We start from the raw sequence: 57,671 nt of genomic DNA, 5'->3' as shown, positions 1-57,671 counted from the left end.
CCGATTCTGATCGTGTTCATGATCCTGATCGGGCTGGCCGCACGCAAGCAAATGGAGGCGCAATGGGAGTCCTACCGCTCGCTGTCGAATCATTTTGTCGATTCGCTGCGCGGTCTTGAGACGCTCAAATTTCTCGGGCAAAGCCGTGCTCATGGCTCCATGATTGCCCGTGTTAGCGAGAAGTACCGATCTGCTACGATGCGCACGCTGCGGGTTGCGTTTCTATCGTCCTTCGCACTGGATTTCTTCACCATGCTCTCGGTCGCATCCGTTGCGGTCAATCTCGGTCTTCGCCTTGTCAATGGCGAGATTATGCTGTTCCCAGCACTGACCGTGCTCATTCTGGCACCGGAATATTTCCTCCCTGTGCGGATGGTCGGCGCGGATTATCATGCGACTCTGAACGGCAAGGAAGCCGGAGAAGCGATTCAAGCTATCATTGATGAGCCTGTGGCTGCTGAGGTGCATTCGCCTGTGACAGCGGCGGGAAGGGAAGATCCGCTAGCAGCGAAGACGGAGGCGGACGGATTGACCGGGACGGACGATCCGACAACGGGGAGGGCGAACGAGCCGATCGGGGCAGGCGCTCCGACGACGGTGAAGGCGAACGAGCCGATCAGGACGGACGCCACGACGACGATGAAGGCGAACAATCCGATCAGGACGGACGATCCGTCAGCGGCGATAGCTCCGTTTTCGCCAACTGCGCTTCATCAGGCCGGAGAGCTGCAATTGACGCTGTCTTCCGTAAGCGTACAACATGATCCCGAAGGCCCCCTCTCTTTGGAGGGCGTCTCGCTGCACATACAGGGTCCTGCGGCAATCGGCATCATCGGAGCGAGCGGGGCGGGCAAATCGACCTTGATCGATGTGCTGGGCGGTTTTCAAGCCGCATCGGCGGGGACCATTAGCTGGAACGGCAAGCCCGTCTCGCTTGCCCATGACAGCTGGCGGCGCAGCATCACATATATTCCGCAGCAGCCGTATCTGTTCAGCCGCTCGCTTGCGGACAATATCCGCTTCTATACGCCAGAAGCATCGTCCCAAGCTGTACGGGAAGCTGCCGCTGCTGCCGGGTTGTCCGAGCTGGCGGACGAGTTGCCTCATGGCTTCGATGAAATGATCGGCGGGGGCGGGCGTCCGCTCAGTGGCGGACAAGCGCAGCGTGTGGCGTTGGCTCGTGCTTTTCTGGGTGAGCGCCCCGTTATTATGCTGGATGAGCCAACCGCGCATTTGGACATTGAGACGGAATATGAGCTGAAGGAGCAGATGCTACCGTTATTTCAAGGCAAGCTTGTATTCCTCGCCACGCATCGGCTGCATTGGATGCCGGATATGGACCATATTATCGTGCTGCAGCATGGCAAGGTTGCCGAGACAGGAACACATGAACAGCTGCTGGAACGACAAGGCGTCTACTATGACATGATCACAGCAGCGCAACAGGAGGGATGGCATTGAAACGGGAAGCTTGGCTGCGTCCATATATTACGGGCAACTACTGGCGTTTTGCCATCATCATTGGTTTGGGCGCAATCACCCTGCTGTCCGCTGGCGCGCTCATGTTCACATCAGGGGCTCTGATCTCCAAATCCGCGCTCCGTCCCGAAAATATTCTAATGGTCTACGTCCCCATCGTCGGTGTACGGACATTCGGAATAACAAGAGCTGTCTTTCACTATGTTGAACGTTTGACAGGGCATAACGTCATCCTGCGGATACTATCCGCAATGCGTGTTCGACTGTATCGAATACTTGAGCCGCAGGCGCTGTTTCTATCCTCCCGCTTCCGCACAGGAGATATTCTCGGCATCCTTGCCGATGATGTGGAGCAGCTGCAAAATGTCTATTTGCGCACGATCTTCCCGGCTGCTGCGGCGTTGGTTATCTATGCAGGACTGATCATCACACTGGGTGCATTTGATTGGACCTTTGCCCTTCTTGCCGCTTTATATATGGGGCTGCTTCTCGTCGTGCTTCCCGGCATTTCCCTGCTGCTCACCCATCGCAAGCATAGAGAGGTTAAGCAGGAGCGCAATCGCCTGTACCAAAAGCTGACCGATGCCGTCCTTGGCATGGCGGACTGGTCGCTAAGCGGGCGACACGCCGAATTCGTTGCAAGCTACGAAGCGGACGAGGCCGCTGTGGGCCGCAAGGATGCCGCGCTGCGAAGCTGGGCCAGATGGCGCGCACTGATCGGTCAGGCTATCGTCGGACTTGCTGTCGTATCGACAATTTACTGGACAGGCGGCCAGTATGAGCAGCAGTTGCTGTCCGCGCCGATGATCGCCGCTTTTGTGCTGGCTGTGTTCCCGATCATGGATGTGTTCCTGCCCGTATCCGAAGCGATAGAGCGCATCCCGCAGTATCGCAGCTCTTACGAACGGCTGCATGAAATGGCTGCAAAGGATGAGGGGAATGGGCATAATCACCCTATGATGATGCATGAAAGCTCAGTTGCTGCGCTTAGCCATGAAATGAAAGAAGCTGAGCAGAACGCCCCGATAGTGTTCAACACGGTAAGCCACCGCTATATCGATAATGACGGGCAATGGACTGTAAGGGAACTTACGCTGGATATCCCTCAAGGACATCGGCTAGCTGTCATCGGACGCAGCGGCGCCGGCAAATCGACCCTTCTCAAGCTTCTGCAAGGAGCATTGTCGCCTATTGAAGGAACAGTGACGATCGATGGCGTAAGTGCGGCTGCTTTTGGCGAGGGGATTCCGCGCATTGTGTCTGTATTGAATCAAAGCCCTCATCTGTTTGATACATCGATCGCCCACAATATTCGGCTCGGCAGACGGGATGCGACCGACGAGGAAATTCGAAGGGTCGCCAAGGCGGTCAAGCTCGACGAGATGATAGAATCGCTGCCGCTTGGTTATGACACACCGATGCATGAAGCGGGTCGCCGATTCTCTGGCGGGGAGCGTCAGCGTGTGGCGCTGGCCCGGATTTTACTGCAGGATACGCCCGTAGTTGTCCTCGATGAGCCGACGGTGGGACTTGACCCTGTTACGGAGCGCGAGCTGCTCTCGACTATTTTCCAAGCAATAGAGGGCAAGACACTGATCTGGGTCACCCATCATCTCATAGGTGCAGAGTATATGGATGAGATTGTGTTCATGGATAAGGGGAGGATCACAATGCAAGGCAGCCACGCGGAGCTGATCGCGCATCATCCGCATTACCAACGGCTGTATCGGCTTGATCGTCCAGCAGTTGGAATCCGCGAAAAAACCGCAGCAGCCTTGTAGGAACAAGGGCTGCTACGGTTTTTTTATAGCATATATTTCATTAACTCTTCATCATTATACCCTCAGTCGTTTCTTCACCACGCCTTATGCTTGGCGATCATTCGGGAGGTGGCAATGGACCGTTGGTATTTGTGCAAGGATTTCTTCGTCTTTCTACAGGCGCATGATTTTGATTGGGTGACCAAGGCAAAACGAAACACATCCCTGTACCGCAAGGTCACAGAGGCTGGTCGCCGGGAACGCTATGTTCCCGTATCGCCACGGCAGCTGATTCGTGAAGCGTACAAGCGTCTTGCGGCTGGTAGCGATCTCTCTGCGATTGCGATGGAAGGCATCTATATGAAGCTTCCTTATGAAACGCATGGCCGCAAAGGACAGTTCGTCACCAAACAACGTCTTGTACCGATCGCAGTCGTTGCCGCCATGCGATTGCGTGAAGATACGAACGCAGCAACGGAAGGTGCTGGAGATGAGGACGCAGCGACCTACAAAGGGGCTTACTTGATCTTGAGCAACCGTCATGATGCACCGCTCGAAGCGCTTACCGTTTACGGGAAACGTTGGCGGATTGAGGTTTTCTTTCGGACAGCCAAACAAGAACTTGGTTTTGAACAGTGTCATTCAACCTCCGAAGCTCACCAGCTTGCCCATTTGGAGATGGTCTTCGCGGCCGAAACACTACTCGCCTATGCGTTATGGCAGGTAAACAAAGAAAAAACGAGTGATGAAAGCTGCACCCACGGCGAAATGGTTAGCGGCCTCTTCCATACTCGTTGTCAGGTTCGTAGCAGAAACCACAAGGGTTCTGAACGAATCTACATTGATTTTGACACAGAAGCGCTTCGCTTTTCAAGTCTTATTTCAGCCTACTGGCCAAGGAATCTCGGAATGACCTGGTGGCCGGTTTATTCAAGCATAGATTCTCATCATTACCGATTAATCTCATGAACTGCATAAGTCATGAATCAAATAAACGTTTAGAATAATATATATTAAATTGATAAAATTCCCTCATAAAGGTTGTATTTTCATAATTAATAGTTTATCCTAAAAAAGGAATTAGAAAATTTTAGGAGGATGAGAAGTGTGAAAAAAGTTCTGACTGCAATTGTTAGTTTTGTATTGGTCTTTTCTTTTAGCGTAAGTGTCGCTGCCGCCGCCCCCAATGTTACGACAAGTTTTTCCAAGACAATGAAAAACAACGCGGTTCTAATGGCTTATTATGCATACTGGGATCAGGAGCAGGAAACATACCCCATTGGAACTGGCTTGGAATTTGCAAGTCGTGTGAAATCAAATGGGGTTTGGGATTACAAACAATCCTTTGGCACAACTACATCGTATGTATACAATGGATGGAACACTACTGGTGAAAATCTTGGGAATATGCATTATGGCTACGTAGGAAGAGCATGCGGCTTTGGAAGAACGATGCTTGAATTTATAGCAGGTGCTGTGCAGATCTATTCTGGTACAGCACATGTAGGATGGTATACAACATATTTCGACGATCCCAACGATCAGGCTTGGATTGGAACCGGGATGAACCTATGGGACTGGAACATGCTACCTGCTACAAGTAGCCTTGCAAGAACTAAAATAACAAAAGATGACCCAATGTTCAACATCCTTTCTAAACAAGAAAAAATAGAAATTGAAAGAAAAGCGAAAGCAAATTCAGCTAAGATTCGGGCGAAACAAAAAATATAATTAAGTGAGGCACAAAAAGAGTTGTTTCGAAGCAACTCTTTTTGTGCTTCTTGAGAACTACTCGTGACATCCTCCCCTCATTCAAACAGTTTCCCCATAAATACGATAAAGGAAAGAACAACTGTGAGCAAAAGACCAATTACTACGGTTGTAACACTTCTAAGCGTTGTCTTCCAATCAGATACTCCTACGAAACCAAAAGCCCCAAAAATAAATGAACATGCTGATAGGGCCAGAAGTATATCATACGGATTCACCCCAAGTAATCTTTTCATAAGCGTAAAGAACGAAGTGATACTTAATAGAAAGAACAAACCACTACAGACTAAGACATATACAAATGACCATAAATTAATTCTTCTCTTCAATTTTACACCCCCACCCGTCCGGCATTATTTAAAATCTTAATTTTGTATAGCTAGCCTCTTAGATCCTCTGCAACCTTTTTTTTCTTCCTGAACTTCTCTTGGGAAAGCTCGCCTACCTCTGCCTATGTTTTGGTTCCGACCGGTGGTTTGTTCAATCCTATTGATGACGGAGTAACAGGAATTGATTTCGGTTGTAATTGCAACTACTTCCTCAATCCACTCAACCGTTCTGAAAAGGGGTAGATTTTATCAAGCGGATCTCCTATCTCATCAAAAAATATCGGCACACGCGTCTTTGTCATACCTATTCGATCATTTATCTTCCGAATCAGCCTTCCGCCCTCACGACACTCTCTTCGATCACTTTCCGCTCCCCATCCTTATAAATCCCGAGTCGCCAGAACGCTGCTCCCCTCAGGTCATAGCGTTTGGCGAGGCCAAGCTTGACCGTTACTGTGTCCTCATTCTCGCTATCCAAGGAAATGCCGAGCATTAGCTTGTCCTTCGGAACATCCAGCTTCAGCATCATACGGATCGCCTCGTCCACCTTAGCGATCGGCTCTGGGCCATCCTTCGTATAATCATAGGCCATCAGAATTAGATGGTCGGCTATACGGGCAAGCGATGTATAATCGTAGCCCTTGTAGGAACCATTAGGAGGATGGACAGCAAGCGACAGCTTGACGCCATCCGGCAGCTGCTTATCCAGCAATGCTACATATTCGTTCAGCAGCTTGCGCGGTGTCTCCGGCGCGTCCTTCCAGCCTAGTCCTTCATAATCAAGGACAACGCCTTGAAAGCCTTTGTCCTTCACGGTATTCACGATTGATGTTATCGAATGATCGCGAAGAGCGGTATCGCTGAGCATCTTGGTCAGCTCTCTTTTACCGTCAACAGAATAAACCATTAAGTAAGGGGATACACGATCCGCAGCTGCTTCTTGAATAATAACCTCCGGCGTAATATCTCCGGCTGCCTGTGGCCAACTGTGCACCTTGCCGCTTGTCGTCCATTTGCCGCTCTCATCAATGTGGCTCCAGCCGAAAGCGATCTCATTAAATGAAGGAATCATGTCATACTGATCAAAAGAAGATATTGCGTAGAAGCCAAGCAGCTCCATCTCTCTCTTGGGCGATTCAATAACAACAGCACGGTTCAAACCGTCCCAGCTTACATTGGCGCCGAACTGTCTGCCGAAGAAAGCAAGCGGAATAAGCACTCTTCCCTGCTGCATAACAGGCGCTCCGCTAAGCAGAGCTTCCTTGCCGTTTACAGTCGCTTTCTTGCTGCCAATCCGCAGGATGACATCTGCCGCACCGCCCCTGCCATCAGAGCCTGCTGCTCTTACAGTCTTACTCTTAGCATCCCATACCACAGTCACGCCAAGCGCTTCAGCAATCCCGCGAAATGGAACCAGCGTAACACCGCCAGCAACTTTAGGTTCACTATCTAATGGCAGGGCGAACCCGTCGAGCTGGATCGTCACCGGCTTCGGTTTAACCGACGCTGCATGCGCGCCGCCTCCTCCAATACTGCCAACCGCGAGCAGTCCCGCCAACAACAACATTGCTGTTCTTCCCCTATATTGTCCCATCATATCTCCTTGTCATTTCATAGTTTCATAGACTGATTCCTATTATAACAATAATATAGGGTCAGATCATAGAAAGGGAGATTCGCGGCAAACAGGCACTTACCTCCCATTTGTTGTCCATAAACAAGTGAGCAGAGAGTTCTCTCGACCGTACACCATGACTTTTTCACCAGTCTTTCCAGGAGCATACTCCCTTACAACTTACATTTATCGACAATTTTTATGCAAAATTATGCTACCTTTCTACTATTTACACATTTAATCAGCGAATGTATATTGAAGGCAGGAAACGATTTGGGATACAAAAGTTTCCTTACTTGCGTTATATCAATACATGAGAGAAAGGAGGAATGATGATTTACTGAACCTATCTTAGATGAGAAAGGATGCTGTCAGTAGCGAATATCTGAATTAGCCGAGCCCTTCCGAGGGACGGCGCAGAAGGACCGGATTCATGAACCGAAGATTTATTGAGTAATCCATGATCTAAAAAAGAGGAGAGGATTATGACATGAATTCAATTAAAAAATTATTGACCAGTTTCGTTATGCTCACATTGATTATGGGAGTAGCTTTTGCGGGGTCCGCATTCGCGGCCGGAGAAGTGAGGCTCATTCAATCTGGACTGTACACTGGCGCATATGGTTACGTCGGATTCAGCGGAGAGGTCGAAGTTCAGAATATCGCCCCTACCAAGACAGTGACCGTCCATTATACAACAAACAACATAAACTGGTATTCAAAAAACGCAACCTATATCGGCCCGACAAACGGCTCTTATGAGAAATGGTTATTCACCGTTGCCACAAGCTCCCTGAACAACACCAACCCCGAACTGCACGGTCTTAGCTTCATTAAGTTTTACATTGAGTATAACGTGGCGGGGTCGACATACTATGACAATAATGGCGGCTCCGATTACTACAATGAGCCGTACAGCTTCGGACCTAGCTCCTACATTCTGAACGCACGGAATGTGCAGAGCAACTTCGGACAGGTGACAAGCGGCACCAACTTCAACGGCAGTGCTATTGTCAAAAATCTGGCTTTTGCCAAGACAGTAAAAATCCTCTATACCACAAACAACTGGACGACGACTCAAACCGGCTATGCCTCCTATGCTGGAGCGGCCAACAATTTCGGTACGGTCGAGTACTGGAACTATTCGTTCACGGTGCCTAGCGGCAGTACAGTCAAGTTCAAGATTGAATACACCGTAGGCGGCAGCACCTATGTGGATGACAACTACGGCGCGACGTATACAGCCTTATAATCGCATCAGCAGGGCTGGCTGACCATTCGCTTAGTTCTGCACGATGCGTCCAAGAAATGAGATTAGTGCGACTACCTATACTTTGAAGCACAATCGGCGGCTGAGCAGGTTATTCCCTGTTCAGCCGCCTTTATTATGCGACACGTCATTTCCCAGGCAATGCCCGCCCTTTTCAGCTGCAAAATTTGTCACGCATTAAGTAACCTCATCAGCTGCATCCTATAGACGGTGGAGGTGATACTAATGGCAGGAAGAAACAGCAAACCTGATAATGACGGCCCAGCGTCCAGCCCAGGCAGGCTTGATCAATTCGGCGACAAGAAGGCAGATTCCCCAACAGGAGTGCCTAAGAAGAACAAAGACGGTTGCTGCTAACCAGTACTTATGCTTTTTGCACATCCAGCAGCCGCTGTAGAATACAGGAATATCTATATCTTGTTTCCCCCTTCTTACAGCAAGGCAAAGTAACGCGTGACACGCTGTAAGAAAGGGGAATTCAAGTCAAGTGTTCATAATCAACGTGTTGTTAAATAAGCCTTTCTCTCTATGAATGCGCTTACGATATCCTGACTCTTGTAATCCAATCAGAAGCAAGCTCTGCTTACTTCTACTTTATATAGAAATAGTAACATTAAAGCTTGACTGTTCAAATTTCAAGAGATACCATGTAGTGGAAAAATATAATAATACATGGGGGCATGAAATGAAAAAAACAGTAAAAAAATCAATACTTATCACCTTAATTTTTTCTTTTTTTCTTCTAATTGATTCTAATCCTACAATGGCTATCTCAGAATCGCCAAAAGTGACTATTAATGAAAGAGTAGTTAATGTAACAGAGGATTGGAAAATACCTGCCAAGGATGCATATAAAGCTGAACATGGCTTTACAGATCCTGCTGGCAAGAAGATTTTTTTCCATTACTATAATAATTCCAGAGAGACGGTATTAGCATGTATCGATATAGCAACGGGCCGACTGCTATGGGAGACGAATTTAGGCTACGATATTGCAAGTAAGGCTGACCATGACCATGTATCGCCTGATGATATGATTTATTATAAAATTCGTAGTGAAGATGGTTCCGGAGTGATGTCTGTTAATTCCTTGACAGGTAAAGTGACCCGTAAAATCATTGTACCTAATTCAAAAAATATAGATACCAGATATTTTCTATTAAGCAACAACCAACTTATCGGGGTCACACTGTCAAAAGGCAAATCAAATATTTATTATTACGATAAAACCGGAAAATTACAGAAGCATAAAGAAATTATTGGAACCGTCAATGATGCCGGACCAGGTTATCTATTAGTGGTTTCTGCTAAAGGGTCCACCGTTACCTTTAAGTATGTGGATGAGAAGTTCAAGTTAATAAGGCAATTCGTCCGTAAGGAATCTTCTTGGGGCGGAGAGATGCTCCCTGATGGTTCTTTTCTGATAAGGACAAGCTTGTTTGATGGAAAAAGATACTTCAAAAGCTATATCTATAATCCCGCAGGCAAACTAATCCTAGAAACTTCGGGGACTATATTTGCGACGGGTCATATATTCGTTAGCAATGGTGATTATTATACTGAAGCGAGGGGAGAGCACTATGCCGGCATTAAAAAAAATAAAAACAACAAGATGGAACAAATTCTTACATACCCATTAATAGAAAATTCGCGGAGTTTCGTTCGTATGATGAAAAACCACAATTACGCAATTGTTACCTATTCATTTCATGAATCCAGGCGGTATAGAATCGCTAGTCTATCAACTGAATCCTGGCTGTTCGATATCGATTTAAAAGGTAACAAATATAGTATTGCGGTAGTATCAGATAATGAGTTTCTCATATTAACAGAGGATGCGATACGGAAATATTCAGTCAATGATGCTCTTCATGGCTTCTCGATAAGAGCCAATCCGGATATGAAGGTTTTCTATAATGGAACTCAACTTATTCTAGGCAGACCGCCAATGAGCATTAACGACGTCATTCTTCTTCCCATGAGGGAAGTTTTTGAAGCGCATGGAGCTCAGGTGCTGTGGGACAGTGAACTGAACACCATTACAGCTACCAAAGATTCGATAACCATTAAGATCACTCTTGGGGAACAAAAGGCTACCGTAAATGAAAAAGAGGTTGATATCAGCATGCCTGCTCAAATGATATCCGGGACAACATACGTACCATTAAGATTTGTATCGGAAATTCTCGGCAGCACAGTCGAATGGAATGGGGCAAATAAGCTGCTTACAATTAATAACGCCAGCGAGTAAATTGCGTTGACTTTATAAAATAACTAAAGGGGCAGCTTGTCCTAAAAGGACAGCCTAGTTTATTCAGAAAGTCTAAGTGCATTTCTCGGTGGGGCGGGGCTGCATCAGCCGTCGCTAGAATTTCGAATATCAAGCGTAGCTTACGGTACTAGCCCTGCTGTAACACGGTATTCCCGCTTTGTCGCGATAGATAGCCGAAGGGAATTCTACGACGCGCTTGTCATCTATAAGAAGGTTTTTCAGCCTTACAGCGCAACTCGCTTTATTTTTCCTTGCTGTAACGCGATTTTTCCACCTTACAGCGATAGTCGAAGCGTTTTTACGACGCTTTGCCATTTGTAAGAAGGTTTTTCAGCCTTACAGCGTGCTTGGCTCCACTTTTCCGAGCTGTAACGCGGAATTCCCGCCTTACAGGGAATGTCTGAATTGACTTTCTCAACAGAATGAAAGGGACAGCTTATTTCAGCTGTCCCTTCTTTATTTTGATCGCATACCTGCTACCGCATCCCGAATAGAGCGATAGAATTCCTGCCAATGCGGCGCGGCATCAGCAGGACCTATCTTGTCATTCGGCAACGATTCTTCCCCATGAGCCAATTCCTCTCTTGACTTCAAAGAGCCTGGCGGACGACCTCGACGAGATTTAACCGAAGCCTTTGACGCTGACTCTAATACTGATGCATCTCCCAGCTCCGGTTCAGGTTTACTATCCGATCCCGCATGAATCGTTCCACGATCCTTCAATTGGCCATCACCTCACTCCCAAGCAGTCTTTAGTCTCATCCTACCCTTTAAGCCGGTGCTTCCGCAGCGAGAACAACTCGCGCAGCTCGTCGGTCGACAGCTCGGTGATCCAGTTCTCCGACTGTCCGACTACCTGATCATTCAGCGTCTGCTTGCGCGTGATCATATCGTCGATTCGCTCTTCCAGCGTGCCCAGTGTCACATATTTGTGCACCTGCACATTTCGCGTCTGGCCGATACGGAACGCGCGGTCGGTCGCCTGATTCTCCACAGCTGGATTCCACCAGCGGTCGAAATGGATGACATGATTGGCCGCTGTCAGATTCAATCCTGTTCCGCCAGCCTTCAACGACAGCACGAATGCGCAGCCCGGCTGCCCCTCATCCTGGAAGGTCTGAATCATCTTATCCCGCGCAGCCTTCGGAACCCCGCCATACAAGTACGGCACAGGCAGCTCAAGCCGTTCTTCGAGCAGCCGCTTGAGCGTCTCCCCCATATCAACATACTGGGTAAAAATCAAACAGCGCTCGCCCTCCGCAGCAATCTCCTCCACCATCTCCAGCACCCGCAGCACTTTGTTGGAGCGCTCAGGATCCCATGCATCCTTGACGCCTTCCTTGAGCAGCAGGTTAGGATGATCACATACCTGCTTCAGTCTCGTCAGCGTAGACAGAATAAGTCCGCGACGCTGCATAGCGCCCAGCGACTCCAGCTTGCCGAGCAGCTCCGAGACGATATTCTCATAGAGCGTCCCCTGCTCGACGGTAAGCGACAGGTATGTACGGGTTTCGTTCTTGTCTGGCAGCGCCAGCTGAATAGCTGGGTCTTTTTTCACCCGCCTAAGCATGAACGGCTTCACCCATCGCTGCAGCTCATTAATAAGCTCTGCGTTCCTCTCCCGCTCAATAGGAGCTACTACCGCTTTGCGGAATTCATTCAGGCTGCCCAAATAACCGGGATTCGTGAAATCATAGATCGACCACAGCTCGGTCAGTCTGTTCTCCATCGGCGTACCGGTCAATGCTACCCGATGATTCGAGGGCAGCTTCCGAATGACACCGGATTGCTTCGTGTAGTAGTTTTTAATATTTTGCGCTTCGTCCAGACAAACAACATCCCACTGAACCTGGCATAACTCCTCTTCATCTATCGGAGTCAGAGCATAAGAAGTAATAACGAGATCCGCCTCCGCTGCCGCTGCCGCGAAGCCCTCGCCCCGATCGCGCTTGGGCCCATAATGAACGAGCACCCGCAGATTCGGCGCGAATCGCTCTAATTCCTTCTCCCAGTTGCCGATGACAGAGGTCGGACAGATCAGCAGCGATGGCCCCTGGCCGTGGCCTTGCTCGATATTATGCTGCAAATAGGCGGTGAATTGAATCGTCTTGCCCAGTCCCATATCATCAGCAAGACAGCCGCCAAGCCCGAATCTCCGCAGAAAAGCAAGCCAGGATACCCCTTGCAGCTGATAAGGCCGCAGCTCGCCCTGGAATGATTCCGGCTTCGCCACAAGCGGGAGATCCGCAGACTCGTTCAGCTTGGCAATCCATGCGGCGAGATGCTCGTTCAGCTCTACCTCGGCCTCAAGCGCCTCCATATCCTCCCGCTCCGTCTCCAGCTCAGAGCCGCCGCGCAGGTGCATCTCAAGGACATCGCGCATTGTGAAATCGCGCTTGCCGCCCTTCTTCAGCCACTTGCGGATGCGATCCACATCATCAGGGTCCAGATGCACCCACTGGCCGCCGACACGCATCAGCCGCCGATTCTCCTCCGCAAGCCGCATAAACTCCGCTTCGGTCATATCTACATTGCCAACTGCCAGCTTCCAATCGAAATCAACGATTTGATTCAAACCGAACATCGGCTGCTCCGACGAGCCTACAGAAGATTTCACCTTTGCCTTCAACCGCATCTTGCGGCTGCGCACCGCTTCCCACCAGCCCGGCAGCAGCACCGAGCAGCCTGATGCAAGCAGGCGCACACTGGCATCCTCAAGAAAAGCCCAAGCCTCGCCATCGCTCAGCTCTGTCTTGATCCCATCTCCCGCCCGCTCGAAATCGAATCCGGCTTCGGATTCGGATTCGGATTCGACCCAATCTGGCAGCGCCGCAAGCCATTTAGCCTCCTCCTTGCTCATCCGCTCCGCAAAGTAAGAACGCCACTCTTCAGGCGCTTCGGCAGGGAGCTGCCAACGAAGCGGCATCGGCTTCCTGGCAGAGGCTGTCACTGATTCGCCAGCAAAAGCTTCTGCATCCCCTGTCTGCATGCCGAAGCTCGCTCCATCCGCATGCCAGTCCCATGCTGCCTCCGCGCTTCGCTCCAGCGTCACCCAGCTGCCGCCCTCGGCACGGTCCTGAATCGCAGGGCGAAGCCTCCAGCCCGCTTCATCATCCGGTTCAAGCAGCTGAAGCGCGGCACGAAAAGGACTATGATCCTTCCTCAGCCCAATGGACACCAGCCAATCCTCTTCATCGGCAGCTTTCATCATCATAGCTCCGATGCCCGCATCCGCTACCGTCTTCGCCCATGAAGCAGCAATCGTGGAGTCGTTCCCGATAAGCTCCTCCACCGCTTGGCTGAGCCAGCGTCTGACTGCCCCTTTATCCCCCTGTGCCTCCAGCCTGGGAGCAAGCTCATCCAGACGGGCAGTAGCATCCGGCTCTGTATCCGGCACGGCAAGCTTCCACGCTCTCGTATCTTCAGACCAGCCGGACCAATCCGGCATGTACCAGCCGTTCAATAATGCTTCTCGGAGCAGCTTGGCTAGCTCCATAAGGGGCAGGGCCCGTTCGCTCCATTCGACCTTAACCAGACGCACCGGCTCTGGAGCGGCCAAATAATCCAGCGCCAACAGCGGAGACATCGGCAGCTCCTTGACCAAGGAGCGCTCCTCTATCCGTTCCTCGATTTCCGCTCCGTACCAGGAGGGCTCATGCCATGCGAACAGCAGATGCCGCACTCTATGCGCCAAGCTCGATGCATTCGGCACTGTAAGCACGATGCCTTCTCCATCCTTCCAATATACGTCCACAACAACCTTTTCTGAACCCGTAAAGCCTCTCATGTAATGATCTTTCCTCTCCAGAGCTCTTCCTGCAGCGCCCGCAATCGATGATGCTTGCGAACGATACCGTCCACAAAACGACTCCACTTATGCAGCTGCTTCTCCGCGCGATACAGCCGTTCCAGCTTCTTCATCTGTTTCACCGCATGCCGATACCCTTGCCGATTGCGCGAACGAATCGCGGTATCGATCGACTGGTGATAGAGCGGTATAAGCGACTGCGGCGCAATCTTGGCCATCTCGCGAACAACGCTAATATCAAGATCCTCAGGCTCAATTCCGAGCAGCAGCTGCAAGTCTGTCCACTTCTCATACTGTTGCCTCTCCACCCAATGGTCAGTCAGTGCTGAATAGGAATTCGGCAGAAAAGCGATCAAATACTGCTGCCACGCCGGATTGTCCGGCTGCCGTTCGTCGGCGGCCCGGCACATCGTCAGAAAAGGTCCAAAAGCTCGGGATTTGCGCTCGACAGCTAATCCGCCGTACAAATAATTCATCCAGCTATTTAGCTTCGTCCAATTGTTCTCCTCCAACCGAAGAAGCGCACAGTCGCATGCCAACAGCACCGTTCGATTGAATACCGTCTCTTCGAGCAGAGCAATGGCTTCAAGATCACGCTGATCTACAAAAGCAAGAAAGGCAATTGCCATCGGGAAGAAGAAGCTCTGACGTCCCGCAGCCCTGGCCTCCTCCAGCTGGGCCGTTAACCAGCGTTCTTCCTCTGCACGCCACTCTGCATCTGCAATCAGGCGCGACCATAAGGCAAAATACATCGCTTCCCATCGATGAAGCTGCACTTCCCTATCCATATCCCGGCCATGAAATAATCGAAGCAGGCTCTCAACGGCTTCGCGCTCCTCAATAGACAGCGCATGGGGATCGAGCCCCTCCGCAAGCTCATAATATTGCGATATCCAAGGCTCTGTCATCCTTGTGTAGGCCATTTCGTAATAATAGCGGCTATAGCTGTCTGTTGCAGAATAAGCCTTCTCCGCCTGCTCAACGACGAATAGAATGGCATGCATCCAATGAATGCGCCGGACGCGCTCATCCCATGCCTTCGACAATGCCTTTAGCGCTGTCAGTACATTTTGCAGCGGATGAAGCGAATGCCGGCATAATCTCCAGGACTCGCCATGCAGCCGCTCCATCTCCTCCAGCCAATCAGCAGCGTGCGTTCGCGACGGCTTCTCCTTGACAACAGTTTCCTTTTTAACAGCTTCGACAAAAACCAGCTCACCGCCATAAATAAGGCGATTGTACACCTCATCAGGACTCTTGCCCGTTTCGTTATAATATGCAAAAAAAACAGCAGCCATGTGCTTGCAATAGCCATGGAATGGACAAGTGCACGTACTGTAGCTGAATTCATCTCCATCCAGCGTAACAGCATACATCGCGCTCCCGCGCACTGTTCCATAAATCGCCGATCCATTCATCACCTGAACCGATAGCACCTTGTCACGACGGTAATAGTCCCAGCCCCGCTCCAGCAGATGCAGCGGTATCCTATCAGCCAGCACACCCTCCATCCTTTGAAGCCGTTCAGCATCCAGCTGAAAAAAATCCATTCCCGTCGCCCCCGTTCTACTCAACATCCCTTTATTATATCAAAATAAAGGACTCCTTGCTGAGACTATTCCGTCTCCAGCAAGAAGCCCTTCCATTTCATTCCGTATCAAAGACCACAGTCCATCCATTAATGAGGAATTCGGATAATGAACGAAATCCAGTCCTCCTCATTCTGCACGATCTTGACCGTTCCTTTATACTGGTCCACAATCGATTTCACAATCGCCAGCCCAAGTCCGTTATGGGCTTCGTTCTTCGTGCTGTAGCCCGGATCGAAAATCCGATGATCGTCCAGCTGCTCACGATTATCACAAATATTATGGACGACAAACTCCAGATAGCCCTCCTGCTGACAGCCCTTTACAGTCACGCAGCGCCGTTCCTCCGCATAGCTCTGCACCTCATCGAACGCATTATCAATTAAATTGCCCAGCATCCGGGTCAAATCGAGCGATTTCACCCCAAGCTCCAGCTTGTTTATATCCGTGAAGTCGGCCTTGAATTGAATTTTCAACGGCTCTGCCTGCGAGATCTTCGAACGAATCAGCGCTGCAATCGCAGGATTGCCAATGTTGATTATATCGTTCATCTGGCGAATCTCGCCAGTCAGCTCCTCCGTGTAGCGCATCAGCTCATCAATCCTGTTCATCTGAGCGAAGGAATGAATCATTTGCACATGGTTCATGAAATCATGCCGCTGCGCCCGAATTGATTGGAACAAACCGTTCACTTCGTCAACGTAAGTTTCCTGCGCCTTTCGAACAAGCTTGTCCTCTGATTTGCGATGCGAGGCGAAGGTTAGATAAAGCACCAGCAGGCTCAATAAAGTTACAATCGCTACAATAATGCCAATATGGACGAGCTGCTTGTCCAGCTTGTCTTGAATAGACTTGTAATCCGCAACAAGCGTCAGAATGTAACGGTCAATCGGATCGCCGTTCTCATCGACCATGCTTGCTACCTTATTATCGATAGAGACAGGGATATAGAGCTTAATGACATGTTTGTCCTTCAGCTCTGTGTCCAGCCAAACATACTCATCCTTTATATGAGCAAGCCGCACATTGTCCTTGTCGCTCTCATGCTTATATTCATTCGAACCGCTGATGATCGGCTCCTGCGTCATATGCTTCAGCACTTCGCCCTTTTCCGTCACAGTCGTTGTCGGTCCCAGCGGGAAGGTGTGCGGATTGATGACGGATATTTCCAGAATGCTGCTGTTCTCATTAAGCGTACGCGATATGAGATGGCTCACTCCCGTTTTCTCATCATATTGCTGCTGCCTGCCATCGTAGCTGATATAAGGATCAATAATATAATCCGTTGTCCCATCGTAATAATAGCCCCACTTATTCACCTTGCTCGTGTCGGAGCTTGAGAATTCGAATGGCCCGCTCCAGAAATGGTCCAGTGTCTGCCCCCAGTCAATCGTAACGCGGCTTTCATCGAACAGCTGTGTAAAAGCGTCATACCAAGGGTCCCATGTCTTGGTCTGCAAGCCGATCTGCCCGGGGTCCGATGATTTGGCGAGAATAATATTATCCGGCGTTCGCTGCAGCAGCGTGATATCGAGCAGATCAAGCTTCTCCCGCAGCTCGGCAAGCTGTCCATTCGTTACCTTGTCCAATTGCGGATTGAGCGCGAATTGCGCAGCAATAGAAGCTGCTCTCAACTCACGTCCGATTTGCTCCTGATACACTTCAGCCCCGCTTCTGGACAGCTCGATTGAAATTTCAATTTGCTTGGCAATCGACTCCAGCTCTTGACGGAGATTGCTCTCCAGTGAGTTTTTCGTTGTAAAATAATAAATAGTGTTATTCACACCAAGTATGACGGTCATTAGAATAACCGCCAGCAGCCAAACTTTCCGACTCATGCGATAAACTCCCTCGGTCGCGAATAGATCCCCATAATAAGCTTCTACGACAGTATGAATGATTTTCACAGTCAGGACAATGATAGAAATGCACAGTTATGGAAGGGATACCACCCTTCATCCTGACATTACCTGTTATGCCCTCGGGAAGGAATGTATCGCTTGATTCAGCTTTATATATGCCTGCCAATCGCCCGGAAGAGAATGGGATGTCGCGGATCATGAGGCAAACCATCCAGTTGTCTGCCGTCCCCTTGCTAAATATCCCAAGATCGCCGTAAACTGAGTATAATGAGATCCACTATGGAGGTCGATGCACAATGCTGGAACATATAGAAGCCCGCCTCCCCGGATGGCTGGAGGCGAGCCGCAAGCGCGCGGCGGAAGGGCAGGTTGCAGCCTACATACCTGAGCTTGCTAAAGCCCCGCAGGATGCGCTCGGCATTACTGTAATCGGGCCTAGCGGAGAAACTGTCTCGGCTGGCGATCCCAATATGCGGTTTACCCTGCAAAGCATATCCAAGGTATTCACGCTGCTGCTTGCATTCATCGACAACGGTGAAGAGGCGGTCTTCTCGAAGGTGGGCATGGAGCCGACCGGCGATGATTTCAATTCAATGCTCAAGCTGGAGCTCGTTGAACCGGGCAAGCCCTTCAACCCGCTTATTAATGCAGGCGCCATTGCTGTCACTTCGCTCATTCATGGAGACACCCCTGCTGAGAAAACTGCGCGTATATTGCAATTTTTCCGCACAGCGGCCGCTGACCCTGCTTTAACTTACAACGAGAACGTCTATCGCTCGGAATCGGCGACAGCTCATCGCAACCGTTCATTAGCCTATTTTCTAAAGGATAATGAGGTGCTTGGGGAGGAGGTCGATGTCGAGGAGGTGCTGGATGTTTACTTCAAGCATTGCTCCGTGGATGTGCATGTAGGCCATCTGGCGCGAATGGCGTTGGTTCTCGCCTTTAATGGAAGGGATCCAGTTACTGGACAAGCGCTCATCCCTCGCCGCTATGTGCAAATTGCCAAATCCTTCATGCTCACCTGCGGCATGTACAATGCCTCTGGCGAATTCGCCATTCGCGCCGGCATTCCCGCCAAAAGCGGCGTATCTGGCGGCATTCTCGCTCTCGTGCCCGGACAATACGGCATCGGCGTCATCGGGCCTGCGCTCGGTCGCAAAGGCAATAGTACAGCCGGCGTTCATCTGCTGGAGACGATGTCCGAAGCGTTTGACTGGAGCATGTTCTAAAGTCGAGTCGGCAGCAGCAACACTGTCTGACCTATTCATACAGCACAAAAGCACAACAGCACAAAAGGCCAACCAGCTATTTCTGCCGGTTGGCCTAATCTAAATCTTACGAAGGCTGTCCCTCCGTTAACCCATATGCATCATCATTTCCGGCTGTTGATCATCCAGACCATCCTTAACACGTTTAGGTCTGTTCAATATGATCGCCAGCAATCCGCCGCCCACAGCTATACCCGTCAGCACCAGGAAAGTATCTCCGAACGATAGCGAGTACAGCTCAAGCTCGGAGGTCGCGGTTGGTCCATAGAGCTTCATCTTGCTGGCCAGAATCGTAGCGAGACCGGCTATGGCGAAGGATGACATGACCTGGCTTGCAGCATTGGTAAGCGATGAGACTCGGCTAACCAAATTTCTCGGCGCTGATTGCATTAGATGCGTATTGAGCGGCATCATCGACAAGCCCATGCCTGCGCCAAGAAGCGATAGCGGGACAATAATCATCCACAAGCCGGATTCCGCATTCACCTGCGACAGAATGAACGAAGCAACCGTTACCAGGCCCATACCGGTAAGAACTAGCGGCCGAGCGCCGATTTTGTCATACAGAATACCCGATATCGGCATGAACAGCCCTGCGGCCAAAGCCTGCGGCAGCATAATCAGCCCCGTGTCGAATGCCGTGTAGCCCTTGGCATCCTGCAGGAACAGCGGCACGAGGAACATCGTACCGAATAACGCTATTTGCGATATCCACTGTACAACGATACCTTTGGAGAAATCCATCGATTTGAACACGCGAAGCTCCAGAAGCGGCTCTTTGCGATTCAACTCTACAACAATGAATAGAATCAGCGCGACAACCCCGACACTGATCGCGATAATCGTCTTGGGTGCCGTCCAGCTTGTTGCACCCTCTGTAACCCCGTAGGACAAAGCTGCGAATGCCAGCGGCGCCAATATAATTCCGAACTTATCCAGTGAGGCGACAGCCTGACGCTTAATAACAGGCAACGTGCGCATCCCAAGCAGAATCCCGACGATACCAATCGGAATGTTGATCAGGAAGATCCATTTCCAGCTTGCATAATCTACAAGCCAGCCTGCTACTACCGGACCAAGCGCAGGAGCGAGCAGAATCGGGATACCCATCATTCCCATGACCGCTCCGACCTTCTCAGGCGGGCTTAAGCGGTATGTAAACGCCATTGCAATCGGCATAACCATACCTCCGCCAAGTCCTTGAAGAATACGGTAAATAACCAATTGCTCCACCGAAGTTGCCAATGCGCAGAGCAGCGAGCCTACCGTGAACAGGAAGACCGATGTAAGGAAAACGCGCTTCGCTCCGAAACGGTCAGACAGCCAGCCCGCAAGCGGGATAACGGCAGCTTGTGCCAGCGCATAGCCTGTAACTGTCCATTGAACAAGCTGATATTCTACGTTGAATTCAGTCATTAAACCGGGAATCGCGACATTGACTGCTGTTCCATCCAGAATGACCATGAAGAGTCCGACAATAATAGCTGCTAGCGGAGCCAAAATTTGACGAATGGAGAACGGCGCACCACTTTCATTAACCGGTGCTTGTTGTGCTGACATTGAATTTCCTCCTACCCATTATGCCTATCAGCTTCCGATATCCTCCGCAAACGAAAACGTTCTGCATGCAGAAGTCCAGCATTGACCTCCCCATTGTTCGAGGGTACAATTAGAGCGCTTGAAGTTAATCGCAGCTTGATGGCCCTTTTTATAAGCGGACAGCTGTCCGCTTAATTGATATTACTCCTGCGGTTCTTAGTTGTCAATTCCTTCAATTTTATTTTTTATATAAAGAGATGAGGTGTCCCGTTGGAGCAACGAAGTGAGCGCAGAGATGCTGCCGAGCACCGTAAGCTTATACTCAGGACCGCTAATCACCTGTTTGTGAAGCATGGCGTAGAGAGCGTCAGCATGCATCAGATCGCCAAGACAGCTGGAATTGGACAAGGCACCCTCTATCGCCGTTATTCCAGCAAGATGGATTTGTGCATGGAGCTGCTGAATGACGAGTTTAAACGGTTTACCGAGGAATTGAACAGCTATTTGGAAGCTGCCGCCACGCTCCCCGTTCAGGAACGACTAACGACGCTGATGAGCAGATGGTTTGATTATGCCGCAGAGAAACTCGAGTGGTTCCATGTTTTCAAATCGACGGCTTCCTGTTCTGCAGACGAGGTTAAATATTACAAGGTTCCACCCTGCCTCTATTTGAAAGAGGTATTGGAGCGACTGCTTCAGGAAGCAGTCGACAGCGGCGAGATTCAGCCTCTGGATGTAGAATTCACCGCCTTCAGCATCATTACCGGTATTAATCCCGAGGCCTTTATTCACCTCGTTCAAGATCGCAATTACTCTATCGACCAGATAAAAACCCATTTTATCAGCCTATATCGGCGGACAATATTTGCGACATAATAAACGCCCTTCAACTTTACCCGGACAAGGCAAAGTTGAAGGGCGTCTCTATTGTTCACTTCACAACGCGCGCAGCTCCCAGCATGCGAAGATTCATTGCATGACGGCTGTAGCCGGACCACAGCGCGTGGTGACAGGCAGCCGCGCATACGGGCTTTGGAGAGCTTGCTTATTGCTGCTGCGACTTGCTCCAATCACTTAGAAACTTCTCGATGCCGATATCTGTCAGCGGATGTCTCCACAGCTGCGGAAGCAGCGAGCCAGGAATTGTCGCAATATGCGCACCAGCAAGCGCAGCCTGCTCGACATGGCCGATATGGCGAATACTCGCTGCAATAATCTCTGTCGCATACCCGTAGTTGTCCAGAATTTGCTTCAGATCCTTGACCAGCCTCATGCCGTCTGCCCCGATATCATCCAGTCGCCCGATGAATGGGCTCATATAAGTCGCTCCAGCCTTGGCGGCCATTAAACCTTGAGCGGCGGAGAAAATGAGCGTCACATTCGTTTTGATGCCCTTCTTGTACAGCTCATTGCAGGCATACAGGCCGTCCTCCGTCATCGGCAGCTTAATAACAACGTTAGGCGCCCATGCCGCCAGCTCGACCGCTTCCTTGAGCATGTCCTCCGCTTTTGTCCCGATAACCTCGGCGCTGACAGGGCCGCTTACGATGCTGCAAATTTCCTGAATGACCTCTTTGAAGTCGCGTCCTTCCTTGGCAATTATCGAAGGATTCGTCGTAATACCGTCTACAAGTCCCAATCGCGCTACCCGTTTGATTTCCTCTATGTTCGCCGTATCCAGAAAAAACTTCATACCGCCAGCCTCCTCTTTGGTGTCAGATTCAACGCTTCCAACGCTTCCAGCGCTTCCAGCTTGCCTCATCTGGCATGTTCGTTTGCTTCGGTGTCAGCTTGCCAAGTTCGTCGACAGCTTGCCAAAGAAGAGCTCTATCTCCCGTACGGCGCTTTCAACAGAATCGGAGCCATGTACAAGGTTGCTTGCCACATCACAGGCCAAATCGCCACGGATTGTGCCAGGAGCTGCTTCAGCCGGATTTGTCTTGCCGATCAATGAGCGTGCAAGGGCCACCGCTTCTGGACCTTCCCAAACCATAGCGAACACAACATCCTTCGTTATGAAATCGACAAGCTCGCCGAAGAATGGCTTATCGCGATGCTCGCCATAATGCTGTTCTGCCAGAGAACGGTCAATCCTCATCAGCCTGGCTCCGCGAAGCTTCAAGCCTTTTTGTTCAAACCGACTTATAATGTTGCCCACCAGACCGCGCTCTACTCCATCTGGCTTCACCATAATAAATGTCATCTCCATTGTATATGTCCCCTCTTAGTTGAAATTGCTCGTTAGGAGTTGTCCGTTCTGTTGCCCAGAATCGACTTGTTCGGCAAATAATGAAGCGACTTGATGAACCGAATCGTTCGTGTCTTGGCTCTCATGACGATGGAGTGCGTCTCAGCGCGCTGATCCGGCAGCATGCGCACACCGCCCAGAAACTCGCCAGGCGTAACACCGGTTGCTGCAAAAATCACATCGCCCCTTCCGATCATATCATCCATGCGAAGCAGCTTCCTTGGATCAGACAGCCCCATATCGATACAGCGCTGCGCCTGCTCATCATTCTCCGGCATCAGCCTTCCTTGAATTTCGCCGCCCAGACATTTCAGCGCCGCTGCTGCAAGCACGCCTTCAGGCGCACCTCCTGAGCCGACGTAGAGATCGATGCCCGCTTCGGAGAATGCTGGCGCAATAGCGCCTGCCACATCGCCATCAGACAGAAATTTAATACGGACGCCGACCTTGCGCAGATCGCCTATCAATGTCTCATGCCGATCGCGGTCAAGAATCATGACCGTAATATCCGAGACCTGCTTGTTAAGAGCTAGCGCCGCCTTCTCAACCGTTGTTCGAATAGGATCATCGAGACTGAGCTTGCCGACCAGCAGCGGGCCGACAGCCAGCTTCTCCATATACATATCTGGCGCATGCAGCAGATGGCCTTTCGGCGCTACGGCTATGACCGCCATTGCATTATTCAGTCCTCTGGCTACGATCTCCGTTCCTTCAAGCGGATCAACGGCCACATCGACCTCAGGGCCCTGCATGCTGCCGACCTGCTCGCCAATATACAGCATCGGGGCCTCGTCCATCTCCCCTTCGCCGATAACGACTGTTCCTTGAATCGAGACCGAATCAAGCATCGCTCTCATCGCATTGGTGGCCGCTTCATCAGCATGATGCTTGTCTCCCCTGCCCATCCATGGTGCAGAGGCCAAGGCCGCCAGCTCCGTAACACGTACTATTTCCAAAGACAGCTCGCGTTCCATGCTGATCCCCTCCTTTACACTCGTGCAGCTACACTAGTTCCTGCAGCCATTGAATGATTGTACCTGCGGTTTCTTCAATTGCTTTGCCCGTCACATCAATAACTGGACAGCGCAGAGATTTCATAATCGTATCCGCATAATCAAGCTCGGACTGGATACGATCCAGGGAGGCGTATTGCGCTGAGAAAGGCAGTCCCATCGCCTTCAGACGTTCCGTCCGGATGCTGGATAGCTGCTCCGGCTTCATCGTCAAGCCGACAATGAGCTTGCCGCCGCTCTGCAGCTCGGCAGGAACCTTCACCTCAGGCACAAGCGGCAGGTTCGCCACGCGAATGCCTTTGTGCGCCATATAAATGCTGAGCGGCGTCTTCGAGGTGCGCGATACCCCGACAAGAACGACCTGGGCTAGCTGAAGACCGCGAGTATCCTTGCCATCGTCATATTTGACAGCGAATTCAACAGCTTCGATCCGGCGAAAATAATCATCATCCAGCGTATGAAGCAAACCCGGCTGACGTTTGGGAGAATCGTTAAAGGTATCAATGAATGCTTGCAGCATCGGCCCCAATACATCAATCGCCCGCACGCCCTTGCGCAGCGATTCCTCCTTCATTGCCTCGCGCAGCTCTGGCTGTACCAGCGTGTAGGCGATAAAACCGCCTGATTCGAATGCCTCCGCAACGATCCCGCTAATTTCGTCCTCTGTCTTAATATGGCTGAATCGCTTTAATTTCACGTGCTCAAGAGCAAATTGCCGCATCGTCGCTTTGACGACGGCTTCCGCTGTCTCTCCAACAGCATCAGAACAAATAAAGATCGGGTATGATTGTCTGACCAACTTGAGGTTCCTCCTAATCTTGCCTTTGCAGCTCTAATTCCGATTCTGTCATCCAGCGGATAATATTTGTTTTGCTAATCCAGCCCGTCACCTCGACACGTCGCGAAGAAACATCGCTGCCCGACACAACAGGCAGACCGTCCATTTCGTGAATAAGCATCTTGTTGACCGCATCCAGCAGCGGCTGATCCGACCTTACCGTAACAATCGAGGGCAAGCGGTTCATGGCCATGCTGACAGGTATCATCGACGCATTCGGATTGCCCAGCGCAATCTTCAGCAGATCCTTCGGCGTGACAACACCTACAAAATGCTGCTGCTCATCCACAACAGTCAAAGCCTCCGCATTCCCCATGAACAATGTAATAACAGCATCATGAACCGATACCGTCTCTGCTACATTAATGGGCATTCCTTGCACATCCTGTACCAGCGCACCCTGCCAGCGCTTAAACGCACTCTCTCTCCCGGTGCTTGCATCACCGAGAAAATATCCGACCTTCGGCTTTGCTTCCAGCAGACGCAGCATCACCAGCAGCGACAAATCCGCCCGCAGCGTCGGCTTGCTAATCCCCATCATCTCTGCAATGCCATCGCCAGTAATGGGGGCGTGCAGCTTCACAAGCTTCAGAATCTCCATCTGACGTTCAGATAGCGTAATTTAAACCACACCCTTGCTGTAATAATCGCGAATAGTAGACATAGTTGATTAAATAGAACATCTTATATATTAAATAATGTATCATATATCTTTTTAAATGCGCAATATAAAATTATTATGACGCTTCAGCACCGAGCTTTCAGTTAATATGCCCCTTTATGGTCGAATCGTAACACGTGTCCGAATGGGCACAATACCGGCAAGCTCAACGACATCCTTATTGTGCATCCGAATGCAGCCGTGGGACACCACTCTGCCGATTGAAGCGGGGTCATTCGTGCCGTGGATGCCATAGTGTGGCTTCGACAGTCCCATCCAGAATGCGCCGAAAGGACCACCTGGATTGGCCTGCTTGTTCACTATCGTGAACTCGCCAGTCGGTGTTTGCGTCAGCATTTTACCAATGCCAACCGGAAATCCCCGCACCACAATATCCCCGTCCAACAAATACAGCTGCCGATCCGAAAGGTCCACAATAATCCGATACGATGGCATTCACTCACTCCTATTGTTGTATTGTCGTGCTAGGTAACTAATGAGCACCTAACGGAAACATCAAAAAGCCCTCCGCCAACGCTTCTATAGGATAGGAGCACGGCAAGAAGGCTAAGTAAGAACTTCTGCATCACTTGTAATGGAGTTTGAAACAACACGAGAATACGAACTAAGAGGTAGCCCGATTTATGATAAGAAAGACAATCCGTCAGCGGAAATTAGGCGTGTAGAGTTCAAGATTATTCATATCCACAATAAAACCATATGTTTTCAGAATATCAAGTCCGAGCAACCCCTTATGCGTCTTCGGAAGCATGCCAACATCGACCTCCATTTGCTCTGCTTTAAGCTTATCAAGCTGGATATAGTCCATCACTTTCGTATAGAAAGAAACGGTTCCACCAATGCCATACGCCTCATAAACGGGGTCTCCATTTTCGTATGTTACTCCGACAGCCTCCAATACATCAGGGCTGAAAATAGTGTGTGATGAGCCTGTATCAATAATAATATCGGGTATCTGTAACGTTTTTCCACGATAACAAAGAGTGATTGTAGTAGTCAGGAGTTGCCCGTCATAATTCATCTTCATTAGCCACGTCTCACTCTCAATAGCGGATCCTTACGCAAATGAATAACACACTCCTCATTGGAGGTGTGATAAACAATGCTGCCTGGCTCTGCGCTAAAAAACGACTTATTAGCATCTTGCGCGGGAATCACCCGTATTGGCGCAACTTCCGTCACGATTTTTTTATCTTCTTGCTCGGTATAATCGAGTATAGAAAGCAAAACAAATTGGTCGGGAAACAATTCTCTGATCTGCTGCCATTTCATCGCTACATTCCTCCCACTGTCATTCATGTCTCTATTTTACCATAAAAAAGTTCATTTCGAATGGAATCAATTATTTGGATTCGGAATAAATATTCAAGTCTTATAGCATTTATTGAGCGATATCGAGAACGAATCCCTTTAAGTAAATTCATTTTAATGTTACCTTAGAATTCCTATGGCGTTAAGAATTTTTTCACACTTGTCTTTCTTGGATTTGCCCATGGTTTATGTTATATAATCGGCTTTATTATATTACAAAGTAAAGCAAGAAATGAAGTTCTCTCCTTAATAACTGCATTTCAAAACCCCATTGTGTTCAATGATAGGCTGTATTATTATTATGCATTTGTGTATCTATTCATAACCATTCCAACTTAGTACCTCTATGGTTTTTTCTGTTTATCGGTAGAAACCTTTTTCAAAGAATCAGAACCGGAAAATTATTAATTATTGTTTTCATCTTGGGAGTTGTTTTGGGTTTCACATTCTTTTGGGTATTTTCGGTATATTTTGTTCCATTGCTGCCTTATTATTTGTTTTACACTTCAAAAAACTCTTCTTTGTGGGAGGTAGCTCTGCAAACTATGTAATAACAATCTTCGCACTCACTTCCTTCATCCTTGGGCAATCACACTGCATCCAGAGCGTTGCACCTGGCGAATACATCAAAAAGCCCTCCGCCAACGCTTCTATAGAATAGAAGTGCGGCAGGAAGGCTTAATAAAGTATACGGTGATGTCAAATGACTAACTCCCCAAGCTTAATTAGCTCGACAACCGCTTGCGAACGACCTTTGACATTCAACTTCTGCATCACATTAGAAATATGATTCCGCACGGTCTTTTCACTGATGAACAATTGCTGAGCGATATCTCTTGTTGTTTTGTCCTGTACCAACAGCTCAAAGACTTCGCGTTCACGATGGGTTAATAAAAACTTGCTCTTCTGGTCGCTACCCAAAATTCGTCACCCCTCCTTGCTCGGGTTTTTATGGTTTAACAAGGTTAAGGGATACAGTCAAAATATAGTATGAGAGGGCACCTGCAGTGGTGCAGTCCTCGGGAAAAATGGGCGGGACTTCCTTCGGAATTCATCAAGGATAGAATGGTTACACTACTTATGTGTAAATGTAAAAAGAACAACCCCCGGCGGCCTTGGTGCAGGCGCAACCGTCAACGGTTGTTCTTGTTCTTGTTTCCTCATCTTCAAACTTATTGGTTGCCAGCCGCCTTTACTGGAAAAATGCGATCAACCATCGCATTGAACTCGACAATGAAGCCTTGAATGGGATGTCCCAAACGTACATCATTCATATATGCAGTCATGCGGTCTACGAAATCCGGATTAGCGGAAACATACACATTGTCAGCCTGCGGCACCATTTGTTTCACTGTGCTCGCGATTCGCGTCTTCAAGTCGTCGGTAACCTTGGCATCGAGCCCCTTGATCCGATTGTCATCATAAATGTCAGAGGCAGAACCATTGTTGCCATTCCTGCTCAAATGCATGTACCCTTGATTCGTTCTGCCGAGAGGCTGCGATGGGATTTGATTAACGCTCATCTTATTAGGGCCGACCTTTTTCTTACCGTCACTGATGGAAACGGCAACATAGGCATTATTGTCTGTCAGCATCACATAGGCTTTATCCACTTCCTTCATGGAAGCCAGCTTGTCGGCAACCTCATCGCTCATTTCGAGCCGATAGTTCTTATGCAGCCCGATAATGTTATTGCTGTTCAAGCGCCGTCCATTCTCACGGTTCATCTCATTGTTTTGATCGCTTGCAAACCGTTTGCTCATGATGCGATTGCCGCTCATATCATAACGGACATTGTTCTCACGAATGTTGCGGTTGCCAAGATCCCCTTGTCTGTCCGTACATCCGACAAGCATCATTGTACTCAATGCGGCAATTGCTGCAATCACTTTCCATTTGCGCTGCATTTGTCACCCTCCGTATTCATTATGATCATCATGATGCGACCCTTTCCTAGCGTTTGCACATTAAGCTGGCGCTATGCTGGCAAGTTTTTGCGTTCAAGGTTGCTCATGCTGCTCCCACAATGCTGCTCCCAACCCACAAGGTTGACAAAACGCCTTGTATTCAGTAAAGTAAACTTATAATTAGCACCTGGTACTAATACCTAGTAATAAGGAGATGGTTTATATGTCTCATCCATCCTTTCAATCGTCGGCTGCGCTGACAGCATTCGGCTCATATGTTCCTGAACGTATATTAACCAATCATGATCTGTCCCAACTTGTAGATACGAATCATGAGTGGATCGTACAGCGAACAGGCATTAACGAAAGAAGGATCTCTGCTGCTGACGAGTTCTGCAGCGATCTGTGCTTTGCTGCTGTACGCAATATGCAGGAGCGCTACGATGTGCAGCTGGATGACGTCGATTTCATCCTTGTTGCAACGGCAACGCCGGACACCTTTTTCCCCAGCATGGCAGCTCGTGTTCAGGCTGAATTCGGAATTATTTCTTGTGGAGCTGTTGATATTCAGGCTGCATGCGCTGGTTTCGTTGCCGCGCTGCAAATCGCTAATGGCCTCATTCTAACAGGCGTTCACCGCAAAATACTTGTCATCGGAACAGAAACGTTATCCAAAATTACCGATTACACCGATCGGACAACATGTATTTTGTTCGGAGACGGTTCTGGAGCTGCGCTTGTGGAACGGGCGGACGAGGGAGCTTTTATCGGCTCATATGTATCCACGAATGGCGGGGAAGGTCATCAACTATATCGCTCAAGTCTCTCCTCCTCCATTAATGGGCGGGAGATTGTGACGAATGGGAAAATTGTTCAAAACGGCAGAGAGGTGTACAAATGGGCTGTGAGTCAGGTTCCGAAAGGAATTGCTGCGCTGCTGGAGCGGTACAGCCTGTCGGTGGACGATATCGACTGGTTCATTCCGCATAGCGCCAATATGCGCATTATCGAATCTGTTTGTGAGAAAACAGGCCTGCCCATTGAACGAACGCTCTCCAGTATTGAACAATATGGCAACACCTCCGCCGCTTCCATCCCACTCGCTATTGATTTAGCGTTAAAGGATGGTCGTATGCAGGCAGGCGATACGGTTCTGCTGTACGGATTCGGCGGCGGTCTGACAGAGTCCGCGCTGCTGCTGCGCTGGACACTCTAGACGTGGAGCGAACATATGCATGGCCTGCGAAGCCATTCAGTAGTTTCGCAGGCTCCAGTTGTTTGCAAATGCTGAATTCATTTGCGTAAAGCAGCGAGCTTTCGGAAATTGTTTTGGACAGATCGCTATTCTGACACATCACAAAATTCGAATTATGTATCCTTTCGACATTTTCATTCATAACGTTAATTCTTCTTAATCCATGTTCTGCTGACGGAATTCCATCGACAAAAAAATTCTTGCTCATCCAGTATTGATTGATATATAGGCTCAAGGAAATCAATAATACAAGCCAGCACATCTTTAAACGAGAGTTGTTCCTCAATGCCAGTACGACGTAAGAACGCTATCCATTGCCTTGTTCGGCTATCATCTTCCGCAAACTCAGTTTGAAATAGAGGATGCTCTTTTTCCAACACCGTACCTCGTCGTTGAAAGGTTTCAAATACTGCCTCGAATAATACACGTCCAGCAAAATCATTAGTGGTCAATAGCGTATATATATCATAAAAATCCTTCATTCGACTATTCATGACTGACAAGGTTATCATAGCTTCGAACTTCTCCGAAATGACAGATTCCTTCGAGTAAGCCTGCACCTGTGGGATTTCCATATCAAGCAGAACCGGATAATCAATCAGTTGTGGCTTTGGAACAACAACATCACCAAATCCAATATCAAACTGCAAACTCTTTCTCATTCGACCTAGCAGAGCCGTTACCTTGATCCTTATGCCCTCATAATCGGCATCTTCTTTAATCCTTTCCGTTGTCAATTCGTCTAGCTGAAATACCACTCCATCTCCCTGTACTTCTAATGAGCAAATCTCCACAAATGACTCCCTTAATGTTTCCAGTTCATTTGCAATCTGTCTGGCAAGAAAATCAACATCTTTGGTTGGGCGTGCCTTGAATTTGGTCTGCGAGAAAAGAAATAGCCCGCCCTTCAGTATAAATTTGTCTCTATAATCAGATATAGACAAGCGGTATAAGAAGCGCTCTTGAAAATAAAGCAGAAGCAATGTATCAAATGCTTTTCCCGATGCTTTGGCAATATTTTTCAAACGCTCAGAAACGGAGGCAGGGATATTTCTAATATCGCTCATTAGATCAACACCTCAAGATATTTTTGCAAAACAGTCCGGATTCTCAGCTTATCTGCATAGGATACCAGCTTCGTAATATTTTTCTCAGGTGATTTAAGGTAGTTCCTCAATCCCTCTTTCATCAGATCAATACCAATTTTCTCTCGATACCGAACGATATCACATATGGTCTTCTCACGGTCGTAGATCTTAACCGCAGCCCCCTCAATATGAACCTCATCCATTCCTGTATTAAATTGAGCATCTGCCAAATATATAATTTTAATCGGAGGGTAATCCGGAAGTTTTGGTTTTTTGCCGCCTCGATGGATAGCGATTTGATATTCCCAAGGATTGAAAGTTGTCAGTTCATAATAGGATAGGGCGGAGAGAAGACAAATGACCCCTTTGGGAACCAGCTTTGACACCTCGATGATTTCATCCAATGGCTCATTCATTTGATTGGAATGCCGATAAATGCCTTGTTTCACGCGAACGATTTCACCAATGGATTCCAATTTTTTTACATAATAGGGCGAAATTCCAGCGCTTAGAAAGTCTCTTGTTCGAGCAATTCCATTCTGTTGTTCCAGAACACGCTCCGCCGCTATTATAATCTGATCGTTCATACTCTCACCACCATTCACAATTGAAAGGCAAATCATCCTTCATAAGCTATTCGATAACCCACTATCATTCCCCTTTATTATTCACTAAAAATTCTGCACTTAGACGTAAAAGCAGACAAATATCCTCCGTGTGAAGTGGTTTTCGGTTTAAGCAAGGAGTCTTACATCTCGCAAAATGTCGAAAAACGTTTATTAAGCTCCCTCTGGGTTTTGAATGATTCTCCATAACTATTCTGAAACATCCGTGAAAACACTTGCCACCAATAGTTCCCGATATCTTCAATCCGGCATTCCACTGCCGATCCCGCTTGTACATGCTTGCATATAAGTGGAATAATATCATCATCCTCATGCACTAACGTTCCATAGAAATCAAGAAATATCGCCTTTATTTTCATTGAAAACCTGCCTCCTTCATATTAACCGCCGCAGGATAGGCAGCAACTGCGATCTGATAATCATCTTCATAAACAATCGTCCCAGGAGGTTCCTCTGCGACAGATTTAATAATTTGCACCCCATACGTTGCTGCTATTTCAAAGAATGGTTTTAACCGCTCGATCATGTGCTCCGTTCTCTCGCCATCTTTGAACCAAGTTACCGCCCTTATCGAATTGTTCTGTTCATCGTACAATGGAGGATTAGGCAAATTATCCTCAAACCAGTCGAGGGTATTACCATACAGCTCACTGTCAGCGTCTGACAATTTACCATCACGTTTCAGATGATAGATTACTGCAAAGATGCCAGCAGGCTGTTTAGTAAAAGAACTGCAGTAATTTCCGTGAAATCTTACGAACATTACCATTCACCTTCCCTTTCATAGTCGGCCTTCATTTTCACCAATATTTTAGTCAGCAAAAAGCGCGCAGGACCTCTTGGTCCTGCCCGCTCCATATGCCGCAGGGAGGCCAACGCGAGCAGCGTTAGCCCTCCCTGTATAGTTACAGGTGTGCTAACGCTTCTTGTGATGATGAAGTTGATTCCAATTGATCGTATTCATAGCTCGAAATCCTCCCCATCCAGTAAATTACATTTTATTATAAGCTATTATCACAAGCGCTTCAAGAGGAATTCAATCTGCATTTACGGCACTAGTTCAGACAGCCAGTTGGATCCACCAGCTCCTTGGCCACGCAAAGCCAAGTACCCAATCAGGCCCCGACAACCTCTCATACACTACAGCAGGTGCTGTTATGGCAAAAGAATTGCAGCCCGAAACACGACAGCCTCGCCCTTCAGAGAGGATGATCAAATTGAAGCTTCTATTCACCTACTTCCTGCCAAGCGGCGGCATCGAAACATTGAATCGGCTGCGCTGCAGGGCATTGCGCCAAGTCGGCATGGAGGGACATTTACTCTACCTGTGGGATGGTGCGGGCAGGCAGAACATTACAGATATCCCTTGCTGGATTACGAATAATGACAATGACATTCGGGCCATATTCGCTGAGCAGCATTATGATGCGGTTATTGTGACATGCGATCATCTCATGCTGCAGCGCATACGCGGGCTTGGATACAACGGTCCTTTAATCTACGAATCCCAAGGACTTGGGAGCTACGAGCAGGCACGAAGCACGATAGAATCCGCCTCTATGTTCATCAATCTCTATGCAAGCGCAGTCATCAGTCCTCCCGCCTCTCATCTCATCCAGCTGTTCCAAACCTATCTGCCGGCCTTTCCCCGTTTTTTTGTTCAAAATATGATTGATACCGATCATTTCATCTACCAGAATGCCCGGTGGCTTAATCCAACCGGCAATCCTATCCTGGCTTGGATCGGGCGACTGGAGCAGAACAAAGACTGGCAGCTCTTCCTGCGGATTGGCCACCAGCTGGCACAGCATCTTCCCCATATACAGCTATGGATGTTTGAGGATGCCACTATTTCCGAACCGGGCGAACGGGAGAAGTTCAGCGCTCTTGTCCATGAATTGAATCTGCTGCCGCGCTTGACGCTTCGCTCGAACGTCCCGCACGATCATATGCCTCATTATCTGTCAGCGGTCGGGGACTCGTCCGGTCTGCTGGTTTCCACATCCTACCTTGAAGGCTTCGGTTACGCGGTTGCGGAAGCTATGAGCTGCGGCTGCCCTGTGCTGTCTACTGATTCGGACGGGGTGCGCAGCTTCATTGACCATAATCGGACAGGGAAATTTTTCATAACCCGAACGGTTTCCGAGGCTGTCAACGAAGCGCTCCAGCTCATACACAATCGTCCCGTGAGAGATTCCATGTGTCAGCAGGCGAAGGAGCATATTCATGCACGGTTCTCGCCGAGCCGTTATGCTGCTGATATGGTCAACATTATGGTTGAGCTCGGTCTGCGCCCTTATCAAGGCTGAACGCATCGTCATAAGCGGAGCGCAATCCATCCTCGAAGCGTATATGCGGCGTCCATCCCAATATTAAAGCAGCCTTGTCATTCACAAACACACTGCGTGCTGCATCTGCGGGGCGGCTGTCTCCATAACGAATTTCCAAGGAGCCGGCATGCAGCCTAGCAAGCTCTTCCGCCACCTCAGCAATCGACCTGGAATCTCCTGAGCCGATGTGGATCGTCTCTCCCGATCCTTTCCCCGCTGCAAGCACGCAGGCGCGAACAACATCATCCACATGAACGAAATCGCGAATTTGACTGCCGTCTCCATGTATGATCAACGGCAGTCCCCGTGCCATTCGCTCCAGAAATACAGCAACAGCGCTTCCTTCCCCCGTTGACTTCTGCCCGGGTCCATACACATTGGCAAATCGCAGAATCGTATAAGGCACGCCATAAATACGCCAGAACCAAACCGTATATCGCTCCGCAGAGCGTTTGGACAACCCGTATGGAGTCACCGGAGATTCCGGCGTATCCTCGCTCAGAAGAAAGCGCTTCGCGTTGCCGAAGACGGCGGCTGTTGACGCAAGGATGAACTTCGCCGATGACCGTCTGCAGCCCTCCAGCACTCTCAAAGTACCGATCACATTCGTCGTCACATCTGCGCTGGGATCAAGCAAGGAACGGCCTAAATCCGCCTGTGCAGCCAGATGATAGACAATCTTGGGACGCTCTGCTGCAAGGAAAGCCGACATCTCCGGATCACTCGCATTCATGAGCATGAAACGCGCCCCGGCTGGAACACTCCCCCTGCAGCCTGTCGACAAATCATCAACAACAACAACCTGATGCCCGTCGCCGATTAATGCCACAGCCAATCGAGAGCCAATAAAGCCCGCACCTCCAGTCACTACGATCTTCATATGCACCCCTCCCCGTTTACGAATGCTATTCTCACATTGCTCTATTCTATGAAAATGTGATGACGATGTTATGGACACCCTCTGTGAAAATCCATAAATATAAGCTGTTTTGCTGAAAATAGACGAATGATGGCGTTCATCTGTCGTGTCGGTAAACGCCCTGTCCTCATATAGTAATAGAAGAACTGAACAATTCGAGGTGAGAGACATGACACCTAAAGTGTCGATCATAATTCCCTTCTATAATGATCCTTATATCGATCAAGCAGTCGTTAGCGCACTCTATCAGACCTATCCCAATATTGAAGTGATTGTCGTCGATGACGGATCAACACTTCACCAGGATCGCCTTGATCCCTATCGCTCACGCATCCACTATATAGGCAAGGCAAACGGGGGTACTGCCAGTGCCCTGAATTACGGCATGAGTCTGGCCACAGGCAAATATGTCGCTTGGCTCAGCTCGGATGATCGCTTCCTGCCGGATAAAATCGCCAAACAGGTTGCTTTCATGGAGCGAATGAACGCACAGATCAGCCACACGGACTTCGATCTTATGAATGAGTACGGAACGATTACACAGCGAGCGGCAGCCTCCAAATTCCCGACAGCCAAAGCCTTCATCGCTTCCTTGAAGCACGGATGTCCAGTGAACGGCTGCACCATCATGATGACGAAGGAGCTGGTGAAGGCCATTGGCTGGTTCAACGTTTCCCTGCCTTTCACGCATGATTACGAGCTGTGGATTCGCATCATTCTGGCTCGCGTCGACTTTCACTACATGAACGAGCCGCTGACCGTATACCGGCGGCATTCGCAAATGGGCACAGTCAAGCATTTTGACTCGGTGCTGCTGGAAGCCAATACGATCAACAGCATGTATGCATCGCGCATTGATACTCTGCTGGCGCAGCTTCCCGATTAGAAAAGCACAAGAAGTCTCCACATCCACCGGTTTAACGGGGCTGGAGACTTCTTTGCGCTTTGGGGATTCAACTATGGACCAAGCCGTTGCTAGAACCTTCCTAGCTCGTTCCGCCAACTGCAGACTGAGCCATTCCGAGCTTCGCCGTGAATATCTGCCAGCGCTTGGCATACTTCGCGAAGGTTTGCTTCGCTTCCCGTTCAACCGCATCTCTGCTGCGCAGTGTTCCCATGCTATCATGCCAGCGATAGGCGCTGAGTGTTTCGGCAACGAGCGGGAAGGGGATTCCGGCAAGCAGCACTCTGAACCAGTAGTCCAGATCATGTGTGAACGGAAGCGATTCGTCGAATGCTCCAATATGGCCATATAATGATTTGCTCATCATAACGGTGCATCCGTTGACAGGGTTGCTGTTCTGGAACGCACGATAAAATTGCCATTTATCGTTGCTTGGCGGCATAACCGCAAGAGACGTCAGCTTTCCTCCAGCATCAATCTGATCAAAGCCCGTGTGGCTAATCCAGGCGCCGCATCGCTCCATCCCCGCTAACTGCCGCTCAATCTTCTCGGGATAGAAGCGGTCATCCGAGCTGAGCCAGGCAATATAATCTCCGCTTGCATGGCGGAAACCATGATTGAGCGCACTGGCAGTACCCCCGTTCGACTTGCCCAAATAATGAACGCGCCCGTCATACTGTCTGAGCTTGTCGGCATGTTGGGTCGAGCCGTCATCCACCACGATAATTTCTGTATTGCTGTAGGTTTGCGCTAAGGCGCTGTCCACTGCTTCCGTTACATAGGGATCATTATAGAAAGGTATGACAATCGTAACTCTCGGTCGATTAACAGCCATGCTTCATTTCCCCTCCTTCATTGCTTGCCTTGCCCCATCCAACGTATCCCATACAGATTGCTCCAATGAATAGAGCGGCGACCAGCCAAGCGCCTTAAGCGCCGAGGCGTCAATCGGCTGAGGCGACACCGCCTTCGAATCTCCCACACGCCATTGAAGCGTGCAGCGCACCAAACGATCGAACGTATCTGCCAGCTCGCCAAGCGTACGCATCGTTCCTGACACTACCGGGTAGACCTTCCCGCTCTTGCCATGCAGAAGCAGCAGCTCATACGCGCTCATCGCATCCCTTACATCAAGCAGATCCCGTTGCTCTGTACGGGAAGACAACCGAAACGGCTCCGGCAATCTGATGCCTGTTGGAGTGCTGCACTCCAGCTCCGCCGCATACTTGGCTATCAACGCGCACAAGCCTGTGGAACGACCAGGTCCAATCAGGTTGGACGGCTCCGCAACGATAATGTCCATGCCATAGAGCGCTGCCCAGCTCTGTGCTGTCACCACCTGCAACGACTTGCTTAAGCTGTACGGATGAGGCGGAGCTAGCCCGCTCTCCACCTCTCCCAGCTTGCATCTTAACATCGAGCCCGCAATGACGATCCGACAAGACATCGAATGTCCAAGCCGCCTAACCGCCTCCAGAAGATGTACCGTGCCCATTACATTGCTCTCCATTACAGCTGCCGGATGCGTCCATGAAGCCCCGACAGCGTTCATTCCGGCCAGATGAAGCACATAGTCCGGCCTCACCCGCCGAACCATCGCCTCCACCTCGGCGCCGCTGGTCAGATCGCACACCTCGACAGCAGCCGCGACTCTCAGAGCATCTCCTTCACGAATGAGGGGCATGCTGCGGACGACCGCAGTTACATCCCAGCCGGCAGAAGCATAATATCGGCAGGCATGCTCGCCGCAGAAGCCGCCCCCGCCTGTAACCAACAGGCGCGGACGGCTCAATTGTCCTGCATCCATTTCGCCAGCTCTTGAAGCATTACGGCATATCCGGGCGTTTCATACCGCCAATCCTCGCGCAGACAAAGGAGCGTCCGGTCAATTGCGATTTCCGCATGGGGCACGACAGTTACATAAGGCCGAGCGAAGCAGTCGCGGAACAGAGTCAGCAGCTTCAGCTTGCTTACCGTTTCAGCAGCCGTCAGGTGGATCAGGCCGCCAACATCGGGACGGGCGATCGCATAAGCGACAGCCTTGGCCAATTCCAGCGTCGTAACTCCATTCCACATGACGCGAGAATAGCCGTTAACCTCCCCCTCCTGCCGCAGAAACCATTGCAGCAGGCCGATGCCATTGGCCCGTATCTCTGGTCCGATAATAGACGTTCGAATGGTCAGATGGCGGGAGTCCTTCACTTCTCCGAGCGCCTTCGTCCGCGCATAGACAGACATTCCGTCTGGCTTGTCACTCTCCTTATATCCACCCCTCCTGCCATCAAATACGCAGTCGGAGCTGATGTGAACAAGTCTGGCCTCCCATCGGTCTGCCAGATGCCGCAGCCAATGGGGCAGCAGACCATTCACTTGATAGGCCATCAGCGGATTGCGCTCGGCGTCTTCATTCAGCACGCCGACCGCATTGATAATAACAGTCGGCCGCACCTCCGCAACCAGCGCGGCGACAGCCTCGCCATCTCTCACATCAAGCAGCCGCCCTTCACGATCAGCTGCATCCCTTGTTGTATAGACGACTTCACAGCTCCTCTCCGCCCGGAAATAGCGGACGAGCAAATGTCCCGCCATTCCGCGCCCCCCGACAACAAGCAATTTCATGGCAGGAACCCCCCGCGAAGGAGCATCGAGCGGATTTCTTCCTTGCTCATGAGCGACTGGCTGGAGCAGTAGCTGGCGAAATTGACAGCCGCATTCTTGCTGTAGCGATCGCGCAGACCATGAATATCGATCGTCGGAAGAATGACCAAATACTCCTGATCGTATACGACCGTGCTTGTGCTCTCGAAATCTGTCAGCAATATTTCATGCAGCTTCTCACCCGGGCGCACACCCGTCTCAACCATGTCCGCTTCAATACCGATCGCTTCCATCAGCACCTCTGCCAGATCGGAGATTCTGCAGGTTGGCATGGTCATCACGAATATTTCACCGCCTATGCTCTCCTCCGATGCCTTGAACAGCAGCGTAATGGCATCCTGCAGCGTCAGGAAGAACCGCGTCATCTCCATATCCGTAATCCTCACCTGGCGCTTCTCCCGAATTTGATTCATAAACAGATGGACGACACTGCCATTCGTGCCGAGCACATTGCCGCCTCTTACGCACACAAATTTCGTTTTTGAACGGAGCAGATTCGCATACACGATGAGCTTCTCCCCGATTGCCTTGGTCATGCCATAGAAATTCGATGGATTAGCTGCCTTGTCCGTTGAAATATAAATAACTCGCTTCACATGGTTGGCGATAGCCGCTTCAATAACATTTTGCGTGCCGATCACATTCGTCTTCAGCGCCTCATAGGGCTGATCCTCGCATACCGGAACATGCTTGAGCGCAGCCAGATGGAACACGTAGTCGACACCCTCACAGGCTCGGAGAAGCGCCTCCTTATCCCGAATATCGCCAATGCAGAAGCTTAGCGCCGGATGCTCGAACGCACGGCTCATCGCCACCTGACTGGATTCATTGCGGGAGAAAATAATAATTTGCTCTGGCTGCTGCGGAAGCAGCTGACGGATCAGTTCATAGCCCCAGGACCCCGTCCCTCCGGTCACAAGGATGCGTTGATTAGTAAACATCCCATTTCCCTCCAAGCACATATTTGACCACCTTATCCGACACATCCTCAGCGGAATAACCCTCCGGTATTTGCCAGCTTGCCGGAAGTCCCGTCATCACGGCGACTGCCTCCACAATCCGCGCCGCCTTCAGCCCGCATACGACATTGCTGCCGCAGTCTACCGTCTCCGGACGTTCTGTAGTCTCGCGAATTGTAACTGTCGGAACACCGAAGAGGCAGCATTCCTCCTGCACCGTTCCGCTATCCGTAATGGCACAGCATGCATGGCGCTCTAGCTGAACGAAATCGAAGAAGCCGAGCGGCTCATGCAGCTCTACTCTCGCATCCATCGCAACCTTGATATGACCAGCCTGGATTCGCGACCTTGTCCGGGGATGAATGCTGCATATGAGCCGTTTGCCGAACCGCTCTGCAACCCCATTCAGCCCTTCAAGAATGCTCATCAGACGCTCCGGCCGATCTACATTCTCAGCGCGATGGGCAGTGACGAGCATATAATTGCCAGCCGCAACTCCAAGCCTTGTCAATATATCGCTGGCTTCAATATCGTGCTTGTAATGGAGAATGACCTCATGGATGGGGTTGCCGCTCTGCATAATCCGATTGCTTGGAAACCCCTCCCGCAGCAAATTGCCTTTGCTATACGCGGTATAAGGCATGTTGATCGTCGAAATCGCGTCAATAACACGGCGATTCTTCTCCTCAGGCACGGACAGGTCATAGCAGCGGTTGCCAGCCTCCATATGAACGACCGGAATGCCCATCCGCTCAGCAATAATGGCACAGAGAGCGCTGTTCGTATCGCCGAGCAGCAGAACAACGTCAGGCCGATGAGCCGTCAATATCCGCTCAACCTCCGCGAACATGACCGATAGCTGGCCGCCAAGCGTCTCGCGTCCTTCGCCAAGCCTGTAGTCCGGCTGCCGCAAACGGAGCTCCCGGAAGAAAATATCGCTGAGCGAAGGCGTAAAATTCTGCCCTGTATGCACAAGCACATGACTCTCTGCATGAGCATCCAGCTTCTTGATGATGAGACTTAATCGTATGATCTCGGGACGAGTGCCCAGTATCGTTACAACGCGCATGATCGTTACCCCCTTTCTACTGCGCTCGTGCTGCTTCAACCGGAGCGTGTCATCCTCCTCTTCCTGCGGCTCCTCCTGCGTTCTTGCTGCCGATGCCTGCGCTGAACCATTCCCCTGCCAGCTCCCCTGGTCAATCTCTTGCGGCGAGAGCGTCTCCGTTTACTGGTACTGCGGCGAGATAGGGCATTGTCGCCGCCGATAGGGGGCCCTTGAGGCAGTGATGCGATGAATTCATCTGGAACGAGACGAACATCCTCGAACCTGTGTCCGGCATGAAGGAAGCTTCCCTCCGAGCCGAACGGACGCAGCTCCCCGTCTTGAAGCGCATAGACCGTCATACCTGTTCCTCTTACAAGCCGCGGCGGCGAATAGCTCCGAATTGCCAATCCACTGACGAACATCCGCAGCTTCTCACGGTATGCCGCAATGCCGAACACCTGAATCGCTGTCGCTGCATTCCGCTCGCCGACAGCCTGCAGGGTCCTTTCATCGCCAAGCAGCGCATTCACCCTGCTGAACAAACCGTCCACGTCCCCGGTCGGCACAACATAATCTGCATTGCCCGTCGCCTCTCCGAGCTCTGCAAGACCGCCCGAGCCATAGACGACGACCGGCTTGCCGAACACCATGCCTTCAAGCGCCGTCATGCCGAATCCCTCGACAGTCAGGCTGGGCACTACGACAATATCCATAGCCGGATAAATCGTCTCAATCTGCTCCTCGAAGCGAAGCCAGCGGAAACGCTCCATGAGATTGCGGCCCCGGGCATGGTCCAGACACCGCTCGAAGTATCCCGTATCCACTGGATTGCCGACAATGAGAAACATCGCATGCGGATGTCTTTCCGCTATATCGACTGCCATCTCCATGAAATGCTGAAGCCCTTTGGCCTCGAAAATAGAGGAAGAGATATAACCGATCAGCCTTTGCCCGTCCGATATACCGAATTGCCTGCGCCGGTTCATACGATTCACTGGCCATGAGACCGGCGATAATGCCGCATGATCCCATGATGGCGGGATAATCGTTGTTTTCGGCAGCAGACCCGGTGTTCGTAATGGAGCCGCCGTTGATTCCGATATGCCGACAACATAATCCGCATACTGCTCGATCAGCGCAGCGGCTTCATGCGTATGAGGCGTCTCCCGGATCGTCTCCATAATCGTCCATATAACTGGAATTTCAAGCGTCTTCGCTGCTATCGCAGGGAGCGGGTGCACAACGGTATTCGTGAGTACAATATCAGGCTTCTGGCGATGGAGAAAAACGAACAGCTCTCGCCACGCCTTCTCCCGTTTCTTCTCTTCCAATTCATTCATCATGTGAGGCAGTGCAAGATACAGCGATACGAGAAGGGGAATTTCCTGCACGATGACCGCAACTCCGAGTCCTCTTGCTTGCTCTGCGATAATCCCTTCATTTGGGACAACAAGCACGCATGTAAAGGTCGGAACCAGCTCACGCACCATGAATAGCAGCAGTTTCTCAGCGCCAGTCACATACTTCGGGCTGCAGATATGGGAGAAGAGCAGCATCTTAGGCTTTGATTGCTTCAATCGGCATGCCGTACCCCTTCCTTCGAACGGGTACGCACTCACCTCCTTCTCAGACGTTGACTTTCATGTCATACAATATATTTGAAGGGCGATTCAATCGGCACGACATTTGAACCCTTTACAAGCGCACAAATATCATGCCTCTCGCAGCAACGGCCGCCCCATAGCTATTCGGCCGTTCGGCCATTCAGCAGCCCTGTATTCGTTTGTCTAGGGGAGCGGAAACAGAATCGACAGCATCGCATCCAACCTTCGCGCATACGTATGGTCGCGCATTGTGCGGTACATGCCGCGCATCGCGATAGCCTGCCGCTCCTCCTCATGCGTAAGATAGTAGTCAATCTTCTCAACCATCTCCTGCGGAGATGAATACGTCACAATTTCTACGTCAGGTATATAAAAATGGACCAGATCATCTCGCGCATCTGTTAGTTGAAGCGTTGCGCATGCCGAAATTTCAAAGGTGCGCGGATTCGGTGAGACAGCATGAATACCCGCGCTGTTATTGTTGAATGTTTCATCGTCAAACGCCCGATGCATATTGATCACGATTTTTGAGCCATTGTACATCTCAGCAGTGTCTCTTGGTCCCAGCCATCGTCCCAGCGCGATTTTATCCGCAATGGTTGGGTAATCACGAAGCCGTTCCCACCAGATGCCAGATATATGCGTATCCTTGGAGGCCAAATATCCCGTCACCTCATCGAAAAAAGCAACCCTCCGCCAATAAGCCGAGCCGATAAAGCAAATCTCATGCCGCTTGTTCCTCACCGGGTTGCGCGGTCTGAATTCAACAGGAAACGCCCCGAGCGGCAAATAATGAACCTTTCCGCACCCAAGCCGCCGATAGAAATCGACACATGTCAGCTCCAGCGTGAACACCTCGTCGTAGTGCGTCGCCAAGGCGGCTGTAATGTCCGTATAATAGGGATCGTCCGTGAACCAGATCGCCGTTCGTATGCCCATGCTGCGCATTTCATCCACATGCTTGATCTCAAAATGCAGCCCATCCAGCACAATAACAATATCCGGTCTGATGCGTGCCGCAATTTGGGATACCGGCTGCGTTGAATCTGTAACCGTCAACCGGCTTACCAGACCGCGCAGCGTTGCAGCAACTGCCTCATCCAGCGGTGAGTATGGAAACCCTTTGCCTGTCGCAACGAACAGCACATGAATAGGCCTGATCTCGATGGGCTGCTCCGTCAGCTTGAGAACACTCTCGCACTTTCCGTACCAATAGCCGTGCTCCCAGCCGAGCGGATAGCCGTGGTTGCGCCCTTGCTCTAATTGAGCCATTCGACTTTCACTGGCTTTGACCGCTGAAACGCGTCTTCTCGCCGCCTGCCCTTTGCCCTTGCGGCGAGCCAGTCTGTATAGCCGCCATTTACTGCGTCGAACACGCGTAGAGGCTGCCAATTGCATCACTCCCTTCCAATAGAACTGCCCGGCTGCATCATTGCCAGCCCAGCGCAACGGCGAGCTGCCTTACTCGCGATGCATAAGTGTGATCCTGAAGCGTTCTCCGCAAGCCTCGAAGCGCTATGGCGCGGCGCTCCTCTTCATGAGATAAGTAATAATCAATCTTATCTCGCAGCTCTATCGCCGTAGTGAACGTCTCCAGCTCGAAGCCCGGCTTGTAATAGAGCGGCAGATCCTCACGGGGGTCCGTCAGCTGCAGCGTTCCGCATGCGGATATTTCATAGGTGCGCGGGTTGATGGAGCGTCCGTCCAGATTCAGCGCATTGTTGTTATCCATGCCCGCAGTCGTTGTCCGATGCAGGTTAATGACAATTCGGGCTCCGTTATAGTAGTTGATGGATTCCTCAACCGGCAGCCAGCCAAGCCGGATAAACGATTTCAGCAGCCTGTAATTGCTCATTCGATCCCATAGACCTCCGGCAATAAATACCCTTCGACCCTGCAAATAAGATGCGATTGCATCGAACATCTCCACCCGATTCCAGAAGGCCTGCCCGATAAAACAAACATCGCTGCGATACTTCGCCTCGACACGTTTGGGCGCGAACCAGCCGGGATGAACAGCAAGCGGCATATAATGCACCTGGGCGCAGCCCAGCTCGCGGTACACATTCACCGTGCTTAGCTCATGCGTCAGCACAACGTCATAATGCGGCGCAATCCTTACCGTATCTCCAGTCACATAAGGGTCGTCCGCGAACCAGATAACCGTTCGGATGCCGAGTGCCCGAACAGCTTGGACCTGATCCAGATGATTCGAGGGAAATACGTGCAGTCCGTTCAGCACCAGCATGCAATCCGGGCGCAGCAGTGCCGCTTGCTCTGCCATATGCTTTGCATCCGCCACATGCAGCTCGCGCACGAACGACCTTAACGCCTCTATGATGCCTTGATCAATCGACTCGAAGCCTTGCGGCACATAGAGCACACGCACATCGCTGATTGATTGCGCAGGAGGCTGCACATGCCGCAATATCGCTTCACAGGCCCCATCTCTCAGCCCTTGCTCATACCCAGCCCTATATCCGCTTTCCATTGCCTTGAAGCCCGCTTGCTTATTGGATTGAAGCTGCATCGCGCACACTCCCGCCTTGTTATGCGTTCTGTCACTATATATATGCGGCTGACACGGGAGGCTCTTGGTCACTTGTCCGCCGCCGCATGCAAAATGTACGTTTGACCAGCAAGGCTGCTGTACCCGCAGCGTTCAAGGCGAGCACGAATAAACCGCCCTTCTCCTTGCCTGGGGCAAGCGGAGGGCGGCTTATTCCTTCCTGATATCAAGTTTTATCCATCAAATTATCCATCAAAAAAAGCCCCGCATAACAGCGAGGCCTCACCAGCACAGTGCCATTCAACATGAATCGTTATTGTTTCGTTGTAAAATATTCTGCCAGAAACGACTGCCCATTGCGATAAAAGCGCGGATCATAAACGCCAATACGCTTGCCGTCATCCACGATCACAACAAACGGCGCCCACTCTACGAGTGTTTTGGCTTGCGGATTATTGGCAAACAGCGTATCCAGATTGGCATCCTCTCGCGATTCCAGCTCAGCAACCGTCTCAAACCCTGTCCAGAGCGAGCCCTTGCTAAGCGTAACGAGCCCTTCCTTCTTGCCAATAATCGTAAATACCCCCGGCACAAAATCCGCAGATAGCGCAACCTGCTCATAGTTGTCCTTCGACTGCTGAAGAATAGTCATCCCCTGCGCCGTCTGCACGCCGACATGGAGAATCATCAGCGCCCACACAAGCCGGTATATCCGGTAGGAAGGCCAGCGGCCGCGACCGTACTTGACATACAAGAAACCAGCCGCCATGAAGGCCCAGAAGACAAGATCGACAATCGGGATCATGCCAAACGTAATTCTAGACGTTGATACCGGTTCAAAATAGCCGGTTCCCCAAGCATTGAAGATGTCGCTCGTATCATGGATGAACACCGCAAGCAGGGCGATAAGGAACCATAGCCAGCCCTTCACCTTGAAGAAAACGCGGGCGACACCTGCAATTACACCGGCCCAGACCGGCACGAGGAACAGAGAGTGCGTAATTCCGCGATGCCACATCTGATAACGTCCGGTCGAATCCCACCAGGCCGATATAACATCAATATCTGGAATCTGTGAACCAGCAACCGTTGTCAGCAGAAGTGCCCGCTTTTCTTTGGCAGTCATCTTCGTCTTATTGACTGCACCGTATAACGTTAGTCCGAATAAAGTGTGTGTGATGGAATCCATTGCTGCCTCCGTTGTCCATTATCATACGTTCTCAGGACAATTTTACCGAATGCCAGCAATAAGCTCAAGCACCATTCCTCTCAAATCGCTGGACCATGAAACGTCATTATGACCGAACAGCAGCTTGCCCTGCTTCCTTCTCCAGATAGACGAGCGTTAAATGCTCGTTCACTTGCTTCTCACGAAATGGCCTGTAGCCCAGTTTCATGTATATGCCAAGATTGCGTTCACTCTTCTGCGAGGTGAATAGTTCCAGACGCGGACAGCCTTTTCCTAATTCCTCGATCATTGCCATAAGTCTGCCGCCGATTCCAAGTCCCTGATAGTGTGGATGGACCATCAGTTTATTGATTGTCCATGTCGTCCCTGATTGATTGGCTGAACCACGAACCGACCCAATAATTACACCATCAAGCTCCACCTTCAGCATCGTACAGTCCATAAACTCATGCTGAAGCTCTTCAATCGTTTGAACCATCGGAGGAATAGTAATTTCCGGATATAAATCTGCCTCAGATTGATAGGCAACCTTCTGCAGCGCCAGAATCATCGGCAAATCGCCCCTTTCAACAGCCCTTACCACGATATTCATTAAGCCCACCTCAACCAAAGGAATTTTCAAACATTGGAATAATATAGAATTAATAGTACTATTAATTGCTCCGAAATTAAATCGTTTTCAATGAATTATGTATAGAAAAGATGTCCCCGAATGATCATGCACCTTTCGGCATCTACTATATGCGCGATATATCCCCATAATATCCGCTTATCGTCTCCACCGCCGCCACTTTTACAGGATCCCTTGGTCTGTAAAGCGATTTTTCACGCTTACACGAACGATCACGCCTCTTTCGGCAGCCGTAAGCGGGTTTTATCCGCTTACAGCCTCCACCTCCGCCACTTTTACAGGATCCCTCGGTCTGTAAAGCGATTTTACACGCTTACACGACCGGTCGCGCATCTTTCGACAGCCGTAAGCGGGGTTTGTCCGCTTACAGCCTCCACCGCCCCCACTTTTACAGGATCCCTTGGTCTGTAAAGCGATTTTACACGCTTACACGACCGGTCGCGCATCTTTCGGCAGCCGTAAGCGGGTTTTATCCGCTTACAGCCTCCACCGCCGCCACTTTTACAAGCTCGCTCGGGCTGCAATTCCACTGGCATGCCAAACAAGCGGATTGGCATGCCAATCCGCTGGCTCCGCCGGTCCGGCCCCACCAAGTAAGGACATGTGGTCGACCGCCGTCATGCAACGCCACACCGCGCAGCTTCACACGCTGGAGCCTCGCTGTGGCTTAGGGCTGCCCCTCATAAGCCAGCAGATGGCCGTCCTCGAAGCCTTTTGCGAAGCCAGCGTTGTAGCCTTCATTATACGCCTGGTCAAAGCTTTGATTATATGCCCCTGCAGCAGTTCTGCGCTGCTTTCTGGCAGCTGCTGCTCGGGGACGCCGGCGATTCGTCGTCATCTTACCCTTGCGTGTCGCAGCCGGCTTATTCTTGCTCGCTCTAACGGCTGTCCGGCCTTGCCGCTTGCCTTGCTTCTTCGTGGATGCGGAGCCTCGTTTCCCGCTCAGAGCCTGCACTTGTATCTTCAATGTGATTCTCCTCCCGTTATCTTCGGCCTGCGGCTAGAAGCGCTGCGCTGAGATATGAATGCTGCTCGATGCAGCCACGGATTAGCGGAAGATCCGGTCCGGGTCCGCACACTCCTGATTCGGGCTCCTGTCGTCATCTCAGCCATCGTCAGCTGAAGCGCTGTCAGCGTACGCAAATTGTCTCGCATACATGTCGACATCCCCGGCGAGGTCTCGGTGATATCTGCGATGCTGTCCAATATGCGGGCTATCGCTCCTTGGCTCCGGGCGATGGAGCGAATCAGTTCAATTCGCGATTCCCGCTCCTTGCGTAGCAGGCTCATTGCCCGCTGTCTCCCATTTCGATGCTTCCGTTGAACATCCCGCCCATACCTTCACTTTCCCCATCTTGATACAGCGCTGCTTTCAGAACATTCGTCATTCCATGATTCAGCTTCGTCAAACCATCGATGACCTCAATGAGCTGATCGTGAATAATTAACGTTTCCTTCAGAGATTCCTGATTCTGGGGAAAAGCATCCGGTGTGACATGATTGCACACCCAGTTGCGCACCTTCTCCGCCTCGACGGCCTTCGCCTCCAATATCATCGCCACATTCCACTGCAGCTTGGCGGAAGCATCCAGCATGCGTGCAAGCGCCCTCTCTCGACTCATAGCCGCACTCCTCCCTTCGACCCTATTCGCGCGGCAGCAACCTTCGCTAGCATTGTCTTTCTTCTATTCCTCATCCTCATCATCAATCTCTTTCATAACAGAGGTGATGGTCTGCGCCATCGTTTCTTGAAGCTCGGCAATGCTATTTAAATAAGCGATGACATTGCGGGTCACAGCCTGTGAGCTTTCCATTAATCCGCTCAGCCCATCGAAGGTTGGATGATTATCAGGCAGAGCCTGCACCATCTGCGCCATCCGAACCGCTATATGGCGCTTAGCCTCCATGACACGGGCCATCTGCTCATGCGAACGCGACATATGCTCAATCATTTCAGTTACAATATGCTGCATTTCGTGCTCCTCCCCGCTTACTATCAGCATATGCGCGTCTCCCGCGCATGATACAGTTCGACCTGCCGTCCGCGTCCTTCAGCACCATTGTTTCCTATAGCTGGGCTGACACTCGAACCGGGGCGATGATGGGAAACCCCTCCGCGAGCATGCTTATCTCATCGGCAGACAATGGCGCCTGCGGCTTAAGCTGCAGCCCCCACTGCTCGACCGTTGCTCGACTCGCTGCTCTTCGCCGCTTCCCATTCTCGACAACATAGAAGGAACCGTCGGCTCCCACCGCCGTTAGTCCATTCATGGACAGCGCGTGTTCACTGCCCTCGACGCTGCCTCCATGCCCATACCCATGCCAACGCGCCGCAGCATCTGCGCTGCCGATCGCCTCGCCTATCGGCCAACGGCGCAGATCAACCTGTGACAGCCTGACAACGGGCAGCTCAATCACCCCAATAATCGGCCGGCGAATGCCGTTTTCAATCCAGAACAGCGTTTCTCGTGTTCCCCGAACGATGACACTTTGCGGAAAAAAAATCGTCTCCCCATGCGGCAGCAATCCCTCAGTCCCCCCGCTCTCTAATGCATGGATCCGGTTCATCTCCTTGACCCTATGGACCAGTTCATGCGGATTGCCCCATTTTTCCACATAAAACTGCAAATTCTGATCATTCACTTCCATGAAACGCTCGCCAAGCGCCTTCATGCTCACGCTTCCGTAATGATGGATGAAAGTATCCCTTGTTATGACCAACGAGTAGCCCTGCAATCTGACCCGGATGTTATAATCGTCGTCTTCATAATTTCCCACAGCGTAGCCTTCATCCAAATATCCGGTCCGCTCCCACAAGTCGCGCCTGAACAACAGACAGAAGCCGGTCAAGCGATCCGTCCGCTGCCACTTGGCTCTATCCTGCACATTATATGCTTGCGCAAATCCCTGCATTTCCGCGACGTTCCTGTAGGGGACCTCAATGCGCTGATCGCCGCTAATATAGTTCGTGACCGGCCCCACCATCCCGATAGTGGGATCGCTGTTGATGCAGTCCAGCATATTGTTCAGCCATCTGTCCGTCACAACGGTATCGTTGTTCAGCAGCAGAATGGTGTTCCCCTTCGCCATCATCATCCCGATATTGACAGCACCGGCGAAGCCGCGATTCCGCTCCAGAATGCGATATCTGATCTGGCCGCCGAGCCGCTGCAAATATTTATCCGTCCCATCCTCAGATGCATTGTCTACGACAATAATCTCATAGGGGAGGTCGGTATGATCATTGATGCTGTCAATGCATTGCTTGAGATAATCCACCTGATTGAAGCTTGGAATAATAATGCTGGTCCCTTCAAAAAGAGTGCCGAAGCTGTCCTGCCCCGAACGCAGCCCCTCCCCATAACCGGCATCAAAGCCGAGGGAATGTCCGAATCGCGGCGTCCTGCGGACGGGCGCGCGCACCGTTCGGCTCCGCTTGCGCATACGTGCTTGCCTTCTCTTTCTTTTCATGAAAGCTCACTCCTACCTGCTTCACTTCCTATTGCGCTCCTTCGGACTACAGCATCACCTGACCCTTGATGATCGTATCGGCCATATGGCCGAAATCAAGCGCGACCTTGCCTCTCTCCGCAGCAATGCGCCAGCACAGCACAACAGCGGGAATGCCAGCGGAGACTAGCGCCAGATCAAATACAGCATGCTGCACCTCAGACATGACGCGTTCAATATCCGGGAATCCGTTAACTGGGCTAATCATGCCTGAGACGATATATCCCCGCTCCTGCAGCATATGAGCAAGCTGATGAGCAGCATTGCCAATGAGAAGCAGCTTCTTGCCCGTCAGAAGTCCCTGCAGCAAGCCCTCTTGATACAGACCATAGTTAATTGTAGAGGTTGTCAGCCGCAGCGAAGCTGGATCGATGCCATGACCGCGCAGAACCGAATGGAGAAGGGGTTGAAAATGCTTCCGCCTCGACAATGGCACACCGACGACGATCCCGCCATGCCGCACGGCCAGGGCAAGCTGATCCCTCGCCGCCAGATCAGGCGGATTCACACCCGCATAAGGCAGAAATTTGCCTTCGCGCTGCACCGTCGGCCCATCATAGACAACCTCCTGCGACAAGGCCAGCAGCTCCCCGTCGCCAAGCCTGACGACTGCATAGGGCTGCTCTGCTGCCATCGCATGCTCCATCTCTGCGAACACCTCATGCACACTAATGAGGGGGATGAATCTCTGGCTCATCACGTCAACACCTGCAGCGATAACATCCCGCAGACTCACATCCGGCAGCAGCACATGCTGCGGAACGGATTGCTCCAGAAGCTCCTCACCGCCCTCATACAGACCTAATTCATAGCCTGCATGAAAGGCGGAAGTCCCGTGCTCCTGCTGGATTTGACTATCGCTGGCAGGGCTCATGTTCAGCTGTTTATCACTTGGCTGCCGCTTCCTGCGAGCCGGAGCCAGCCGCTTGGAACCGTGACCGTGGCGAATCCCCAATCTTGTCCGTTTCTTAGACGTGCGCGAGCCCCTCTTCGCGGATGGTCTGCCCTCTTTCTTATTGCGCGGCTCGCCCCTGCCTGCCGCAAGAGCATGGGGGCTTGGCACGCTCACGTTTCTGCTGCCTTTCATGGCGATAACTCCATCAGCTTCACTGACGCTTCCAGCAGCGATTCGAAAGTGCCCGCATCCGTCCACCAGCCGCTTAGCTCGCCATATTCCAGCATTCCTTGCGCAGCATACGTATTGTTGACATCGGTAATTTCCAATTCCCCTCGCATCGAGGGCTCTTGATGCGCAATGAGCGAGAAAACACTCTCATCGAACAAATAAATTCCCGTCACACAGCGATCGCTTCGCGGAATAACCGGCTTCTCATCGATTCGCGTGATGCGGCCATTAGAGTCAAAGACAGGCACGCCATAACGATGCGGATCAGGAACCTGCTTGAGCAGCACCATCGCCCCTCCCTGCTGCTGCCGGAAACGTTCAAGATGCGAATTGAGCGGCTCCTCGAACAAATTATCGCCCAGCAGCACAGCAAATTTCCGATCCGCGCCGACAAAGGATTGCGCAAGCTCAAGCGCCTGAGCAATACCTCCGGCTTCCTCTTGAATCCGGTAAGTAAGCGATACCCCGTACTCTCGCCCGCTGCCAAGAAATTCAATAAACGAGCCTGCTGCATGACGTCCGGTCACGAGCATAATTTCCGTAATTCCCGCTTCCTTCAGCTTGTTGATGCTATAGCAAATCATGGGAAGCTTCCCAACTGGAAGCAGATGTTTGTTCATCAGCCTCGTAAGGGGCAAAAGTCTGGTTCCCGTCCCGCCGGCCAATATAACAGCTTTCACAAGAACGACCTCCTAAGTAACCCAATCTTTCTGTATAGCTATATAAAAATCGTCGGATCAACCTGCCACTTTTCAATAAACAACTGACGATTGCGTGCGACCAGCGACTGAAGCTCTCCCAGACTGCCCCGCTTGAAGCTGGCGCTGCCTTCATGGAAAACGAGCACATCATGGCACATCAGCAGACCGAAGCCGTTCATTCGCGCCCGCAGGCAGTAATCATCATCCTCGTAATGTCCGGGTGCAAAACGCTCGTCAAGCTCGCCTATTCGCTCGTACAATTCCCGCTTGAACAGCATGCAGAAGCCGATTAGACGCAGCATCGGCTCTGTGCGCCCCCGTTGCTCGCGTCCGACTGCTGAGGCGATTCCGTGGAAATCAGCCATTGAAGGCACGGCATAGTCCACCTGCTGCTTGCCGCTTGCATAATTAGTAACCGGCCCTACAATTCCGACCTCTAGGCTGCTGTGAAGGGCGCGCAGCAAGCCGGAGAGCCAGCCATGAGAAACCGTTACATCATTATTGAGAAGCAGGAGATATTCCCCGGAAGCGATGCGCAAACCCCTGTTGCATGCCGTAGGGAAGCCTGTATTGACTGGCAGAGATATGAGGCTGATCCCTTCCTTCACACACCACTCGCCTGTACCGTCAGTTGAGCCATTGTCGACAACGATGATCTCATAGGGGGTTTCGCTTGCATCCGTATAGAGGCGTATTGCGTTCACGGCTTGCTGCAGCAGGTCTATCGCATTATAGCTCGGAATGATGATACTGGTGCGCATCATTGCCAGCCACCTCCCGCTATGCTGCGGCGTCTGACCCGGTCAGGCAGGTCTAGCCGGTTGCCCTGCTGCTGCATAGCAGCTTGCAGCGCCTCGAAATGATCGCCGACTGCATCTGCGGCTGCTGCTTCAATAGGGTTGCTCCGATCACACGGGCATGCCACAAACCGAAGCTTATGCCCAATCGCTGCTTGCTGTGCAAGCGCTGGAACAGCGAGGGCGCTTGTACCGATTGCCTTTAAGCTTTCATGCGACCAAGCATGAGGGAGTGCTGTGACTGAGTTGGCCCCCAGATCCGGCCGTCCAAGCGACCAGTTCATGAATGCTCTCACCCGGGACAGATCATCCCATTGCCGGAACGAGCCAAGTCGTCCGGTCACATCGTTCAATGCAATATCTGCTCCTCCATCAATTGCGTTCAGGTAATGAGCCAAATATTCTGCGCCGATTCTTCTGCGGCCGTCTACGAACAGCATAATTTCAGAACCGTTCAATTTTGCGCCAAGTGAACGTCCGGCATCATCGCCAATCTCTTGGCTGATGTGAACAATCGTTACGCCGGGATGGCTTCTGGCCATAACGAGCGTGCTGGCATCCCATCCATCAGCGACAACGATAATTTCCTGGAGCGGCAATCTAACAAGCTCTTGAAGGACGTCGGCAGCGATCATTCCACCGCAAGCAAGCACGACAGCAGAGGCTGACTTTAACAGAGGAACAGGGAGCCACACTTGCCGGGGAGCATGCAGCGCATCCATGAAGCCTTCCGAGAAGGATTGCCCCTCGCGGAGCATGCTGTCTGTAAGACGCGTTCCTCCACGGTACTTGCTGCAGCGAGTCCAGCTTTCATTGAGCAGCAGTTGAAGCCTCTTCGAATCAGCAGGAGCATTCCCGCCGCCAAAGCATGCTGCTGCAAGCCGGCCCTCCGCATACGCTCTTCTCAATCGCGGGGTATGAGCGACTTGAACGGATTTGCGCAGTCGTGAGGAATATGCGACTTGAGCGGATTTATGCAACCGTGAGGAACGTGCGACTTGAGCGGATTTATGCAATCGTGAGGAACGTGCGACTTGAGCCGATTTATGCAGCCGTGAGGAATGTGCGACATCAGCAGTTTTGCGCAGCCGCTCGGAAAGGGGGCTGCCTGCTGATTTGTTCTGCCGCGACAAGGACATGGAGCGGGATCTGCGTCGAAGTCCCTTACTTTGAAAGCCGGATGTCATCGCTATGGACCCCCGCATACGCTCACCTCACTATTTCGCGATTTCGCATCGTATCCTTATAGCCTCCACGTGCTCCGCTCTGCTGCGTCAACCATTCAATTGCCTCCAAATGATCACCCACAATTAACGTCTCCAGAGGGTTGCTCCGTTCACGTCTCGTTCTTGGAAGGTTCAGCTTTCCTACATTCACATGCTTAACCGCCCTGACATGAAGACCGAGTTGCACCGCCCGCGCATGTGCAAGAGGGGGAACAGAGAGCGCCTCCGCGCCAATCCTATCCAGCGCTCGGCGACTGATCGCATGCGGAACCGCAGTCATTGATGTTCCATTCAAATCTGGACGGCCCAGCATGGCGTTCAATGCGTGCTTCGCCAGTACGACACTATGAACAATCGGCCTGTTGGTCGGTCCTGAATAGTCGTTCAATGCAACGTCAATACCGTCGCGCTGGACAGCATGGATGAACGGCTTCAGCGATGCCGTCGGAATAACCATGTCTCCATCAATGAACAGCAGCACATGGCCTCTGGCAGCGTTCGCGCCCACACTTCGTCCGACATCGTGGCCTAGCGGTTCAGCGAATTCAATCACTCGCGCACCGTTTCTCGCTGCGATAGCGGCCGATCCATCCTTAGAGCCATTAGCGACTACGATGACCTCGACATGCTGATGAATACGAGAAGCTTCGCGGATTACACGGCCAATCGTCCGCCGTTCGTTCATAACCGGAATGATGACGGAAACATATGGAGCTGCCGCGGTTGGCAATGCTGCTGTAGTTTGCAGCTCTGCTGCTGTTTCAGCATGAGGGGAGAGCCCTCTATTATGAGTGTCTGCATTTCTGCTCTCACTTACAGGCGACTCCCTTTGACTGCGATGCACATTGCGATAGCTGAGACGGTGTCGAATCCGCCAATGCCGTAACGATCTGGTTTTGCGGTTCATTATTCTGGAGGCTAGCCTTGTTCGTCCGGTAGTTCGTATCCGTGTCCTGCGCATCGAACGCATCTGCAATTTGCTTGTGCCGACGATGGCTCCGCTTCGCCGGCTTTGTGCATGCAGCGCGGCTCTTCTTTTACCGCCGGAGGGCTTGATCATCGTTATCACCTCTGAGTGAAATGCGAAGCTAGAAGCTAGGATGCAAACAGACTTTTTTATAAACCATTGTATGGACACGGCAGACAAGAAGGAACGGCTATTGTACGTGAAGGCTTTTGCCCCGCAGGATGTACGGGTTTACTTCATAAGGGCGGATTCCTCTGAACGCAATCTGTCCCCCTACATATTGTAAGAGGAAGGAGGTTTTGAAAAATGTCAGATAACCTGTTGTTGAAACAGGCATTAAGGAAATTCATCAATCAGGCCGAGATTTCTTGGTTTAAAGTGTTCGATTCCAGCAGGAATCGTAAAGTTATCGTAGTGGGTGGCGACGAATACGCGCAGCTCCCACTTCGTTTCAGCACACGCGCCAAAGTATTTGCTTTTTTTCGCAGGTATTGGAGTGTTTGCTTCAGCAGAAGGCTGTTATGCAATTTGAAAACGATCGTTCATCGAGGTCGGCTATATGTCATCGTTGGAGACCCCGGCCCCGTACTGGTGAGGGTCATATCCTTGCGCATCATACGCTGCAAATCTAATCTCATTAGAGTGAGGGCTGTACTGACCGGAGGATTTCCGCAGAGACAAGTCATATTTTATACGATCAGGCTTGGCTCAACCGGCAAACTGACCATCATTAACCGGTCAAATCTCCGCAACGACTACCGCTATCTCCCTTGCAGATAAAAGGCTGGGCAGGGAGCGCTTGCGCCCCTTTCTCGCCACATTGCAAATACCGCCAAATCCACATCAAGCGTGGACTGACGGTATTTTTTATTTATTATTCCATAAAAGGAGTTATAAGCGCTGCGCCTACAGCGTCAGTCATTTCAATTATTTTAAATGCCGATTGCGATCCAGTTCAAGAAGCCTTTGGGCTCAGGGGAAATACGTGTTCGGACGATGGTCACCTGCACAGCGGATGCCACTTTGGTCTTCACACAGGCGTAGCAGGAGGGTTGATCCGCAGTGGCAACAATAACATAGGCATCATCAGCAAAGGGAACATCGAAAACGATAGTTACATCTATCTGCTCGCCTTGACCTTTAAAATCATACGCTGCCATGCCGAATTGCTGGCAAGCTCCAGCATGGGCTCTGCTTGTTGCAACAGGTATGAAATCAAGCTTGCTGACTCCTACAGTACCGTCTAGCAAAAGCTGCCCGTTCAAGTCGTCTAGTCTCGTCTCTGAAGGGGCGGTCAAGAGACCGGCAGCAAGATGCTCTGCATGGATAGAACCAGGAGCGATTGCTTCTGCGGTAACGGCGCCGATTGACAGTTTCCCAGATGATATGGACCCATCGACCAGACAATCGCCTGTAAGCGTTCCTTCCGTGATCGACAGCTGCTGATGTTGAAGTTGAAGCAGGCCTGGTGCAAGCTTTTCCGCTGTAATAGCCCCATCCTGCAGAGCAGTTGTACCTACTGCATTGTGGGCAAGCTTCGCACTTGTAACTGAGCCATCGGACAGTGATTGTTCACTTACTGCTCCGTGCGCCAGCTTCGTGCCTGTCACTGCTCCCTCGGACAGTGATTCTTCACTTACCGCTCCGCGTGCCAGCTTTGAGCTCGTCACTGCTCCATCGGACAGTGATTGTTCACTTACTGCGCCGTGCGCCAGCTTCGTGCTCGTCACTGCTCCATCGGACAGTGATTCTTCGCTTACTGCTCCGCGTGCAAGCTTCGTGCTCGTCACTGCTCCTTCGGACAGTGATTCTTCGCTTACTGCTCCGCGTGCAAGCTTCGTGCTCGTCACTGCGCCGTCGCTGAGCGTCTCTTCCACGACTGCACCATACGCAAGCTTCGAGCTTGTAACCACACTTTCGCCAAGCGTTTCCTCACATACCGCTCCGTGAGCTAGCTTCGACCCTGTCACTGCGCCTTCCGCCAGTGATTCCTCAACCACCGCTCCGCGCGCTAGCTTCGACCCTGTCACTGCGCCTTCCGCCAGTGACTCCTCAACCACCGCTCCGCGCGCTAGCTTCGACCCTGTCACTGCGCCTTCCGCCAGTGACTCCTCAACCACCGCTCCGCGCGCTAGCTTCGAACCTGTCACTGCGCCTTCCGCCAGTGACTCCTCAACCACCGCTCCGCGCGCTAACTTCGACCCTGTCACTGCGCCTTCCGCCAGTGACTCCTCAACCACCGCTCCGCGCGCTAGCTTCGACCCTGTCACTGCGCCTTCCGCCAGTAACTCCTCAACCACCGCTCCGCGCGCTAACTTCGACCCTGTCACTGCGCCTTCTGCCAGTGATTCCTCAACCACCGCTCCGCGTGCCAGCTTTGACCCTGTCACTACGCCATCCGCCAGTGACTCCTCAACCACCGCTCCGCGCGCTAGCTTCGACCCCGTCACTGCGCTATCCGCCAGTGACTCCTCAACCACCGCTCCGCGCGCAAGCTTCGACCCAGTCACTGCGCCTTCCGCCAGTGACTCCTCAACCACCGCTCCGCGCGCCAGCTTCGACCCCGTCACTGCGCTATCCGCCAGTGACTCCTCAACCACCGCTCCGCGTGCCAGCTTCGACCCCGTCACTGCGCTATCCGCCAGTGACTCCTCAACCACCGCTCCGCGTGCCAGCTTCGACCCCGTCACTGCGCCTTCCGCCAGTGACTCCTCAACCACCGCTCCGCGCGCCAGCTTCGAACCCGTCACTGCGCCTTCCGCCAGTGACTCCTCAACCACCGCTCCGCGCGCCAGCTTCGACCCTGTCACTGCGCCTTCCGCCAGTGACTCCTCAACCACCGCTCCGCGTGCCAGCTTCGATCCTGTCACTGCGCCTTCCGCCAGTGACTCCTCAACCACCGCTCCGCGCGCCAGCTTCGACCCTGTCACTGCGCCTTCCGCCAGTGACTCCTCAACCACCGCTCCGCGCGCCAGCTTCGAACTTGTCACCGCTTTTTCGGCTAGTGAATGTTCCACCACCGCGCCTCGGGCAAGCTTCGAGCTCGTTACGGAGTCATCAC

Annotated in this window: 56 protein-coding genes (1 of these 56 running past the window's edge); 13 read left to right on the top strand and 43 right to left on the bottom strand. The window is 51.2% G+C overall.

Going from position 1 to position 57,671, the window contains the following annotated elements; all coding sequences use genetic code 11:
- The 4 genes from cydD to L6H65_RS12290 all read left to right on the top strand — a co-directional run.
- A protein-coding gene (gene cydD / locus L6H65_RS12305; protein WP_236342789.1) for a thiol reductant ABC exporter subunit CydD crosses the window boundary here: on the top strand, nucleotides 1-1,461 show its 3' portion. The gene continues 489 nt to the left of window position 1, outside the view; 1,461 of the gene's 1,950 nt are visible here — the last part of the coding sequence; its start codon lies beyond the left edge, outside the window; the stop codon is at nucleotides 1,459-1,461.
- On the top strand, nucleotides 1,458-3,260 hold the full coding sequence (gene cydC / locus L6H65_RS12300) for a thiol reductant ABC exporter subunit CydC (RefSeq protein ID WP_236342782.1): 1,803 nt from the start codon (nucleotides 1,458-1,460) through the stop codon (nucleotides 3,258-3,260). The genes cydD and cydC overlap by 4 nt, the downstream gene beginning before the upstream one ends.
- A 114-nt stretch (nucleotides 3,261-3,374) precedes the next feature.
- Nucleotides 3,375-4,208, top strand: a complete 834-nt coding sequence (locus L6H65_RS12295; RefSeq protein WP_236342773.1) for a transposase — start codon at nucleotides 3,375-3,377, stop codon at nucleotides 4,206-4,208.
- A 138-nt stretch (nucleotides 4,209-4,346) separates the two neighbouring features.
- Nucleotides 4,347-4,970, top strand: coding sequence for a polymorphic toxin type 44 domain-containing protein (locus L6H65_RS12290; RefSeq protein ID WP_236342764.1), 624 nt, complete (start codon nucleotides 4,347-4,349; stop codon nucleotides 4,968-4,970).
- Nucleotides 4,971-5,666: 696 nt separating this feature from the next.
- Here L6H65_RS12290 and L6H65_RS12285 read toward each other — a convergent pair.
- A complete protein-coding gene (locus L6H65_RS12285; protein ID WP_236342762.1) occupies nucleotides 5,667-6,905 on the bottom strand; it encodes a stalk domain-containing protein in 1,239 nt (412 codons plus the stop codon).
- A 538-nt stretch (nucleotides 6,906-7,443) separates the two neighbouring features.
- On the opposite strand from L6H65_RS12285, the gene L6H65_RS12280 reads away from it, so the two are divergent.
- The 3 genes from L6H65_RS12280 to L6H65_RS12275 all read left to right on the top strand — a co-directional run bounded on the left by L6H65_RS12280 (nucleotide 7,444) and on the right by L6H65_RS12275 (nucleotide 10,474).
- The gene (locus L6H65_RS12280) at nucleotides 7,444-8,205 is read left to right on the top strand and encodes a hypothetical protein (protein ID WP_236342754.1); all 762 of its coding nucleotides are present in this window, start codon (nucleotides 7,444-7,446) and stop codon (nucleotides 8,203-8,205) included.
- A gap of 243 nt (nucleotides 8,206-8,448) precedes the next feature.
- Nucleotides 8,449-8,580 (top strand): hypothetical protein, encoded by a 132-nt coding sequence (locus tag L6H65_RS26575; protein WP_290370403.1) that lies wholly within the window; start codon nucleotides 8,449-8,451, stop codon nucleotides 8,578-8,580.
- 295 nt (nucleotides 8,581-8,875) lie between these two features.
- On the top strand, nucleotides 8,876-10,474 hold the full coding sequence (locus L6H65_RS12275) for a copper amine oxidase N-terminal domain-containing protein (RefSeq protein WP_236342752.1): 1,599 nt from the start codon (nucleotides 8,876-8,878) through the stop codon (nucleotides 10,472-10,474).
- A gap of 477 nt (nucleotides 10,475-10,951) precedes the next feature.
- Here L6H65_RS12275 and L6H65_RS12270 read toward each other — a convergent pair whose 3' ends face one another.
- From L6H65_RS12270 to L6H65_RS12255, 4 genes are all read right to left on the bottom strand, one after another.
- Nucleotides 10,952-11,218 carry a hypothetical protein gene (locus tag L6H65_RS12270; RefSeq protein WP_236342750.1) on the bottom strand — a complete coding sequence of 89 codons (267 nt, stop codon included), beginning with the start codon at nucleotides 11,216-11,218 and terminating at the stop codon, nucleotides 10,952-10,954.
- 40 nt (nucleotides 11,219-11,258) lie between these two features.
- On the bottom strand, nucleotides 11,259-14,282 hold the full coding sequence (locus tag L6H65_RS12265; protein ID WP_236342736.1) for a DEAD/DEAH box helicase: 3,024 nt from the start codon (nucleotides 14,280-14,282) through the stop codon (nucleotides 11,259-11,261).
- Nucleotides 14,279-15,853 (bottom strand): SWIM zinc finger family protein, encoded by a 1,575-nt coding sequence (locus L6H65_RS12260; protein ID WP_236342735.1) that lies wholly within the window; start codon nucleotides 15,851-15,853, stop codon nucleotides 14,279-14,281. Before L6H65_RS12260 ends, L6H65_RS12265 begins: the two co-directional genes overlap by 4 nt.
- A gap of 128 nt (nucleotides 15,854-15,981) precedes the next feature.
- Complete coding sequence (locus tag L6H65_RS12255; protein WP_236342732.1) at nucleotides 15,982-17,730, bottom strand: sensor histidine kinase; 1,749 nt, start codon at nucleotides 17,728-17,730, stop codon at nucleotides 15,982-15,984.
- Nucleotides 17,731-18,050: 320 nt separating this feature from the next.
- Between L6H65_RS12255 and glsA the strand changes: the two genes are divergently transcribed.
- Nucleotides 18,051-18,986: a glutaminase A gene (gene glsA, locus L6H65_RS12250; protein ID WP_236342730.1), complete on the top strand. Its 936-nt coding sequence runs from the start codon at nucleotides 18,051-18,053 to the stop codon at nucleotides 18,984-18,986.
- 126 nt (nucleotides 18,987-19,112) lie between these two features.
- Here the strand turns inward: glsA and L6H65_RS12245 are convergent, their stop codons facing one another.
- On the bottom strand, nucleotides 19,113-20,585 hold the full coding sequence (locus L6H65_RS12245; RefSeq protein ID WP_236342722.1) for a DHA2 family efflux MFS transporter permease subunit: 1,473 nt from the start codon (nucleotides 20,583-20,585) through the stop codon (nucleotides 19,113-19,115).
- A gap of 249 nt (nucleotides 20,586-20,834) precedes the next feature.
- Here L6H65_RS12245 and L6H65_RS12240 point away from each other — a divergent pair, with 249 nt between their 5' ends.
- Nucleotides 20,835-21,440: a TetR/AcrR family transcriptional regulator gene (locus tag L6H65_RS12240; RefSeq protein ID WP_236342720.1), complete on the top strand. Its 606-nt coding sequence runs from the start codon at nucleotides 20,835-20,837 to the stop codon at nucleotides 21,438-21,440.
- A 169-nt stretch (nucleotides 21,441-21,609) separates the two neighbouring features.
- Here the strand turns inward: L6H65_RS12240 and fsa are convergent, their stop codons facing one another.
- From fsa to L6H65_RS12190, 10 genes are all read right to left on the bottom strand, one after another.
- Nucleotides 21,610-22,257: a fructose-6-phosphate aldolase gene (fsa, locus tag L6H65_RS12235; protein ID WP_236342718.1), complete on the bottom strand. Its 648-nt coding sequence runs from the start codon at nucleotides 22,255-22,257 to the stop codon at nucleotides 21,610-21,612.
- Nucleotides 22,258-22,350: 93 nt separating this feature from the next.
- Nucleotides 22,351-22,773 carry a nucleoside-diphosphate kinase gene (gene ndk, locus L6H65_RS12230; RefSeq protein WP_236342716.1) on the bottom strand — a complete coding sequence of 141 codons (423 nt, stop codon included), beginning with the start codon at nucleotides 22,771-22,773 and terminating at the stop codon, nucleotides 22,351-22,353.
- Nucleotides 22,774-22,805: 32 nt separating this feature from the next.
- Entirely contained in the window at nucleotides 22,806-23,786 is a 981-nt protein-coding gene (gene glpX / locus L6H65_RS12225) for a class II fructose-bisphosphatase (RefSeq protein WP_236342714.1), read from the bottom strand.
- Nucleotides 23,787-23,814: 28 nt separating this feature from the next.
- Nucleotides 23,815-24,624: a pyruvate, water dikinase regulatory protein gene (locus L6H65_RS12220; protein ID WP_236342705.1), complete on the bottom strand. Its 810-nt coding sequence runs from the start codon at nucleotides 24,622-24,624 to the stop codon at nucleotides 23,815-23,817.
- A 13-nt stretch (nucleotides 24,625-24,637) separates the two neighbouring features.
- Entirely contained in the window at nucleotides 24,638-25,264 is a 627-nt protein-coding gene (locus L6H65_RS12215; RefSeq protein ID WP_290370402.1) for a CBS domain-containing protein, read from the bottom strand.
- A gap of 177 nt (nucleotides 25,265-25,441) precedes the next feature.
- Nucleotides 25,442-25,780 carry a L,D-transpeptidase gene (locus L6H65_RS12210; protein ID WP_236342693.1) on the bottom strand — a complete coding sequence of 113 codons (339 nt, stop codon included), beginning with the start codon at nucleotides 25,778-25,780 and terminating at the stop codon, nucleotides 25,442-25,444.
- Nucleotides 25,781-25,988: 208 nt separating this feature from the next.
- Complete coding sequence (locus tag L6H65_RS12205; RefSeq protein ID WP_236342691.1) at nucleotides 25,989-26,372, bottom strand: retropepsin-like aspartic protease; 384 nt, start codon at nucleotides 26,370-26,372, stop codon at nucleotides 25,989-25,991.
- On the bottom strand, nucleotides 26,372-26,617 hold the full coding sequence (locus L6H65_RS12200; RefSeq protein WP_236342689.1) for a hypothetical protein: 246 nt from the start codon (nucleotides 26,615-26,617) through the stop codon (nucleotides 26,372-26,374). The genes L6H65_RS12205 and L6H65_RS12200 overlap by 1 nt, the downstream gene beginning before the upstream one ends.
- Before the next feature lie 738 nt (nucleotides 26,618-27,355).
- Entirely contained in the window at nucleotides 27,356-27,580 is a 225-nt protein-coding gene (locus L6H65_RS12195) for a helix-turn-helix domain-containing protein (RefSeq protein ID WP_236342898.1), read from the bottom strand.
- A 248-nt stretch (nucleotides 27,581-27,828) separates the two neighbouring features.
- On the bottom strand, nucleotides 27,829-28,563 hold the full coding sequence (locus L6H65_RS12190) for a YhcN/YlaJ family sporulation lipoprotein (RefSeq protein WP_236342687.1): 735 nt from the start codon (nucleotides 28,561-28,563) through the stop codon (nucleotides 27,829-27,831).
- A 223-nt stretch (nucleotides 28,564-28,786) separates the two neighbouring features.
- Here L6H65_RS12190 and L6H65_RS12185 point away from each other — a divergent pair, with 223 nt between their 5' ends.
- Complete coding sequence (locus L6H65_RS12185) at nucleotides 28,787-29,779, top strand: ketoacyl-ACP synthase III (RefSeq protein ID WP_236342679.1); 993 nt, start codon at nucleotides 28,787-28,789, stop codon at nucleotides 29,777-29,779.
- 185 nt (nucleotides 29,780-29,964) lie between these two features.
- Here the strand turns inward: L6H65_RS12185 and L6H65_RS12180 are convergent, their stop codons facing one another.
- The 4 genes from L6H65_RS12180 to L6H65_RS12165 all read right to left on the bottom strand — a co-directional run bounded on the left by L6H65_RS12180 (nucleotide 29,965) and on the right by L6H65_RS12165 (nucleotide 32,295).
- Nucleotides 29,965-30,885 (bottom strand): nucleotidyl transferase AbiEii/AbiGii toxin family protein, encoded by a 921-nt coding sequence (locus L6H65_RS12180; protein WP_236342677.1) that lies wholly within the window; start codon nucleotides 30,883-30,885, stop codon nucleotides 29,965-29,967.
- Nucleotides 30,885-31,493, bottom strand: coding sequence for a type IV toxin-antitoxin system AbiEi family antitoxin domain-containing protein (locus L6H65_RS12175; protein ID WP_236342675.1), 609 nt, complete (start codon nucleotides 31,491-31,493; stop codon nucleotides 30,885-30,887). The genes L6H65_RS12180 and L6H65_RS12175 overlap by 1 nt, the downstream gene beginning before the upstream one ends.
- Before the next feature lie 161 nt (nucleotides 31,494-31,654).
- Nucleotides 31,655-31,891: an HAD family hydrolase gene (locus L6H65_RS12170; RefSeq protein ID WP_236342673.1), complete on the bottom strand. Its 237-nt coding sequence runs from the start codon at nucleotides 31,889-31,891 to the stop codon at nucleotides 31,655-31,657.
- Nucleotides 31,888-32,295 (bottom strand): hypothetical protein, encoded by a 408-nt coding sequence (locus L6H65_RS12165; protein ID WP_236342671.1) that lies wholly within the window; start codon nucleotides 32,293-32,295, stop codon nucleotides 31,888-31,890. The genes L6H65_RS12170 and L6H65_RS12165 overlap by 4 nt, the downstream gene beginning before the upstream one ends.
- Before the next feature lie 394 nt (nucleotides 32,296-32,689).
- On the opposite strand from L6H65_RS12165, the gene L6H65_RS12160 reads away from it, so the two are divergent.
- Nucleotides 32,690-33,841: a glycosyltransferase family 4 protein gene (locus tag L6H65_RS12160; RefSeq protein WP_236342669.1), complete on the top strand. Its 1,152-nt coding sequence runs from the start codon at nucleotides 32,690-32,692 to the stop codon at nucleotides 33,839-33,841.
- Here the strand turns inward: L6H65_RS12160 and L6H65_RS12155 are convergent.
- Nucleotides 33,804-34,742, bottom strand: a complete 939-nt coding sequence (locus L6H65_RS12155; RefSeq protein WP_236342667.1) for an NAD-dependent epimerase/dehydratase family protein — start codon at nucleotides 34,740-34,742, stop codon at nucleotides 33,804-33,806. The two genes, L6H65_RS12160 and L6H65_RS12155, sit on opposite strands and share 38 nt — an antisense overlap.
- Before the next feature lie 208 nt (nucleotides 34,743-34,950).
- On the opposite strand from L6H65_RS12155, the gene L6H65_RS12150 reads away from it, so the two are divergent.
- A complete protein-coding gene (locus L6H65_RS12150; RefSeq protein WP_236342665.1) occupies nucleotides 34,951-35,667 on the top strand; it encodes a glycosyltransferase family 2 protein in 717 nt (238 codons plus the stop codon).
- A 100-nt stretch (nucleotides 35,668-35,767) separates the two neighbouring features.
- Here L6H65_RS12150 and L6H65_RS12145 read toward each other — a convergent pair whose 3' ends face one another.
- The 21 genes from L6H65_RS12145 to L6H65_RS12045 all read right to left on the bottom strand — a co-directional run bounded on the left by L6H65_RS12145 (nucleotide 35,768) and on the right by L6H65_RS12045 (nucleotide 54,550).
- Nucleotides 35,768-36,520: a glycosyltransferase family 2 protein gene (locus L6H65_RS12145; protein WP_236342663.1), complete on the bottom strand. Its 753-nt coding sequence runs from the start codon at nucleotides 36,518-36,520 to the stop codon at nucleotides 35,768-35,770.
- A gap of 3 nt (nucleotides 36,521-36,523) precedes the next feature.
- Entirely contained in the window at nucleotides 36,524-37,492 is a 969-nt protein-coding gene (locus tag L6H65_RS12140; RefSeq protein WP_236342661.1) for an NAD-dependent epimerase/dehydratase family protein, read from the bottom strand.
- Nucleotides 37,474-38,304 carry a dTDP-4-dehydrorhamnose reductase family protein gene (locus L6H65_RS12135; RefSeq protein ID WP_236342659.1) on the bottom strand — a complete coding sequence of 277 codons (831 nt, stop codon included), beginning with the start codon at nucleotides 38,302-38,304 and terminating at the stop codon, nucleotides 37,474-37,476. Before L6H65_RS12135 ends, L6H65_RS12140 begins: the two co-directional genes overlap by 19 nt.
- A complete protein-coding gene (locus tag L6H65_RS12130; RefSeq protein WP_236342650.1) occupies nucleotides 38,301-39,284 on the bottom strand; it encodes a polysaccharide biosynthesis protein in 984 nt (327 codons plus the stop codon). Before L6H65_RS12130 ends, L6H65_RS12135 begins: the two co-directional genes overlap by 4 nt.
- Nucleotides 39,274-40,371, bottom strand: coding sequence for a non-hydrolyzing UDP-N-acetylglucosamine 2-epimerase (gene wecB, locus L6H65_RS12125; protein ID WP_236342648.1), 1,098 nt, complete (start codon nucleotides 40,369-40,371; stop codon nucleotides 39,274-39,276). The genes L6H65_RS12130 and wecB overlap by 11 nt, the downstream gene beginning before the upstream one ends.
- A gap of 35 nt (nucleotides 40,372-40,406) precedes the next feature.
- The gene (locus L6H65_RS12120; protein ID WP_236342647.1) at nucleotides 40,407-41,927 is read right to left on the bottom strand and encodes a glycosyltransferase family 4 protein; all 1,521 of its coding nucleotides are present in this window, start codon (nucleotides 41,925-41,927) and stop codon (nucleotides 40,407-40,409) included.
- Nucleotides 41,928-42,137: 210 nt separating this feature from the next.
- Entirely contained in the window at nucleotides 42,138-43,346 is a 1,209-nt protein-coding gene (locus L6H65_RS12115; protein ID WP_236342645.1) for a CgeB family protein, read from the bottom strand.
- A 37-nt stretch (nucleotides 43,347-43,383) separates the two neighbouring features.
- Nucleotides 43,384-44,484, bottom strand: a complete 1,101-nt coding sequence (locus L6H65_RS12110; protein WP_236342642.1) for a CgeB family protein — start codon at nucleotides 44,482-44,484, stop codon at nucleotides 43,384-43,386.
- A 292-nt stretch (nucleotides 44,485-44,776) separates the two neighbouring features.
- Nucleotides 44,777-45,652, bottom strand: a complete 876-nt coding sequence (locus L6H65_RS12105; RefSeq protein WP_236342641.1) for a metal-dependent hydrolase — start codon at nucleotides 45,650-45,652, stop codon at nucleotides 44,777-44,779.
- A 106-nt stretch (nucleotides 45,653-45,758) separates the two neighbouring features.
- Complete coding sequence (locus L6H65_RS12100; RefSeq protein WP_236342639.1) at nucleotides 45,759-46,244, bottom strand: GNAT family N-acetyltransferase; 486 nt, start codon at nucleotides 46,242-46,244, stop codon at nucleotides 45,759-45,761.
- A gap of 508 nt (nucleotides 46,245-46,752) precedes the next feature.
- A complete protein-coding gene (locus L6H65_RS12095; protein ID WP_236342637.1) occupies nucleotides 46,753-46,929 on the bottom strand; it encodes a hypothetical protein in 177 nt (58 codons plus the stop codon).
- A gap of 21 nt (nucleotides 46,930-46,950) precedes the next feature.
- Nucleotides 46,951-47,250: a hypothetical protein gene (locus tag L6H65_RS12090; protein WP_236342628.1), complete on the bottom strand. Its 300-nt coding sequence runs from the start codon at nucleotides 47,248-47,250 to the stop codon at nucleotides 46,951-46,953.
- Complete coding sequence (locus L6H65_RS12085) at nucleotides 47,247-47,573, bottom strand: hypothetical protein (RefSeq protein ID WP_236342626.1); 327 nt, start codon at nucleotides 47,571-47,573, stop codon at nucleotides 47,247-47,249. Before L6H65_RS12085 ends, L6H65_RS12090 begins: the two co-directional genes overlap by 4 nt.
- Nucleotides 47,570-47,905 carry an alpha-helical endospore appendage domain-containing protein gene (locus tag L6H65_RS12080; protein WP_236342624.1) on the bottom strand — a complete coding sequence of 112 codons (336 nt, stop codon included), beginning with the start codon at nucleotides 47,903-47,905 and terminating at the stop codon, nucleotides 47,570-47,572. Before L6H65_RS12080 ends, L6H65_RS12085 begins: the two co-directional genes overlap by 4 nt.
- A gap of 63 nt (nucleotides 47,906-47,968) precedes the next feature.
- Nucleotides 47,969-48,286 (bottom strand): nucleoside-diphosphate sugar epimerase, encoded by a 318-nt coding sequence (locus tag L6H65_RS12075; RefSeq protein ID WP_236342622.1) that lies wholly within the window; start codon nucleotides 48,284-48,286, stop codon nucleotides 47,969-47,971.
- Between the two features lie 64 nt (nucleotides 48,287-48,350).
- Entirely contained in the window at nucleotides 48,351-49,754 is a 1,404-nt protein-coding gene (locus tag L6H65_RS12070; RefSeq protein ID WP_236342620.1) for a glycosyltransferase family 2 protein, read from the bottom strand.
- Nucleotides 49,755-49,800: 46 nt separating this feature from the next.
- Nucleotides 49,801-50,880: a GT-D fold domain-containing protein gene (locus tag L6H65_RS12065; RefSeq protein WP_236342618.1), complete on the bottom strand. Its 1,080-nt coding sequence runs from the start codon at nucleotides 50,878-50,880 to the stop codon at nucleotides 49,801-49,803.
- Nucleotides 50,877-51,599 (bottom strand): sugar phosphate nucleotidyltransferase, encoded by a 723-nt coding sequence (locus tag L6H65_RS12060; RefSeq protein WP_236342616.1) that lies wholly within the window; start codon nucleotides 51,597-51,599, stop codon nucleotides 50,877-50,879. Before L6H65_RS12060 ends, L6H65_RS12065 begins: the two co-directional genes overlap by 4 nt.
- A gap of 38 nt (nucleotides 51,600-51,637) precedes the next feature.
- Complete coding sequence (locus tag L6H65_RS12055; protein ID WP_236342613.1) at nucleotides 51,638-52,384, bottom strand: glycosyltransferase family 2 protein; 747 nt, start codon at nucleotides 52,382-52,384, stop codon at nucleotides 51,638-51,640.
- Nucleotides 52,381-53,604: a glycosyltransferase family protein gene (locus tag L6H65_RS12050; protein WP_236342611.1), complete on the bottom strand. Its 1,224-nt coding sequence runs from the start codon at nucleotides 53,602-53,604 to the stop codon at nucleotides 52,381-52,383. The genes L6H65_RS12055 and L6H65_RS12050 overlap by 4 nt, the downstream gene beginning before the upstream one ends.
- A 22-nt stretch (nucleotides 53,605-53,626) precedes the next feature.
- Nucleotides 53,627-54,550, bottom strand: a complete 924-nt coding sequence (locus tag L6H65_RS12045) for a glycosyltransferase family 2 protein (protein ID WP_371877693.1) — start codon at nucleotides 54,548-54,550, stop codon at nucleotides 53,627-53,629.
- A gap of 366 nt (nucleotides 54,551-54,916) precedes the next feature.
- Between L6H65_RS12045 and L6H65_RS12040 the strand changes: the two genes are divergently transcribed.
- Entirely contained in the window at nucleotides 54,917-55,390 is a 474-nt protein-coding gene (locus tag L6H65_RS12040; RefSeq protein WP_236342609.1) for a DL-endopeptidase inhibitor IseA family protein, read from the top strand.
- Nucleotides 55,391-55,542: 152 nt separating this feature from the next.
- Here L6H65_RS12040 and L6H65_RS12035 read toward each other — a convergent pair.
- On the bottom strand, nucleotides 55,543-57,671 hold a 2,129-nt coding region (locus tag L6H65_RS12035; protein WP_236342600.1), incomplete at its 5' end, for a WIAG-tail domain.

The organism is Paenibacillus plantiphilus (genome assembly GCF_927798095.1).
Lineage (GTDB): Bacteria > Bacillota > Bacilli > Paenibacillales > Paenibacillaceae > Paenibacillus_Z > Paenibacillus_Z plantiphilus.
The sequence above is the reverse complement of the archived record's forward strand: the minus strand, read 5'-3'. Positions and strand labels throughout refer to the sequence as shown.

Bases quoted from the DNA above. Each gene is read 5' to 3' on its own strand.
- L6H65_RS12295 (WP_236342773.1), top strand. From the start codon at position 3,375: ATGGACCGTTGGTATTTGTGCAAGGATTTCTTCGTCTTTCTACAGGCG.
- L6H65_RS12285 (WP_236342762.1), bottom strand. From the start codon at position 6,905: ATGTTGTTGTTGGCGGGACTGCTCGCGGTTGGCAGTATTGGAGGAGGC.
- L6H65_RS12280 (WP_236342754.1), top strand. From the start codon at position 7,444: ATGAATTCAATTAAAAAATTATTGACCAGTTTCGTTATGCTCACATTG.
- L6H65_RS26575 (WP_290370403.1), top strand. From the start codon at position 8,449: ATGGCAGGAAGAAACAGCAAACCTGATAATGACGGCCCAGCGTCCAGC.
- L6H65_RS12265 (WP_236342736.1), bottom strand. From the start codon at position 14,282: ATGAGAGGCTTTACGGGTTCAGAAAAGGTTGTTGTGGACGTATATTGG.
- L6H65_RS12260 (WP_236342735.1), bottom strand. From the start codon at position 15,853: ATGGATTTTTTTCAGCTGGATGCTGAACGGCTTCAAAGGATGGAGGGT.
- L6H65_RS12255 (WP_236342732.1), bottom strand. From the start codon at position 17,730: ATGAGTCGGAAAGTTTGGCTGCTGGCGGTTATTCTAATGACCGTCATA.
- glsA (WP_236342730.1), top strand. From the start codon at position 18,051: ATGCTGGAACATATAGAAGCCCGCCTCCCCGGATGGCTGGAGGCGAGC.
- L6H65_RS12245 (WP_236342722.1), bottom strand. From the start codon at position 20,585: ATGTCAGCACAACAAGCACCGGTTAATGAAAGTGGTGCGCCGTTCTCC.
- fsa (WP_236342718.1), bottom strand. From the start codon at position 22,257: ATGAAGTTTTTTCTGGATACGGCGAACATAGAGGAAATCAAACGGGTA.
- ndk (WP_236342716.1), bottom strand. From the start codon at position 22,773: ATGGAGATGACATTTATTATGGTGAAGCCAGATGGAGTAGAGCGCGGT.
- glpX (WP_236342714.1), bottom strand. From the start codon at position 23,786: ATGGAACGCGAGCTGTCTTTGGAAATAGTACGTGTTACGGAGCTGGCG.
- L6H65_RS12215 (WP_290370402.1), bottom strand. From the start codon at position 25,264: ATGGAGATTCTGAAGCTTGTGAAGCTGCACGCCCCCATTACTGGCGAT.
- L6H65_RS12210 (WP_236342693.1), bottom strand. From the start codon at position 25,780: ATGCCATCGTATCGGATTATTGTGGACCTTTCGGATCGGCAGCTGTAT.
- L6H65_RS12205 (WP_236342691.1), bottom strand. From the start codon at position 26,372: ATGAAGATGAATTATGACGGGCAACTCCTGACTACTACAATCACTCTT.
- L6H65_RS12200 (WP_236342689.1), bottom strand. From the start codon at position 26,617: ATGAAATGGCAGCAGATCAGAGAATTGTTTCCCGACCAATTTGTTTTG.
- L6H65_RS12190 (WP_236342687.1), bottom strand. From the start codon at position 28,563: ATGCAGCGCAAATGGAAAGTGATTGCAGCAATTGCCGCATTGAGTACA.
- L6H65_RS12185 (WP_236342679.1), top strand. From the start codon at position 28,787: ATGTCTCATCCATCCTTTCAATCGTCGGCTGCGCTGACAGCATTCGGC.
- L6H65_RS12180 (WP_236342677.1), bottom strand. From the start codon at position 30,885: ATGAGCGATATTAGAAATATCCCTGCCTCCGTTTCTGAGCGTTTGAAA.
- L6H65_RS12175 (WP_236342675.1), bottom strand. From the start codon at position 31,493: ATGAACGATCAGATTATAATAGCGGCGGAGCGTGTTCTGGAACAACAG.
- L6H65_RS12170 (WP_236342673.1), bottom strand. From the start codon at position 31,891: ATGAAAATAAAGGCGATATTTCTTGATTTCTATGGAACGTTAGTGCAT.
- L6H65_RS12165 (WP_236342671.1), bottom strand. From the start codon at position 32,295: ATGTTCGTAAGATTTCACGGAAATTACTGCAGTTCTTTTACTAAACAG.
- L6H65_RS12160 (WP_236342669.1), top strand. From the start codon at position 32,690: ATGGCAAAAGAATTGCAGCCCGAAACACGACAGCCTCGCCCTTCAGAG.
- L6H65_RS12155 (WP_236342667.1), bottom strand. From the start codon at position 34,742: ATGAAGATCGTAGTGACTGGAGGTGCGGGCTTTATTGGCTCTCGATTG.
- L6H65_RS12150 (WP_236342665.1), top strand. From the start codon at position 34,951: ATGACACCTAAAGTGTCGATCATAATTCCCTTCTATAATGATCCTTAT.
- L6H65_RS12145 (WP_236342663.1), bottom strand. From the start codon at position 36,520: ATGGCTGTTAATCGACCGAGAGTTACGATTGTCATACCTTTCTATAAT.
- L6H65_RS12140 (WP_236342661.1), bottom strand. From the start codon at position 37,492: ATGGATGCAGGACAATTGAGCCGTCCGCGCCTGTTGGTTACAGGCGGG.
- L6H65_RS12135 (WP_236342659.1), bottom strand. From the start codon at position 38,304: ATGAAATTGCTTGTTGTCGGGGGGCGCGGAATGGCGGGACATTTGCTC.
- L6H65_RS12130 (WP_236342650.1), bottom strand. From the start codon at position 39,284: ATGTTTACTAATCAACGCATCCTTGTGACCGGAGGGACGGGGTCCTGG.
- wecB (WP_236342648.1), bottom strand. From the start codon at position 40,371: ATGCGCGTTGTAACGATACTGGGCACTCGTCCCGAGATCATACGATTA.
- L6H65_RS12110 (WP_236342642.1), bottom strand. From the start codon at position 44,484: ATGCAGCTTCAATCCAATAAGCAAGCGGGCTTCAAGGCAATGGAAAGC.
- L6H65_RS12105 (WP_236342641.1), bottom strand. From the start codon at position 45,652: ATGGATTCCATCACACACACTTTATTCGGACTAACGTTATACGGTGCA.
- L6H65_RS12100 (WP_236342639.1), bottom strand. From the start codon at position 46,244: ATGAATATCGTGGTAAGGGCTGTTGAAAGGGGCGATTTGCCGATGATT.
- L6H65_RS12085 (WP_236342626.1), bottom strand. From the start codon at position 47,573: ATGAGCCTGCTACGCAAGGAGCGGGAATCGCGAATTGAACTGATTCGC.
- L6H65_RS12080 (WP_236342624.1), bottom strand. From the start codon at position 47,905: ATGAGTCGAGAGAGGGCGCTTGCACGCATGCTGGATGCTTCCGCCAAG.
- L6H65_RS12075 (WP_236342622.1), bottom strand. From the start codon at position 48,286: ATGCTGATAGTAAGCGGGGAGGAGCACGAAATGCAGCATATTGTAACT.
- L6H65_RS12070 (WP_236342620.1), bottom strand. From the start codon at position 49,754: ATGAAAAGAAAGAGAAGGCAAGCACGTATGCGCAAGCGGAGCCGAACG.
- L6H65_RS12065 (WP_236342618.1), bottom strand. From the start codon at position 50,880: ATGAAAGGCAGCAGAAACGTGAGCGTGCCAAGCCCCCATGCTCTTGCG.
- L6H65_RS12055 (WP_236342613.1), bottom strand. From the start codon at position 52,384: ATGATGCGCACCAGTATCATCATTCCGAGCTATAATGCGATAGACCTG.
- L6H65_RS12050 (WP_236342611.1), bottom strand. From the start codon at position 53,604: ATGACATCCGGCTTTCAAAGTAAGGGACTTCGACGCAGATCCCGCTCC.
- L6H65_RS12045 (WP_371877693.1), bottom strand. From the start codon at position 54,550: ATGAACCGCAAAACCAGATCGTTACGGCATTGGCGGATTCGACACCGT.
- L6H65_RS12040 (WP_236342609.1), top strand. From the start codon at position 54,917: ATGTCAGATAACCTGTTGTTGAAACAGGCATTAAGGAAATTCATCAAT.